The sequence below is a fragment of the Streptomyces sp. NPDC048637 genome, assembly GCF_040650675.1.
Lineage (GTDB): Bacteria > Actinomycetota > Actinomycetes > Streptomycetales > Streptomycetaceae > Streptomyces.
Window position 1 is genome coordinate 114,818 of the sequence record NZ_JBEZHQ010000007.1, and the last position, 56,886, is coordinate 171,703.

Genomic DNA, 56,886 nt, shown 5'->3' on the forward strand with positions numbered 1-56,886 from the left:
CGTTCTGGTTTTGCGGGTTGTGCTGCCGCCAGATGCCGGGCAGCGACCGTCCCGCGGCACGGGCGAGCACCGCCAGCCGGTGGGCCTTGCGGTCCCAGTCCTGGCCCGCCTCGTTGATCACGTCCCCCATCGAGGCCATCACGGCGGTGTCCAGCGAACCGCGGGACCAGCACGTCTCGACGCGTCGCCGGACCTGTCCCAGCGTGCGGTCGTCGAGCTCGGGGACCAGGCGGGGAAGGCTGCCTTTGCGGCGTCTGAAGACGGGCATGAATTCGGGGGGCCTTCCGGTGGTGGGGTCGTATGTGGAGATGAGAAGGGGCGCTGCCGGGGGCGGCGCCCCAGGCGAGAGTACGGGCAGGGGTATGCATAGGCATACCCCTGCCCGTATGGCAGACCGTTCGGTCAGCTGGAGGTGAGGCTCTCCTTCTCGGCGGTGCCGCGGCCGAGCCGGTCGCGGACGAGGGAGACGCCGACCACCAGAACGGCGAGCAGCACGGACAGCAGGACCTGGATCCGGCCGCCGCCCTCACTGTCGTCGGTGAGCATGTAGACCAGCACGAACGAGATCGACGCGATCGTCGCCCAGGTCAGATACGGGAACAGCCACATCCGGACGATCAGCTTGTCGGGGTTCTCGCGGAGGATGATCCCGCGCATCCGCAGCTGGGAGAAGCAGATGACCAGCCAGACGAAGAGCGCGACCGCGCCCGAGGAGTTCAGCAGGAACTGGAAGACCGTGTCCGGCCACAGGTAGTTGAAGCCGACCGCGATGAAGCCGAAGAGGACCGAGGCCAGGATCGCGGCCTGCGGGACGCCACGCGCGTTCGTCCGGGCGAAGGCCTTCGGGGCGTCGCCGCGCTGTCCGAGGGAGAAGGCCATCCGGGAGGCGGTGTAGAGGCCGGAGTTGAGGCAGGAGAGCACCGCGGTCAGCACGATGACGTTCATGATCTGGCCGGCGTGCGGGATGCCTATGGTGTCGAGGGCCGCGACGTACGAGCCCTTCTTGGCGATCGACGGGTCGTTCCAGGGCAGCAGGGAGACGACCACGAGGATCGAGCCCAGGTAGAAGATGCCGACCCGCCAGATGACGCTCTTGGTGGCCTTGGTGACCGCGCGCTGGGGGTTCTCGGACTCACCGGCGGCGAGGGTGACGATCTCGCTGCCCATGAAGGAGAAGACGACCATCAGCACACCGGTGAGGATCGCGCTGGGCCCGTTCGGCAGGAATCCGTCGTGGGAGGTGAGGTTGGCGAAGCCGGTTGCCGCGTGGTCGGAGCCGGGCAGCACACCGAAGATCGCCAGGCCGCCGATGGCGATGAAGGCCGCGATGGCGACGACCTTGATGCCCGCGAACCAGAACTCGAACTCACCGAACGAGGCGACCGAGGCGAGGTTGGTGGCGGTGAGGACGACCATCACGATCAGCGCCCAGGCCCACTGCGGGACGGCCGGGACCCAGCTGGTGAGGATCGCGGCACCGGCGGTCGCCTCCACGGCGAGCACCACGACCCAGAAGAACCAGTACAGCCAGCCGATCGAGAAACCGGCCCAGCGCCCGAGCGCCCGGTCCGCGTAGGCGGAGAACGAACCGGAGGTCGGGTTGGCGGCCGCCATCTCGCCGAGCATCCGCATCACGAACACGACCAGCGCGCCGACCAGGGCGTACGACAGCAGGATGCCGGGGCCGGCCGCGGTGATGCCGGAGGCGGATCCGACGAAGAGGCCGGCGCCGATGACCCCACCCACGGCGATCATGGACAGATGGCGGTTCTTGAGACCCGACTGCAGACCGGACTGCGGAGCTTGTCCGTTCCCCGGCGATGCAGGTGGAGCGGCCACGGGGCTGGGGGGAGATGTAGTCATCTTCGACATCCATTGAGGGTTGGAGGGGTCATGCACGTGGTGACTGCTGGGATCGCCTCGGTAGCTGGACGCACGAAAGGGCCGGGTGCTGGTGGTGGCGATCATGGCCCTGACGACGTTCGAAGACGCGGCGAGCGAGCCGTGGCCTTCGGATGCGTGCGCGGGTGGGGGAGCGCCGATTGCGCCTCCGCGCTACTGCCCGTCCTCCTCGTGAGAGGTGAGCCGCATCACGTCCGGATTGGGATTTGCGTAAGCGTATGTGGCGGTGCGCGGCGGCGTATTTGTGAGAGTGGACAAATTCGTCCCGGATGGCTGTCCGTTCGGCTAATGCGGATTGCCGGAACGGGGGGGCGCGCCCCGGGCACGCGAGGCGTACCGGGTGCGCCGGTGGCTCCCCGTGCCCACTCCCGGCGGGCGTCGGGACGGGGGCTGGTGCGGGCGGACAACGCCGTCGGCGAAGCCTTGGCCGACGGAACAGATGCCCCGGAGCGCCCGCGCTCTAGCGTGAGTTCGGCCCTGGGGCCTGGCGACAGGCCCTGCCGCCGGCCGACGAGCAAGGGGACTCCATGGCCACCCTTCCCTCCGCCCGACAGACCCGAACCGCTCCGGCGTCCGCTCCCTCACCCACACCACCAGGGGTGGGCGACAGCAGCGGGGCGGCGGACGGAATGCCAGGTGAATGGCGCGGTGAATCTCCGGAGGCGCACCCGGCGGAGCCGCTGGACGAAGCCGAAGAAAGCGGGGTGAATCCGGCGGGGCCGGTGGGCCGGGACGCCGGGATCGTGGTGATCGGCGCGACGACACTGGCCCGCCGGGTCTGTGCCTCCCTGGGGGAGGGCGGACACCCGGTCGACCATCTTGCCGCACCGGACGACCAGGACCTTCGCCGGGCGCTCGCCGCACCGCCGGCCGGCGTCGCCGTCCTGGTGGGCGACGATCTGTCCGCGCTGCGCTACGCCCTCGCCGTACGCCATGTCTGCGACACGGTCCGGATCGTCGTCACCGTCTTCGACCGCACCGTGGCCCAGCAGCTCCGGTTGCTGCTGCGCGACTGTGTGCCGGTCTCGCCCGCCGACCTCCTGGCGCCGACGCTGGCCGGGCTGTGTGTCGACCCCGATGCGCTGGCCGTGTGGGACGACGGGCACGGCGCGGTGGCGGTCCGCCCGCAGGAGGACCGGCTGGTGGAGACCCCGTGGCGGGCGAGCGCGACCGCCCGGCGGCGGGCGTTCCTCGGACGGCTGCGGGGGCAGTTGCAGCCCCATGACGCGGACGCCCGCCTGCTGCTCATCGGGCTGCTGGGCATCGTGGCCGTACTGGTCCTGGACTGGGTGTGGCTGGTCGGCGTGTTCCACAAGCCGGTCAGCACCGCCTTCCTGGAGGCCGCCCGGGTCGTGGCGGGGGTGGGGCCGGCCGCGCCGCACGCCGGCCATCCCGTGTACGAGGTGGTGTCCGGGGTGGCGATGCTGGTGACGGTGGGATTCACCGCGCTGCTGACCGCGGGCATCGTCGACCGGCTGTTCGGCCCGCGGCTGGTCGGCGTGCTGGGGCCGCGGGTGCTCCCCCGTGCCGGTCACGTCATCGTGGTGGGGCTCGGGCAGGTCGGCCTGCGGCTGTGCCAGACCCTGCGGCAGCTGGGGGTCCCGGTCGTCGGGGTCGAGCGTGAGCCCACCGCCCCGAACCTGCGCCTCGCGCGGTCGATGGGGATACCCGTGGTGCTGGCGCACGGCGAGGACCGTGAGGTGCTGGCGCGGCTCGGCCTGGGGCGGGCCCGCGCGCTCGCCGCCGTCGGCTCCCATGAGCTGGACAACATCGCCGTCGCGGTCGCGGCACACGGTGTGGCACCGGAGGTCCGGGTGGTGCTGCGGGCCGGTGAGGACGAGGCGATCGCCGAGACCCGCTCGCTGCTTCCCCTCGGACTGACCCGCGACATCAACAGGACGAGCGCGGCCTTCGTGACCGCCCATCTGACCGCCGAGCGGGCCGGCGCGGCACCGCGCCGGGTGGTCGCGGGTGCCGACCGTGACCATGTCGAGCTGCCCGGACGCGGTCTTGTCGGATGGCCGGTCCCGGCGGGGGACGACTGCGGCCATGTGCCCGGCGGCGGCGAGTACGACACCGCCCGGAGCGCGCTCGGGGCGGGGTGAGGGCGGCGCCCCCGGGACGTGCCGCCCTCGGTGGTGCCACCGGAGGCGCCCCGTATGGGAGGCGCTCCGGGATGCCCGCCAGACGACCGCCCGGAGGCGTCCCGCCCGCCCCTCCGGCGATCCCGGCTCAGTCCGCCTCGTCGTCGGCGCCCGCCTCCGACGGCAGGCTCTGCTCGGTCCAGATGATCTTGCCGGTCGGGGTGTAGCGGGTGCCCCATCGCCGGGTGAGCTGCGCGACGATGAACAGTCCGCGTCCGCCCTCGTCGGTGGTCCGGGCATGACGCAGGCGCGGCGAGGTGCTGCTGGCGTCGGAGACCTCGCAGATCAGGGCGTCCTGCCGGATCAGACGCAGGGTGATCGGCGCGGTAGCGTGACGGATGGCGTTGGTGACCAGTTCGCTGACGATCAGCTCCGTGGTGAACAGCAGATCGTCCATGTCCCACTCCGCCAGCTGCCGGCTGACGAGACCACGGGCGGTGCCGACGACGGCCGGGTCACAGGTCAGCTCCCAGGAGGCGACCTGGTGTGCGTCCAGGGCGTGGGTCCGGGCGAGGAGCAGCGCGGCGTCGTCGGACGGCGGGCCGGTCAGCAGGGCCTTGACCACATTCCCGCCGATGTCCTTCAGCGTCTCCCCGGGCACCGCGAGGGCATCGCTCAGCCGGGACAGCCCGACCTCGATGTCCCGGTCGCGGGTCTCGATCAGCCCGTTGGTGTAGAGCGCGATCAGGCTGCCCTCGGCCGGCTCCAGCTCGACGGCTTCGAAGGGCAGCGCCCCGAGGCCGAGCGGCGGTCCGGCGGGCAGGTCCGGAATGTCCACGGCGCCGTCGGGGCCGACGATTAGCGGCGGCAGATGGCCGGCCCGCGCGATGCTGCACCGCCTGCTGACCGGGTCGTAGACGGCGTACAGACAGGTGGCGCCCATGAATGTCGAGGCCACGCTCGGGTTCCCGGCGTCCGCCGCCGGGTCGCCGCGGTGTGTCTTGACCAGGCCGATGACCAGGTCGTCCAGGCGGGCCAGCAGTTCATCGGGCGGCAGATCCAGGTTCGCCAGGGTGCGGACGGCGGTACGCAGCCGCCCCATGGTGGCCGCGGCGTTGATGCCGTGTCCGACCACATCCCCGACGACCAGGGCGACCCGCGCCCCGGACAGCGGAATCACATCGAACCAGTCGCCGCCCACCCCGCTCGGCGCGTCCGCGGGGAAGTACCACGACGCCACCTCCAGCGCCGACCCGCCGGTCAGCTCATGCGGCAGCAGGTTCTGCTGCATCACCCGGGCCGCGGTGCGCTCGCGGGTGAAGCGGCGCGCGTTGTCGACACACACCGCGGCCCGCGCGACCAGCTCCTCGGCCAGCCGTACGTCGTCCGCCACGAAGGGCCCCAGACTCCGGGACCGGAAGAAGGTCGCCGCGCCCAGGGTGATCCCGCGGGCCTGCACCGGTGCCACCATCACCGAACGGAATCCGAATTCCCGGATGACGGCCGCCCGCACCGGGTCCTCGGTGACCCAGGCGCTGGTGGCGACGTCCAGGACCGGCTCCACCAGGGACTCGCCCTTGAGCAGACAGCGGGCGATCGGTGACGAGGGGGACCGCTGGACGGCTTCCCCCACGGCCAGGCCGGCCTCCGGACAGCCCTCGTGGACCGACTGCTGACCGCAGCGCCGCAGGGTGGGGGTGCTGTCGACCGGCCCGGGAACCGGCTCCTCGCCCCTGAGTACCGAATCCAGCAGATCGACGGCGACGAAGTCGGCGAGCGCCGGCACGGCGACGTCCGCCAGTTCCTGTGCGGTCCGGGTGACATCGAGCGTGCTCCCGATGCGGACGCTGGCGTCGTTCAGGAGGGCCAGACGTTCCTGGGCCCGCCAGCGTTCGGTGACATCGATGACCATGTACCAGAGGCCGATACGCCGGCCCTGGGGGTCCGCCAGCCCGAAGAAGGACGCCGAGTAGGCCCGCTCCTGGTGGGGGTCCGCATAGGTGGGGCTGCGGAATTCATAGTCCATCACCGGCGACCCGGTCCTCAGGACCCGCTGCATCCGTTCCTCGAACGCCTCGGCCTCCAGCCTGGGCAGTATCTCGTTCACCTGCTTCCCGAGCCGCCGTTCCAGGGGGATCAGGCGCTCCAGTACGTCGTTCACCCAGACGTACCGCAGATCGGTGTCGAGCACGGCCATGCCGACCGGCACATGCGCCAGAAACGGTTCGAGCATCAGCTGGTTCACCCCGCCGCCCGGCACCCGCCACTCCTCCATGGCGAGGACGGACCACCGCTCGTGGCCGGCGCCGTCGAGAACGGGCGTGACCTGCACCGCCAGCTGTACCTCCCGGCCGTCCCGATGGCGCGCCGCGACCGAGCCGCCCCAGCCGTTCACCGAACGGCACCACCGCGCCACGGAGGCCACCCGTACCTCGTCGCCGGGTATCGCCAGCAGCTGCGCCGCGGGGCGGTGCAGGATCTCCCTGGCCGGATAGCCGAGCAGCCGCTCCGCCGCCCGGGTCCAGGCAATGACCCGCCCCTGTCCGTCCAGTTCGGCCGTGGCCGCCTTCGCGATATCGCATGCGCGGTCCGAGCCACCCGGCAGGGCATTCTCCGCACTCATCATCGCCAGCCCGTCAGCTCAATGGAGCAATATCGCCCAGTTTAGGAGAATTGTGGACCATCGGCGGTCCGTGGGGGTCCGGGCGCAGGTACCCACAGCTCTGCGGAGAGATGGACGCCCGCCGCGGTGCCAATCTGCCGGGCCGCGGCACCACCGGCATCGCCGCGCCGTGGTTCAGCCGGCGGACGGCAGCCGCAGCTGGAGCATGGCCAGCAGCCGCTGATCCGGGCGGCTGAGGTCGAGACCGGTCAGGTCCTCGGCCCGGCGGATCCGGTAGCGCAGCGTGTTGGGGTGTACATGCAGCTCGGTGGCGGCGGCCCGTACGTCGCCGAAGGCGTTCAGATAGGCGAGCACGCTTTCGGCCAACTGCCCCTGGTTGCGGGTGTCATGGGTGACCAGGGCGGTCAGCCGGGGGTCGCGCATCTCGGGGTGCGCGGACAGCAGCGCCAGCACCTCGCTGACCAGCACCTCCGCCTGGATGTCCGGCAGCGCGGCGACCGTGGTGGCGACGCCGACGCTCAGCATGGCGTCGAGGATCCGGTCCGCCTCCCGGCGCGATTCGGGAATCTCCCCGAGCCCCGGCACGATGCAGCCGACGGAACCGCGCAACGACAGGCCCAGGTGGCGGCCGGCGGCGTCGGTGATCTCCTGCCCCCAGCCGCGCAGCGTGCCGGTGTCGATGCTGCGCGGCAGCTGCGGCAGCAGCACATAGATCCGCGCATCGACCTGGGTGACCACGGAGCTGCGGTGCCGGGCGGCGGTGTGCACCGAGATCAGATTGCTGACCTCGCCGCGGGCCAGCTCCGGTGGGGTGCTCTCGGCTGCCCCGTACGAGAAGCCCAGGACGGCGGCCGGCCGGGCCGCGTCCAGGGCCAGGTGGCTCGCCAGCGGCTGGGGTCCGGTGCTGCCTTCCAGCAGTCCGGCCGCGAGCGTACGGGTCAGCGTCAGATCGGCGGAGAGCTCCCGGCGGCGGCGTACCAGATGCAGTGCGGCGACCCGGGCCGCGCCCAGCAGCGCCTGGTCCGCGCGCTCGGTCAGTGGCGAGGAACCCTCCTGCACCCAGATGACGCCCAGCTGCCGGTCCCCGGACCGGATGGCCACCGCGAGCCGCCGGCGGATCCCCAGCTCGGGGTGGGCATCGATGTTGATCACGTCGTCGGAGGTGCGCAGCCACTGGAACACGCCCCACTCGCGCAGCCGCGACAGATACGCTTCCGGGCCGTGCCAGCCCAGGATGGACCGCCGCCGCAGGTCATCGACCTCGTCGTCGTCGGCGGAGCGGGAGTAGGCCAGCACGCGGTTGGCGGTGTCCTCGATGCTGACGATCCCGCCGGTGAGGATGGCCGTGGTCTGGGCGAGCGCGAACAGATCGCCCTCCTCGGCCGCCTCACCGGGGCGCCCCTGCGGCGCACTCTCCAGCGCCGCGCGGGCCAGCGCGTCCACCTGCTCCCAGCGCGCTTCACTCCGTACCGACAGCAGCGCGATCCCCGCCTCGACGGCGGTCGCACTGAGCGCCGCGGCCTGCCCGGGGGCGTCCAGCTTGACCGCGACGGCAGCTGCTCCGTCGCGTCCGCCGGCCCGCAGCGCGGGGAACGCCGCGCGACCCCGTGCGCCTATGGCGAGGATCAGCTCGCCCGGGTGGGCCATCGGCGGGTCCTCGGGGTCGAGCAGCGCGACGCTGCGGATCTCGACGTCCAGCCCGTCGGGCGCGGCCTGCAGCTCCACCAGGGGCTCGCCCAGCGACATCAGCAACTGGCGCAGGCTGATGCCCGTACGGGGTGGTGATGCCGCGGCGGCTGGATCCATGATCGGCGCCTCTGCAGGGTTCGGGTGGCCGGGGCTCACAGGGCTGCTGGCCATCTCGCAGGGACTTCCGATCACGTCATGTCAAGCACTCGACCGGCCCACGAGCGAGCCATCACCACAGGTATGAGCCACGCCAACAGTACTGATGCTATCCGCCGGGGCAATCGGGGCCATGGGGCACGCAGTGGCCGCACCTGCCGTCTAGGGCGGCGTGGGTGGTTGCTTTTGCTTCCCGGCAGAGTCCGCCTGTTTGCCGGGAGGGGGCGCCTGTTTCCCGGCAGGGTCCGCCTGCTGTTTCCCGGCAGGGTCCGCCGCCGCACCGGTCCGGGATTCCTCTCGGAACGCCCACCTCATCTTCGGCTCCATGGCGAAGCGGAAGATGCGCTGCACCGGTGGTGTGCACAGCAGCGTCACGACCGCTCCGCCGATGACGGTGACGGCGATGGCGCCCCACGGGGTGTGGACCCAGCCGGCGTCGTACCAGCCCCACCAGCGGGAGCCCTTGGCGAGGAAGCCGTGCAGCAGATAGCCGTAGAGCGTGCCGGCGCCCAGCGCGGTGCACCACATCCGGCGGCCCGGCACCCAGGCCAGGAAGCAGGCCGTCAGCACCAGCGAGCAGCCGAACATGGCCGGCTGCATCAGCACCCCGTACCACCACGGAACGCCCAGGTTCTGGGCGCTGTCGGTGTGGTAGAACCACGCGTCGTTCATCCGCGGCACCGCCCAGTACGCGAAGAGCAGCGCCGCCGCGAGGACGGGTACCGCGGCGAGGCGCACCTGCCGGGAGCGCACCAGGCGGAAGTGCTCGGGCTTCAGGTACAGCCCGAGGACGAAGAACGGCAGGAACTGCAGGACCCGCTGCAGGTCCAGGTCGCTGCCGATGTCCGACATGGATGCCGAGATGGCGATCAGGAGGGCCACCGGCACCGGCCACCGCACGATCCGCCACAGCGGGGCGGTGAGCCGCCAGATGAACAGGGCGGCCAGGAACCAGGTGAGGAACCACGGATTCACCATGTTGACCGACAGACTCGGAATGTCCCCGCCCACGTACCGGAACAGCGCGAAGGCCGCCTGGAAGAGGACGAACGGGACCCCGACCCCGGTGATCAGCCGCTGCAGCCGGTCGCGGCGCATATCGAAACTCCGGGAGAAGTAGCCGGAGATGACGGTGAACGCGGGCATGTGGAAGGCGTAGACGAACATATAGAGCGCGGCCGCGCTCCGGCTGGAGTGGTACAGCGGCTCCCAGGCGTGGCCCAGGGCGACCAGCACGATGGCCAGGTATTTGGCGTTGTCGAAGAACGCGTCACGGGCCGCGGGCGGCGCCGGGGCGCCGGCGGCTGTGGGCACGGGGCCGCCGGGCCGCCCGGCGGTGGCGGGCCGGGTCAGAGAACGGGGGGCGGCCGTCACGATATGGCCTCCCAGCGACCCGTCGGCCGCCGTGACCTTCTTGGTGTGGTGGCAGGGACGACGGCCGTGGTGAGCGCGGTGAGCGGCATGCGGGCTCCTCGGGTGAGCTGGTGCGGGACGGACGGGGTGCGCGGCGCGGCGGGCCGTGCGCCGGGTGGGGGTGTGGGGAGGGGGCGGTCCACCGGGCCGTGATGGCCCCCGGCTCCGGTGCGTCCGCAGCCCGGCGGCGTGGCTGTGCCTCAGCCATGGATCGGTTCCTCCCCTAGGTCGTCTACAGTGTTGTAGACCGCCGATGGCACGGTAGTAGAGGTCCGGATGCGCGAGACGCACCCCTGGACCAGTACGGGAGAGGCTGACGACATTGCTCAATGCCGAGCAGTCCGCGCCCTGTTCACCGTTGGCCACGAGCTGGGTTCATCCGTATCGAATTCCGGTGGCCGTCCGCCACCCGACGCCGCCTTCGTGGCTCATCTCCCCCCGGCCCGCCCGTCGGCGCGGCGCACCGCACGGGGGCGCCCGGCGTCCCTCCCCTCCCCAGAATTGGATCCCATGAGCGCGATCAGCATCGGCCAGTCCGTCGTCCTCGGAGCCATCGAGGGGGTGACGGAATTCCTTCCGGTCTCCTCCACCGGCCACCTCAAGATCGCCGAAGGTCTGATGGGTATCCCCGTCGACGACAAGACCGTCGTCGCCTTCTCCGCGGTCATCCAGGTCGGAGCGATCGCCGCGGCGCTCGTCTACTTCTTCAAGGACATCGTGCGCATCATGGGCGCGTGGTTCCGCGGACTGCGTGACCGCGAGGAGCGCTACCACCACGACTACAAGTTCGCCTGGTGGGTGATCTACGCCACCCTCCCGATCGTCGTCGTCGGACTCGCCGCCAAGCCGCTGATCGAAGGCCCGCTCGCCTCGCTCTGGGTGGTGGCCGGCTCACTGATCATCGGCAGTGGTGTGATGTGGGCGGCGGACCAGAGGGGCCGCCACAAGCGCGGTGAGGACGACACCTCGCTCAAGGACGCCATGTGGGTCGGCTGCTCACAGATCCTCGCCCTCCTCTTCCCCGGTTTCTCCCGCTCCGGCGCGACCATGTCCACCGCCCTCCTGCTCGACCTGGAGCGAGTCGCGGCCACCCGGCTGTCCTTCTTCCTCGGCATCCCGGCCCTCACCGGCGCCGGGATCTACGAGCTGAAGGACGCCCTCGGCACCGGCGCGGCCGTCGCACCGCTGGCCATCGGCACCGTCGTCTCCTTCGGTGTCGCCTACGCCTCGATCGCCTGGCTGCTGAAGTTCGTGGCCAAGCACTCCTTCAACTCCTTTGTCCTCTATCGGATCCTCGTCGGCGCGCTGCTCTTCGGCCTGCTGGGCACGGGCGTCCTCAGCTGACGGCCACCGAGGGGTTTCGGGGGGCGTGGCTCTCGGCCGCACGGAGGACCGGCGCGGTCGTCGCGGCGGGCCGTGCTGCCGGCTTGCTGATGGTATGGGTGCATGAGGAGCGCCCCGCGCGCGGCGGGCCGCAGTGCCCTGGAGGTGGCCTTGTCGAACCGGGATGGCGCGGAGGCGGACCGGGACGCCGATCACGCCCGTGTACTGGCCCGTCTGCACACGGTGGAAGAGGCCGCCGAGGGGATCGGCACGACCCTGGACGAGCAGACCACCTGCGCCGAGCTCGCCCGGTACCTGTGCCGCCACCTGTGTGACGCCGCGGCGGTGGACCTGCTCACCGAGCCGGGCACCGGGGCGCGGACCCCGCCCCCGGCGGCGCTCACCCGCGTCGCGACGGCAGGCCTGGTCAAAGTGCTGGAGGCGCAGTTCCCGGACGAGGGGCCGGAACGGCCCGAGGGCGCGTCACCCTCGATGCGGGCACTGGACGAGGAGCGCCCGGTCACCGTGGCGGCGGTCCTGCCGGGCGGCCGCTCCGCCGACGCCGTATCGGCGCCGCTCCTGGCGTACGGCCGTCGCTACGGAGTGCTGCTCGCCCTGCGCGCGGGTGGCAGATTCACCGAGCACGAGACCGCCACCGTGCATTACCTGGCACGCCTTACCGCCACCCGGCTCGCCCACGCCCGCCGGTATGCCGCGGTGGAGGGCACGGCGATGGACCTGCAGCGGACGCTCCTCGCGGAGCCGGGCCGGCCGCACCCCAACCTGGAGCTGGCCACCCGCTATCTGCCGTCCGGCACCAGCGCCCTGGTCGGCGGCGACTGGTTCGAGACGGTGCGGCTCCACTACGGGCGCACCCTGCTCGTCATGGGGGACGTCATGGGATACGGGCTCGACGCGGCGGTCGACATGAACGCCTACCGCTCCCACCTCCGCTATGTCGCCTCGACCGATCTGCCGCCCCATCGCGTACTGCGGCAACTCGACGCCGCCGTGGCCGAGGAGGAGTCCCGCCGGCCGGCGACCTGCCTGCTGGCCAGGGTCGATCCGGCGCGTGGTCTCGCCGCGTTCGCCAGTGCGGGCCATCTCCCCCCGGCGGTCATCGGCCCCGAGGGCACCGCCGGCCTGGTCGACGTCCCCGTCGGCCCGCCCCTGGGCACCGGGGTGGGCGGCTACGAACTCGTCACCCGCGCCGTCACTCCCGCGGAAACCCTGCTGATGTTCACCGACGGGCTCATCGAGCGGCGTGGCGAGGACATCGACGCCTCCCTGTCCCGGCTGGCGAGCATGCGGCTCTCCGCCGGGGCCGGCGTGGAGCAGACGCTCGACGAGATCCTGCACCGCCTCGACGGGCTGCACGCCGAGGACGATGTCGCCGTCCTCGCTGCACGGATGCGCCACCATCCGGGGGCGGAGCCAGAAGCCGGACCGGTGGAGCGATGACGCCGGCAGGGGGCCGTGAGCCCGGCGCCGCGACGCTTCCGGAAGTCGATTGAACGATCCTGACACGCGATGCGTATCTCAGGGTGAGCCGAGGGATTTTCCCCGATTCCCGGCTCGGCCCCGGTTTTGCCTGTGAACCCGGGCCGCGCGGTCGCTCCGCCCCCGCTACCCCCTGGCAGGGGTGGAGCGACCGCCCTCCCCGCAGATGCCGGGCCGCCCCGGTCCGATGACGGACGTCACCCGCTCCGTAGCTCCGCAGAGGGGCATGTGTCCAGGTCAACGGCACACTCGATACGCTTTTTCGGACGCTGCCGGCCGCGCGCTGCCCAGGCCGGCCCATGCCGACTCTCACGGGGGTTTCCACATGTTCGGAATCGTCAGGCCCTGCACCCATCGTCTGTCCCAAGGGCTCAAGGCCGAGTGGATGGCCCATCTGTGCGGCCTCTGTCTCGCGCTGCGCGGCGACCACGGGCAGTTCGCCCGGGTCGTCACGAACTACGACGGGCTGATCGTCTCAGTGCTGACGGATGCTCAGTCCGGCCCTCCGCAGGCCCGCCGCCGTACCGCCGGCCCTTGCCCGCTGCGAGGGATGCGGACCGCTTCGGTGGCGAAGGGGGAGGGCGCGCGGCTGGCGGCATCGGTGTCCCTCGTGCTCGCCTCGGCGAAGATACGTGACCATGTCGCCGACCGGAACGGAGTGCTGCGCCGCCGGCCGGTGGCCTCCGCCGCGCGCAAGGTCGCCGCGGGATGGGACCGGGCCGGGGCGCGCACCGGCGCCACCCTCGGCTTCGACACCGCGGTGCTGGTCGATGCGGTCGACCGGCAGGTGGGCATCGAGGAACTGGCCGGTCCCGGCACGCCGCTGACGGTCATCACCGAACCGACCGAGACGGCGACCGCCGCGGCCTTCGCCCACACCGCGGTGCTGGCGGGCCGGCCGGGCAACGCCGCGCCACTGGCCGAGGCCGGCCGGTTCTTCGGACGGCTGGCCCACCTCCTCGACGCCGTGGAGGACCGCACGGCCGACGCCGCCGAGGGCGCCTGGAACCCGCTCACCGCCACGGGCGCCACCGCCGCGCAGGCCCGCCGGCTGTGCGACGACGCCCTCCACGGCATCCGCCTCGCCCTGCGCGATGTGGAATTCACCGACTCCGCCCTGGTGCATGTGCTGTTGGTGCACGAACTGCGCCGGTCCGTGGACCGCGCCTTCGGCACCGCCACCTGCTCCCACCAGGGGCACGGAGCCCCGGGCCCGTACGACGGCCAGGGCGGCAGCCCGTACGGGAACGGACATGGTCAGCCGGCTGCGTACGGTCAGCCCCCGCAGTACGGCCAGGCGCCGCAGTACGGCCAGGCGCCGGCCGGCGGCCCGTACGCCCAGGGCGGGCAGCATCTGAACGGCCCGCAGAATCCCTACCACGGCGGCCAGATGCCCCCCGGCGGTCCGGGCGGCGGCGAGGGCGGCGGCTCGGGTGGTGGGGGCGGTGGGATGCCGCAGTTCCCGCAACAGCCGAAGAAGCCCCGCGGCTTCTTCGCCGGCTGTGCGGTCGCCATCGGGCTGTGCTGCACCTGCCGGCTCTGCTGTGCCGAGGAGTACGAGGGACCGTGGTCGCGCAAGAAGCGCGAGGGGTGCTGCCATGACTGCAACGGCTGCGGTTGCGAGTGCCTCGGCTGCTGTGAGTGCCTCACCTGCTGCAACTGCTGATCGGGGACGGCACCTCACGGGCCGCTGCCGGCGCCCGGGTTGGGTGATATCCGGTGCGCGGGGCACACCCGGCCCGGAACGGCGGTTGCCGACCCCATCACTCCGTGACGGGCAGGCGCTCGGCGAGCAGGTTGACGACGTCGCGCCAGGCTCGTTCCGCGTGCTGTGGGTGGTAGCCGACGCCGGGACGCACGGTGTGGTCGACCGGCGGGTGGTGGAAGGCGTGAAGGGCTCCCCCGTAAACCACGAGGCGCCAGTCGACGCCCGCGGCCTGCATCTCTGCGGTGAATGCGTCCCGTTGGGCGGGCGGCATGATCGGGTCTTCCGACCCGACCCCGGCCCACACCGGGCAGCGAATGTGTGCCGCCTCGCCCGGTCGGCCCGTGGTCAGTGCGTTGACGGTCCCGATCGCGTGCAAGTTGACGCCGTCGCGCCCGAGTTCCAGCACGATGGCGCCCCCGGTGCCGTAGCCGACGCCGGCGATCCGGTCGGGGTCGGTCCGCGGTTCGGCGCGCAACACGTCGAGTGCCGCGTGGCCGATACCCCGCATCCGGTCGGGGTCGGCGAGCAGCGGCATGCAACGGGCCAGCATCTCCTCGGGGTCGCCCAGATAGCGCCCGCCGTGGAGGTCAAAGGCCAGCGCCACGTATCCCAGCTCGGCGAGAGCATCGGCCCGGCGGCGCTCGACGTCGCTGAGCCCCGTCCCCTCTGGTCCGAGCAGCACCGCGGGCCGGCGGTCGACACCGGCCGGGAGCGCGAGGTGCCCGATCATCGTCAAACCGTCGGCCGGGTACTCGACCGTACGCGTCGTAATCTTCGTCATGAGACGGGACTGTAGTGATCGTCGAGCCTGGTCGGGCCGGTGTTCACCGCTGGCAGAACAGCGCGGGTGTGCCTCTGAAATGCGGCGATGGCTCACAAGATCCGTCACCAACCCCGGGCACGCGGCGGCTGTTTCGGATCACCTGCCCCGGGCCACGGTGCTGGAGGCGGACCTGCCGCGCATGACGCCCCTGGGGGGCCTCGCTCGTCGTCGCGTCCGCTACTGCGCGCCCAGGAGCTGGAGGATCCCGTTCACCGCTTCCACGATCGGCGCACCCAGGGTCCCGGCGGTCGCGGCGACGCCGGCGATGGCCATCAGGGCGCGGGTGCGGACCTGCGGCTGGACCACGGCGTCGGGGGCGAGGACCGGCAGGGATGCGTCGATCGTCTGCGCGCCCAGAGGCGACACCTCCGCGCGCAGGTGTCGCAGCTGCGTCGTCAACGCCGCGATCGCGGACCGCAGTTCAGGGTCTATGGCGGCCGGCGCCGCGTTTTTCACCATGCCGGTGATGTTCGTGCCGCCGTGCACTGTGACGCTGTCACCGAGGTAGTAGTTGTCGCCGCTCATGATTTCGCCATCCCCACGTTGCCCGATCCGCCGTACATGTTGACGTTGTCGCCGAAGTGGTAGTTCCTGGGATTGATCAGGAGCGTCTCGGCCTTCACCTGGAACTCGATCTCGGGGTTCTCGATCCAGTGCACGACCTGGCCGACGAGCTCCTGGAGATGCTGGGTGTTTTGGCTGGTCACCAGGGCCGTCGACGCGCCGGACGTCTCGACGGCCAGCACCCAGTGGGAGGAGGCGGTCAGGACCGCCCCCCAATCCCCGACACAGTAGACCAGCGACACAGCGGCGCCGATCCAGATGAGTTGGGTGATCGTTTGCGAGGTCTCCTCATCGCTGGCGAAGCCGGTGATTTCGCTGAGGATCATCAGGGCGAAAGCCACCGACAGGACGATCCCGACGCGCTTGAGGAAGAGCACGGTCGCCTCACCGCGCCGTGGGGTGAGCAGGAAGGTGTACACCCGCGTGATGTTCTGCAGCGGGTAGGCGGCGCCGCCGACCCACAAGAGCCGTTTGCTGGTCCGCAGGTCGACGCCGCCCGCCAGGTGCGGGGGTAACGACGGCGGGGGTGGCGGAACGACCCGGTTGTGCCAGGGCCTGTCGCTACTGGACGCGTTGGGTGGCAACGTCGGCGGGGGCTGCTGCCGCGCCATCTCCGGGTTCTCGGGTCTGTCCATGCCCTGCCGATACCCCCCTGAGGTGTGTGATGCCCCTCACTGGGGGGATGAATTTCAGCGGGGCGGAAGTGAACACCGCCGCTCCGTTCTGGGCAAAGGTGGCGCAACGCAGGACGGAGGCTGCCCACTTCATGGGCATCGCCGACGCGGTCCGCCTCCGCACGCCTGGCCTCTGCGGTCGCGGCCACGCTCCGCGCGGGCGGCCCACACCTTGATCGGGACCAGGAACACGTCCTGGAGGGAGACACCCCCAAGCGATAGCCCGGGGGCAGGAGGGAGGGAAGATCGTGCTTCTCTCGGCTCGCCTCAGCGCCAGGAACTACTGTCGCGAGCATGGTCGAACACGATGCCCTCAGTGCCACCCGCGAGGCTTACGACGCGGCTGCCCCCACCTATGCGCAGCTGTTCCGCGACACGCTGCGTGACAGTCCCCTGGACCGCGCGATCTTGGGTGCCTTCGCCGAGGCCGTAGGTGCGAGTGGGGACGGTGAGGTCGCGGACCTGGGGTGTGGGCCTGGCCATATCACCGCGCATCTGGACGAGTTGGGGCTGGCGGCGTTTGGCGTTGATGCCTCTCCTACGATGGTCGAGTTGGCTCGAGAGGCCTATCCGGGCCTGCGGTTCGACGTGGGTTCGATGGCCGGGTTGAACATCGCTGACGGCGTGCTGGGCGGCGTACTCTCACGGTGGTCCATCATTCACACTCCGCCGCAAGAACTCCCCGCGATCCTGGCGGAGTTCCACCGTGTGCTGGCACCTGGCGGCCACCTTCTGGTCGGCTTCTCGGCCAGTGATGATCCGTCTCACCCGACGCAGGTCTTCGATCACGCCGTCGCGCCGGCCTATCGGTGGTGGCCTGATCACCTCGCCGCGATGCTGCGCAAGTCCGGGCTGGCCGAGGTGGCCCGGATGGTTCGCGAGCCTCAGCCCACCGATCGACGGCAGTTCCAGGAGGTTCAACTGCTCGCCCGCAAAGCTTAGGCGGAGGGCTGCCTGACCGAACCGAACGCAGGACCGTGTCCAGTCTGCCGGGAAAACCTGGTGTGGGGCGGCCACGGCCCGGTGCCCTGGCCGCCCCGGTCGGTCAGGCGCCCGGTGGCACCTGTGACGGGCGGCCGGAGCCCCGGGTGAAGCGGTAGCCGGCGATTCCGGCGAGGGCCGCGAGCAGACCGCCCACCGCGGTCCAGATCCAGCGGTCGGACCACCAGCCCGAGGACCAGCCGTCGTCCGGCTCACCGAGGGCCGCGGAGGTCCCGGGAGCGCTGCTCTCCTCGGCCTGCGGTGGCGCGGTGGCGGCACCGGGCACCAGGGGCGCGGAGAGACTGCCGTCCACCGCGTGGGCACCGCCCGTGTCGGCCGTAGTGGCGTTGACCTCGGCGTGTACCGGCAGGCCGAGGTCGTCCTTCCGCAGATCGGTGACCGTCAGCCGGAGGTAGTAGCTGCCCGGCAGCGGGTCGTTGGCCCACGGTTCCGCCCAGGCGCGGACCGTGCGCAGGGTGCAGGACAGTTCGACGGACCCGGCGTCCCGCGCCGCCGTCCTGGTCTGCGCGCCGTACGTACACGCCTGGCGGCGGCGCAGCCCGTCGTAGACATCGAGCTGCCAGGTGGCGGAGCCGTGCCGGGCGGCGGCCTGCGGGAGCGTCACCTTGGCCTTCACGGTGGCGCGCTGTCCCGCGTCCACGGGCAGCACCCAGTAGAGGTAGTCACCGGTGGAGGCGCTGGCCGTGGCGCGCTGGTCCGGCTTGAGGGCGGTCGCGGTACGGAAGGAGGTACCGGCCTCGGTCGGAGCTGCTGCCTCCGCATCGGCGCCGGCGCTCGCGCTGGGGGAGGGGCTGTCGGCGACGGCGGCTCCCGCCGGGCCGAGGAGTCCGGCGCAGGCCAGCACGGCGGCTGTCAGAGTGCGTAGGGTGCGCATCAGTTGGTCCTCCAGACGGTGACACGCCAACGGGATATCCAGCCCCACAGCAGACCGGCCACCAGCCCCGTGAGCACCATCGCGCCCAGGAACCACCAGCCGTGGCCGAGGCCGAAGAAGGCCGCGTCGGACGCATCGCTGGGGCCGTCCACCAGGTCAACGGTCAGCTCGACCGGCAGGCCCGGGTCGGTCTTGACCGAGGCGGGTGCCGAGAAGGAGTTGCTGACCTGCAGGCAGACGGTCTCCGTCGCGGGCTTGTCCGTATCGTCCGAGGACGCGAGCGGCGCCTTGGGATAGCGCAGCCCGGAAGAGATCACATCCGTACGGCCGTCGCCGGCCTCCGCGCCGCGGACGATCTCCCGGCCGTGCACGGTCGAGGCGCGCAGCAGGACCCCGTAGTCCTTGTTGACCGCGCGGTCGGCGGCGATGCTCACCGAAGCCCGCAGTTCCTGGCCGGGCCGGACGTCCACCCGGTACCAGCGGTGCTCGGCGAACTTCTCGCGGTCGCTGTAGAGACCCGCCTTGAGCTTCGGGGCGTCCGCACACTGCTGGGCGCCCTCGGTCGCCTCCGGGGTGACCACGGGGTGGGCGGCGCGGTCCACCAACTGGTGTACGCGGTCCCGGAGTTCCTTGGTGTGCTGTACCGAGGTGTAGGTACCGCCGGTCGCCTCCGCGATGCAGCTCAGCTGGTTGCGGGTCTTGGCGTTCGGCAGCAGCCCGAGGGTGTCGACGGTGAGATGGATGCCCTTGGCGGCGATGTCCCGCGCCACCTGGCAGGGGTCGAGCGGGGCACAGGTGTCCTCGCCGTCCGTGATGAGGACGATCCTGCGGGTCGCGTCGCCGCCCTTGAGGTCGTCGGCCGCGCCCAGCAGGGCGGGTCCGATGGGCGTCCAGCCGGTGGGGGCGAGTGTGGCCACCGCGGTCTTCGCCTCGGTCCGGTCGAGCGGCCCGACCGGGTAGAGCTGCCGGGTGTCCTTGCAGCCGGTCTTCCGGTCCTCGCCCCGGTAGTTGGCGCCGAGGGTACGTATGCCGAGCTGGACGTCGTCCGGCACGGCGTCCAGTACCTCGTTGAACGCCTGCTTCGCCGCGGCCATCCGGCTCTGCCCGTCGATGTCACGGGCCCGCATCGAGCCGCTGACATCGAGCGTCAACTCGACCTTGGGGGGAGACTTCGCCTCCGGTTCATCGGCGGCGGCAGGTGTGGGGAGCAGCGCGACGGTCATCGCGGCGAGCAGGCCGCACACCCCGGCCGCCAGCCGTTTTCTTGTGATCATTGCCGGATCGTATGGAGAAACGCCCCGCACTCCAAAACGGCCTCAAGGGCGGTGCGGAGCGCGGCCGGTGACCGGCCCGGCCGCTGACGATGCCGAACGGTCCGGCCCCCGGTTCGCCCTCCGCCGCGCCGCTGTCCGGCCGCCGCGGTTTCCCCGCCTTCCCGAGTGGTCCGGTCATTGCGGCCGACGGGTGGTCTCCCGTACCGTCGGCACACTACGTCTCACTGGCTGGTTTCGCGTCCCAATCATTGGGACGGGCCTTGTTGTTGAGGAGTAAATCATGTCACGGACGACCCAGGGGTGGGGCCGAGATACGGATTCGGTGTATCCGTTTGCTCCGTGCCCGGCGCCGTAGGCGCGTACGGGGCGCTGCCTCTGCCCGGCGCTCCCTCTCACCGGCCCGGGTGCCGCCCGGTGAACGGGCCGCAGCAGGAGTACCGGACCGGGGCGGTTCCGGTCTCCGCCGACGGAGGCGGCGGCCGGAATTGACCTCACATGTCACCGGCCCGGAGCCGTCCGGGCCGCCTCTGCCGAGTGCCCCGCCGCACCCGCGGCGGGTGCCGTACCGCCCTGGAGAGCCCCATGTATCTGGCCACCGTTGTCCACCAGGGGCGCGATCGGCTCGCCGGCCGGCTCGCCCCTCAGGATCCCTGGCGGCTGGCACCGCCCTCCGTCTCCCTGGCAGAGGTCATCGCCGGCGGCTCCCTGCCCTGGTCCTGGGGCCAACTGCCCACCGGGGCCGCCCTTGTGCCGACCCTGCCGTACCGGCCCGGCGCCCTGTACGGAGTCGGAATGAACTACCGGGGCGCCATCGAGGAGAGAGGCGGGGAGCCCCCCCGCCGAGCCCTGCCTCTTCCCCAAGCTCTCCTCCAGCGTCATCGGCAGTGGCGAGGCGGTCGTCATCGACCCGGAACTCACTCAACGCGTCGACTGGGAGACGGAGCTGGCCGTCATCATCGGCAGGGAGGCCCGGCAGGTGTCCGAGGCGGACGCGCTGCGGTACGTCTTCGGCTACACCGTCGCCAACGACATCTCCGCCCGCGACCTTCAGGAGCGCGACGGACAGTGGCTGCGGGGCAAGGGCCTGGACACCTTCTGCCCCTTCGGGCCGGTGCTGGTCACGGCCGACGAGATCCCGGACCCGCAGCGGCTGCGGATCCGCACCCGGGTCAACGGCGAGACGGTGCAGGACGGTTCGACGGCCGACATGGTCTTCCGGGTCCCCGCGCTGATCGCCTATCTCAGCCGGTTCTTCACCCTGCGGCCCGGTGATGTGGTGCTGACCGGAACTCCGGCGGGCTGCGGCGACTTCATGCGGCCGCCGCGTGCCCTGCGGCCGGGCGATCTGCTGGAGTCGGAGGTGGAGGGGATCGGACGGCTGGCCAACCCGGTGCGGAGCAGCGTGCGCGAGGGTGGCGGTGAGCGCGTCGCCGTGCCTCAGGGGCCGGGCGGCAAGTAGCCCAGGGCCGAGGAGAGTTCACGGCACACCTGAGCCACCACCGGCCCGTAGGCCGGCACCAGCGGCTCCATACGTTCGGCCACGCCGGCCACGCTGATGCAGGCGACCGGCATCCCGGTGTGGTCGCGGACGGCGGCGCCGCAGCAGCAGCTCGACTCGTCGAAGTCCCGCAGGTCCTGGGACCAGCCACGCTCCCGGGTGCGCTCGATCTCGGCATGCACGTCCGAGACCGTGGCCGCGGACACCGGGGACACCGGGTCGCGGATCAGCCCGATCAGGGTGTCCTCCAGCTTCTGCTGCGGCAGCGCCGCCAGATAGGCGCGGCCCAGCGAGCTGGAGTGCAGCGGGCGGGAGGCGCCCAGCTCGGCGGTCACCACGGCCGGCCGGGTGCCGCGCTCGCGGTGGACGAACACCATGGTCAGGCCGTTGGGCACGCCGAGGCTGACGGTTTCCTGGGTGAGCTCGGCGAGTTTGCGCAGCGCGGGCGCCGCGGTATCGCGCAGATGGGTCGAGGCCACCGCCGCGGACGCGAGCCGGACCGCCGTCGGCCCCAACTGCCATTGGCCCGCGGCCGGGGCGTGGGTCAGCCAGCCCTGCTCCTCCAGGCGGTCGACGAGACGGTACGCCGTGCTCCGGGTCAGCCCCAGCGCCTGGGCGAGCTCCGGAGTCGAGACCCCGCGGTGGTCCGCCACATGGGTCAGGATCGCCAGCCCCCGGTCCAGCGCGCCCGCGGCCCGCTCGCCCGCACCTGCGCCCCCGGACGTCCGGCCGGCCCCCGGCGCCACTGACTCGCTCATCGTCGCCCTCGGCCCTTCCGGTCCATGCTTCGGATCCGATTGATCGAATGACACTACCGACCGGATTCCGGCGCTGTCACTGGGACTTGTGCGCGCCGTGCAGCCATCGCCGTCTCCCGTTTCCGCAATGAACGAGATCATGTCCTAATGAATGGGACGCCGCAAGGTGTGGCGACGGGGGAGGGGATTCCGTGTCCGCCGGGCCGTGGGCGCGCACCGGTCACCAGGCGCGGGGCGAGCGGACCGTGTGCTTCCCGGTGCGGTGGTCAGGCCACCGCTGCGGCCATCCGCCGGACCGCCTCGGTGAGCAGACCGGGCGAGGTCGCCAGGTTGAGGCGGACGTGGCCGGCGCCGCCGGTGCCGAAGCTCGTACCGGAGCTGAGGGCCACTCTGCCGCGGGCGAGAAAGGCCGCGGCGGGGTCGTCGCCGAGGCCCAGCGGGCGGCAGTCGAGCCAGGCGAGATAGGTCCCGGCGGCGGGGTGGTAGCGGACCTGGGGGAGCCGCTCGGCCAGCAGGCCGGCCAGCAGCCGGCGGTTGTCGTCGATACCGGCGCACAGCGCGTCGAGCCAGTCGCGGCCGTCCCGCAGGGCGGCGGTGTGGGCGATGATGCCGAGGTGGCTGGGGCCGTGGCTGACCTCCTCCGGGAGGCGGGCCAGATCGTCGGCCGCGGTGCGCCCGGCGACGGCGAGCGCGGCCTTGAGACCGGCCAGATTCCAGGCCTTGGACGCCGACATCAGCGCAAGCCCGTTCTCCGCCCCGGGCACGCTCAGATAGGGCACGAAGGTGGCGTCACATGCCACCACGGGCGCGTGGATCTCATCGGCGACGACCCGCACGCCGTACCTGTCCGCCAGCGCCGCCACGGCGGTCAGCTCCTTGGTGCTGTGCACGGCGCCGGTGGGATTGTGCGGGCTGCACAGCAGGTACGCGGCCCGGCAGCCCCTGGCCACGGCATGCCGGAACGCCTCCTCCAGCGCGGCGAAGTCGATCCGCAGGTCTCCGCCCAGGGGTGCCTCCACCACGCGCCGGTCCATATGCGTCACGAACTGGTAAAACGGCGGATAGACCGGGCAGTTGACGACCACCGGGTCTCCCGGGCCGGTGATCAGCTTGAGCATCTCGACGATGCCCAGCATCACATCGGGCACGATCGCGGTGCGCTCCACGGCGAGCCCGTCCCAGCCCCATCGTGTGCGGGCGAAGTCCGCCAGTGCCCCGGCGTACGCGGTCCCCGCCGGGTAGCCGGTGTCGCCGAGTGCGACCGCGTCCGTGATCGCCCGTGCGACCGGTGCGGCCAGCGGTACATCCATCTCCGCCACCCACAGCGGCAGCACATCCTCCGGGTAGGTGCGCCACTTCATGCTCGTGCGCCGTCGCAGTGCGTCGAGGGAGAGCCGGTGCAGCGGGTTCGGGTCGTCACAGGTGTCACGGGGCGCGCTGTCCATGAAGCCAAAATAGGCAGGTTGCCCGGCGAAGGGCAGAGGGGCGGGCTCATCGGACGAACCCGGGCGCACCGGGCCGCGCCCGTGCCCCTCGCGGCCGGTACCGGGTGTGGTGCAGCGGTCAGGTGGCGGTGAGGACCAGAGCGGCCTGGTCGTCGGGGGTGGACTGGCCCGCGAACGCGGTCACCGCGGCATTGACGGAATCGATGAGTCCGGCGGCGCCCGAGGATGTGATGCGCAGCGGGAGGAGGGCTTCGGCCAGGCGGTGCTCGTCGAAGAAGTCGCCGGCGGCGGAGCGGGCCTCGGTGATGCCGTCGGTGACCAGGACCAGGCTGTCGCCCGGGTAGAGGTCGAGGTGGCACGGGGAGCCGTCGAATGCGGGGGCGACGCCCAGAAGCAGGCCCGACTGGGCGAGTTGTTCGACCGTACCGTCGGCGCGGCGGACGAGCGGGGGGACATGGCCGGCGCGGATCAGGTCCAGCGTGAGGTGGGATGCGGTGTGCCGCAGTTCGCCGTAGACGAGCGAGACGAAGACGTCCTCGTCGACGGAGCCGTCGGTCAGGGCGTCGTTGATGGCGGCGACCACGTCCGCCGGGTCGTGCAGCAGCCGCGCGGCGGCGCGGGCGGTGTGGCGGACCATACCGGTGGTGGTGGCGGCCAGTGCGCCGCGCCCGCACACATCGCCGATCATGAGTGCCCAGCGGTTGTCGGGGAGCGGGAAGACGTCGTAGAAGTCGCCGCCGACGTCGAGCCCTTCGCCGGCCGGGTGGTAGGACGCCGCCAGATCGGCGCCGGGAATCCTGGGCAGCTCGGGAGGCAGCAGACCGGCCTGCAGGTCGCGGGCCAGCTGCACGCGGTCGGTGAACTGGTGGGCGTTGTCGGCGCTGGTCGCGGCCCGGCGCGCCAGCTCCTCGGCAAGGGCGATGGCATGGCCGTCCAGGGGCGGGCCGGTGGCCAGGAGAGTCAGCACCCCGAAGGTGCGGCCGCGGGCGCCCAGCGGCACGGACACATAACCGGTGACGCCGGGCAGCGCGGGGCGGCCGCCGCGTGCGACATCGGCGTGGTCCGTCTCCGTCGTGCCGGAGGCCAGGACCCGGACCACCGCCCGGTCGACCTCGTCCTGCATTCCGGGGGCGGAGAGGAGCTCCTCGTCGGCCCGGGTGGCGGCGGCCACGGCGATCCGACGGGTCCGGCCGTCCTCCAGCACATGGACCGCGCACAGCGGCGCCAGGGTCGGCACGGTCAGCCGGGCCAGGCACTGCAGACAGTCGACATAGTGCAGCTCACGGGTGATGGCCGTACTGGCCTCCAACACGAAGGCCAGGTCGTCCCGGACCGCCTTCTCCCGCTCCTGGGCGGCACGCTCCGCCTCCATGGCCTGGTGGCGTTCGATGGCCAGCGCGGTAATACGGGCGAAGGCGCCGCTGAGGGCCACGTCCTTGTCCGTGGGGGCCTTGGGGGTGCGGTGATACATCGCGAAGGTGCCCAGCAGCCGGTCGTCCGTCCCCATGATCGGGGTGGACCAGCACGCCGCGAGCCCGGCCTGTGCGGCCAGGTCTCGATAGTTCTTCCACCGGTCGTCGGTGGTGATATCGGTGACGATCACCGGCTCGCGCAGATAGGCGGCCGTACCGCAGGAGCCGACGTCCGGACCGATGGCGACCCCGTCGATGGCGTCGTTGTAGAAGGCGGGCAGGCTCGGGCCGGTGCCGTGCAGCAGATGCTTGCCGTCGGGATCGGTGAGCAGTACCGAGACGATCAGTTCCGGTGACAGCTCCTCGATCGCGCGTGCCATGCCGGTCAGGATGTCGCCCAGCGGGGCGTCGCTCGCGATCTGCTCCAGCAGGAGGCGCTGCTCGGCCGCGAGGAGCTGGGCGTGGTGGAACGCGGTGGTCTCCACCGCGATCACGACCACTCCGTCGATCTCGCCGAATGCGTCCCGGCGGGGCTCGTAGGTGAAGTCGAAGAAGCCCTCCCGCTCCGCCCCTGGCGCACCGAGCATCAGCCGCCCCGCGCGGGCCCGGTACGCGGTGCCGGTGCGGTACACCGCATCGAGCCGGTCGAGGACGCCCTGCGGAGCCAGCTCGGGAATCAGCTCTCCGATCGGCACATCGATCCGTTCGCGGTCGGCGCCGAAGGCCTCGAAGAACGCCGGATTCGCCGCCTCCAGCAGATGGGCCGGGCCGCTCAGCGCAGCAAAGATCACCGGAGCCTGATCGAAAAGGTCCTCGTACTCCTCGCTCCGGCGGGGCGGGGACCTGGGATGTGTGGTGACCGCGCGAAGGCGATCCGACTGAATGGACATGACAGGCAACTCTTCCTGCACGCACCGATGCGCGGTCCGTCCTTCTCCCACTCTGGCACACCGCACGGCGGAATCCAGACCTCGGCCGGAACGGTCGCGGAGCGGAGCCGCTCGGCGACGCAACGCACGGGAGACGGCCGTGCGGCGGCCGGGCGGACGGGGGATCGGCGGCACGGCGGCCGGGCCGGGTGGACGGGGAATCGGCGGCCCGGCGGACGGTGGAATCGGCGACACGGTGAGCGGGGGAGTAGGTGTGTGCCTGATTTTCGGCTTTCCTCCCGTATCGTCCTCGCGGTCGATATGCCTCAGGCGTCGAGCGGGCGGCCCCGGATCCGTACGGGCCGAGCCGTCCCGCGACCACCGCAAGGAACCGCAGTGATCGAACTCGCCCCGGACCAACTCCCCCCGCTCGCCCGCTGGTTCGCAGCCGGGGCGCCGGGGCCGGCAGCGCTGGCCGAACATGTGCCGGCCTCCGGAACCGGCAGCTGGTGGGCCGACCGCGCCCATGCGCCACGCGCCCTGGCCGTCGCCTGCGCCGGCCAGGTGCTGCTCCGCGGTGACCCGAGTGCCCTGGCGCCGGATGCCCTCGCCGTCTTCGACGCGCACTACGTACAGGCCCCCACCTGCTTCCTGCCGGCCCTGCGCAGCGCCTTCGACCGGATCGTGCCCTGGGAGCGGATGCTGTACGTGCACCAGCTGCCCGTGGCGGCGCCGTGCCCGCCCCGCGGTGTGACGGTGCGCCGGCTGGTGCCCGGGGACGCCCCGGCGCTGGCCGCCCTCGCCCCGGACGCGGCATGGCTCCACGCCAGCTGGGGCGGCCCGGCCGGTCTCGCCGCCTCCGGACTCGGCTGGGCGGCCTTCCAGGAGGACGAGGTCCTCGCCGTCGCCTGTACGTACTTCCGTGGCTCCGCGTACGAGGACATCGCCTGCCACACCGACCCCGCACACCGCCGCCGGCGCCTCGCCCTGGCGTGTGTGACCGCCCTGTGCCAGGACATCGCCGGCCGCGGCCACACCCCCAGCTGGACCTGCTCCCGCGACAACCGTCCCAGCCGGCTCCTCGCCTGGGTCGCCGGCTTCCGCCTGGTGCACGAGTACGTGCACTACCTCACCGGGCAGCCGGCGCGGTGCGGTGCGGTGCCGGGTTCACCGGCTGCTCACCCGGCTGCCGCTGTGCGCCCCGGGGACACGAAAGCGTCACCCGGCGGAACACCGCGGTGGCGGGGCCGGGACTCCGTACGCTGACCTGGCTGACTCGTCGATGACGGGATGCTTTCGCGGTACGACAGGAGCACACGATGGCCGCCTCCGTCCCTGCAGGTTCTTCGTCCGGGGCCGCCGTACGGCATCGATTGCGCGCCTGGATGCTGGAGGGCCTGTCCGATATGGCCAGGCATCAGAAAGGGCCGCACGCCGGGCCGGTGAGCGCCCACCGGGGGCAGCGCTGGTGGCGGGTGATGTGCCTGACCGGTGTGGACTACTTCTCCACCCTCGGCTACCAGCCGGGCATCGCCGCCCTGGCCGCGGGCCTGCTGTCGCCGATCGCCACCATCGTCCTGGTCATCGTGACGCTCGCCGGTGCGTTGCCCGTCTACCGGCGGGTGGCCAAGGAGAGCCCGCACGGCCAGGGCTCGATCGCGATGCTGGAGCGGCTGCTGTCCTTCTGGAAGGGCAAGCTGTTCGTCCTGACCCTGCTGGGCTTCGCCGCCACCGACTTCCTCATCACCATCACCCTGTCGGCGGCCGACGCCTCCACCCACCTGGTGGAGAACCCCCACGTCAGCAGCGTGCTGCAGCACCAGCAGATGGTCATCACGCTGATCCTGATCGCCCTGCTCGGCGCGGTGTTCCTCAAGGGCTTCCTGGAGGCGATCGGGGTGGCGGTCGTTCTCGTCGGCCTCTACCTCGCGCTGAACGTGGCCGTGGTCGTCGCCGGACTGTGGCATGTGGCGACCGCACCGCATGTCGTCGCCGACTGGTCCCAGGCGCTGACCACCGAGCACGGCAACGCGCCGGCGATGGTCGGTGTGGCGTTGCTGGTCTTCCCGAAACTGGCGCTGGGCCTGTCCGGCTTCGAGACCGGTGTCGCGGTGATGCCGCACATCGAGGGCGACCCCGGCGACACCGAGGAGCGCCCCAGGGGGCGGATCCGGGGGGCGAAGAAGCTGCTCACCACCTCCGCCGGGATCATGAGTGCTTTCCTCATCGTCACCAGCTTCCTCACCACCCTGCTCATCCCGGAGAACGCGTTCAAGCCGGGCGGAGCGGCCAACGGGCGTGCCCTGGCCTACCTGGCCCACGAGTACCTGGGCTCCGCCTTCGGCACCCTCTACGACGTCTCCACCATCGCCATCCTCTGGTTCGCCGGTGCCTCGGCCATGGCCGGCCTGCTGAATCTGATGCCGCAGTACCTGCCGCGCTACGGCATGGCGCCGCACTGGGCCCGGGCGGTCCGTCCGATGGTGCTGGTCTTCACCCTGGTCGCCTTCCTGGTGACCTGGATCTTCAACGCTGATGTGGACGCGCAGGGCGGCGCCTACGCCACCGGTGTCCTGGTCCTGATCAGCTCCGCCGCGATCGCCGTGACCATCGCCGCCCGGCGGGCCCGCGAGCGCGGCTGGACGATCGGGTTCGCCGTGATCTCCGTGGTGTTCCTCTACACCACGATCGCGAACGTCATCGAGCGGCCGGACGGGGTGAAGATCGGTGCCTGCTTCATCGCCGGCATCATCCTCGTCTCGTTCCTCTCCCGCCTCGCCCGCGCCTTCGAGCTGCGCGTGACCAGCGTGGTGCTCGACCCGATGGCCGAGCGGTTCATCCGCGACATTGCCCATCGCAAGATCCGCTTCATCGCGAATGAGCCCGACCAGCGCGATCTGGCCGAGTACCGCGACAAGGTCCAGCAGATCCGCACCGACAACGACCTCCCCGCCGAGGACGACCTCATCTTCGTCGAGGTCACCGTCAGCGATCCCTCCGAATTCGAGAGTGAGCTGCGGGTACGGGGCGAGGTCCTGCACGGGCGCTACCGCGTGCTCGTCCTGGAGAGCTCCACCATTTCCAACGCGCTCGCCGCCCTGCTGCTGCACGTACGCGACGCCACCGGAGCCCTGCCGCACATCTACTTCGAGTGGACCGAGGGCAACCCCTTCGCCCAGTTCCTCCGCTTCTTCCTCTTCGGTCAGGGCGAAGTCGCCCCCGTCACCCGCGAGGTCCTGCGCGGGGCCGAACCCGATCGCGCCCGCCGCCCCCGCGTCCACGTCGGCTGAAGCGGACTGCCCCGCCGGCGCCGCATATCCCCCGGCGGCGGCGCACGGCTGCCCGGCGCGGACGCCGACCGCTCAGCGCCGGCCCCGTTCGCCAGCGCCCCGTCCGCGCATCAGCACACAATCGCCGCACACGGCGCCCGCGGCATCCGGTGCGGCCCGGTAGATCAGACAGCAACTCCGTCGTGTGAAGCGCCCGTTGCGGGTGTCCAGGGTGTGGGTGTCCCGTAGGGGCGGCTGCTGAAGGAAGGCCAGGGCCGCTGCGCGGGCGGGCTGTGCCAGGCTCGGGGCCGCTGCCGTGATGCCCGTGGCCGCGCCGTTCACGGCCGAGGCCACGTTGCCCCACAGAATGCGCCGGGACACCGAGAAGGGGGCGAAGGCGTCCACCAGATCGCGGACCGGTCCGGCCAGCATGTCTGCGGCGATGGCGCCTGCCGGGCGGGTGCCACCGCCGGAGACCGGGGTCACCTTCTCCCGGGGCAGCGACAGCCGGAACGCGCCGCCGAGGGCGGAACCCCACCACAGGTCGTCCCGTGTGAGCGGCCGCGACGGCAGGCCGTGCAGAGCGGCCAGGCCGAGGACCGGTGAGATGACCCGCGCCACCAGGCCCAGATGGGCCACGGACGCGGCCACCCGCGGCTCGACGGCTCCGGGCGGTCGGCCGCTGTTGGCGGCGAGGGAGGCCCGCACCGACGCGACACGCTCGCGCAGGACGCCGCTGCCTTCCTGGGCCACTTCGCTCAACTTCCGCCAGGGGGCGACCGGTTCGGCCCCCGTGGCATGTGTCTCGAAGGCGCAGAAGGGCCCGAGTGCCGCCAGGTGTGTCTTCGGAGCGGCGGAGGGTTCCGTCATGGTGTGCTGTCCGATTCCTCGATGGGGGCGGTGCCAAGCACCCGGGACGGGGGTGAGTGTGCGGCCTTCATGTCCGCTGCCGGTAGAGGTCGGTGAGCAGCGCGACGGCGGCATGCGTGGCCGGATGCGGGTCATGGCGTCGCCAGATGAGGTGGACCGCGACGGGCGCGGCGTCCCGGAGACGCCGGAAGACGATGCCGTCGCGCCGGTACTGGTTGACGGTGCTCTCCGGTGTGATGCCGACGCTGCGGCCGGTGGCGATCACCGTGAGCCAGTCGTCGATGTCCTGGGTGTACTCGACGACCGGACGCGCATCGGGGGGCCACAGGTCGGCTGTGGTGGTGCCGGTGCGCCGGTCGATGAGGAGAGTGCGGGCGTGGATGTCGGCCAGGGGGATGGCACGGCGCTTGGCCCAGGGGTCGTCGGCGGCCATCGCGCAGTAGCGGCGTTCCTGGCCGACGACGGCGCTGGCGAAGCGCGCGTCGTCGAAGGCCGTACGGACCACGGCGAGGTCGCACAGCCCCTCCGCCAGGCCACCGGTGGCGGAGTTGGTGCGGACCAGATGCAGCTCGATGTCGGGATAGCGGGCCGCCCAGCGGCGCTGGTACTCGGCGGTGTGCCGGCCCATGGCCGACCAGGCGTGGCCGATGCGCAGCCGGGTGTGGCCGGTGGTGGCTTCGCGGATGAGGTTGTCGGCCTCGGCCAGCACCTTCCGGGCGCGCGCCAGCACCTGCACCCCCGCGGTGGTGGGAATGACGCTCCGGCTGGTGCGGTGCAACAGCCGTACGCCGAGGGAGTCTTCGAGCGCACTGAGCGTCCGGGACACCGCCGCCTGGGAGATTCCCAGATCGATGGCGGCATCGGTGAAGCCGCCGGCATCGATGATCGCCACCAGGCAGCGCAGATGTCGCAGTTCCATCCCACATCCATAACCACAGCGCATTGATGAGTACGAGCATGCATTTTATGTATGGACGCCCGCGGACGGATGCTGCCGTGCATGAGACGAAGCACGCAAGGCCTGCCGCAGCCGGCGGCCGCCCATGGAGGACCGGCGGGGCGCTCGGACCGGCTGGCGGGCGTGGCGATGATGTGCGGCAGCGGACTCGCCAACCAGACCGGCGCCGCGACGGGAGCGCTGGCCTTTCCGGCGATCGGACCGGCCGGGGTGGTGGCCGTGCGGCAGTGGGTGGCCGGGCTCGTCCTCCTGGCGGTGGGCCGGCCCCGGCTGCGCTCGTTCACCTGGCGGCAGTGGTGGCCGGTGCTGTGCCTGGCGATGGTGTTCGCCACGATGAACCTGTCCCTCTACACCGCCATCGACCGCATCGGCCTGGGCCTGGCGGTGACCCTGGAGTTCCTCGGCCCGCTGGCCGTGGCCCTGGCCGCCTCCCGCCGTCTGGTGGACCTGCTGTGTGCCCTCGTCGCCGGGGCGGCGGTCGTCGTGCTGACCCGCCCGCAGCCGAGCACCGACTACGCGGGCATCGCACTCGGGCTGGTCGCCGCCGTGTGCTGGGCGTCCTACATCCTGCTCAACCGCCTCGTCGGTGCCCGGCTGCCCGGCGCCGAAGGGTCGGCCGCAGCCGCGGGTGTCTCCGCCCTGCTCTACCTGCCCATCGGGATCACCGTGCTCGCCCACCACCCGCCGAGCTCGAGCGCCCTGGGATATGCGGCCACCGCGGGCATCCTCTCCTCGGCCGTACCGTTCCTCGCCGACCTGCTCGCCCTGCGCCGGGTCCCCGCGCGGTTCTTCGGGATCTTCATGAGTGTCAACCCGGTCCTTGCGGCACTGGTCGGCCTGGTCGTCCTGGACCAGAACCTGCAAGGGATCGAGTGGCTGGCCGTCTCCGCGATCGTGGTGGCCAACTCCGTCAGCATCCTGGCCGCCGGTCCCCGCCCGGCATCCCCGCCCGCAGGGCGCGGCAGCACGGCGCTCCCCGGGCCTGCGACGCTCCCCGCCCCCACGGTGGACTCCTCCACACCCGCACGGTCCGCCGACCAGCGCGTCGGCGCGGTGTGAAGCCTGCTGAGCCGCGTCCCCGTCCTTCGGCATCGGCGCAGCTCGGACGGGAAAGGGACGGGGTGGCGGCCGGGGGAGTGGGCTCTCCCCCGGCTCAGGGCCGCCGCGGAGCGCGGCGGCCCGCCCGCCGCGAAACCTCGGCCGGCCGGCCCTAACCTGGGGGAATGGGCAGTGACTTGCTCACCCTGTTCCTCTGCGGTGACGTCATGCTCGGCCGCGGAGTCGACCAGATCCTGCCGCACCCCGGAGACCCGGCGCTGCGGGAGGGGTACGTCCGGGACGCCCGCGCCTATGTCGAGCTGGCGGCGGCGCGGAACGGCCCCGTTCCCTGCCCGGCCGGCTTCTCCTGGCCATGGGGGGACGCGCTGGCGGTGCTCGACGACGCGGCGCCCGCCGCCCGGGTGCTCAATCTGGAAACCAGCATCACGCAGTACGCCGGATTTGCACCCGAGAAGGAAATCCACTACCGGATGAACCCGGCGAACCTGCCCTGTCTGGCCGCCGCCCGCCCCGACGTCTGCGTACTGGCCAACAACCACGTCCTGGACTTCGGCCGTCAGGGACTGGCGGACACCCTCGGCACGCTGGCGGGCGCGGGGCTGCGGACGGCGGGGGCGGGAGCGGACCCCGACGCGGCGCGCCGCCCGGCGATGGTCCCCGTCGCGGGCGGCCGCCGGATCCTGGTCTTCTCCTTCGGGATGCCGTCCAGCGGTATCCCGCGGGACTGGGCGGCAGCCGGGGGCCGGTCCGGGGTCGACTTCGTGGCCCGGCCCGCACCGGCCGCCGCGGGCGAGATCATCGGGCGGGTACGGCACGTGAAGCGGCCGGGAGACATCGCGGTCGCCTCCGTCCACTGGGGCGCCAACTGGGGCTACCACGTGACCCGTAGCGAGGCCGCCTTCGCCCGCGCCCTCCTGGACGGCGGTGTGGATATCGTCCACGGGCACTCCTCGCACCACCCCCGCGCCCTGGAGGCGTACCGGGGGAAACTCGTGATCCACGGGTGCGGCGACTTCATCGACGACTACGAGGGCATCACCGGCTACGAGGAGTACCGGGACGACCTGCGGCTGCTCTTCCTCGTCACGGTGGACCCGGACACCGGCAGGCTGCACGACGTGCGGATCACCCCCCTGCAGGCCCGGCGCCTGCGGCTGCGGCATGCCTCGCACCAGGACACCCGGTGGGTGCAAGGGCTCCTCGACCGGATCAGCTCCGGCTTCCGGCCCTGCGCCGCCGGGCCGGAGGGCACGCTCACCCTCCGTCCTTCCTAGGGGGACAGACGGCGACCCAGGCCGATCGTCTCCCGTCCCCGGCAAATTCGCAGCAAACATGCATTTCTCATGGGTCCTTCGTGACAGACATGACTGTTTTCGCCTCCTCGCGCCATGACAGCGTCATCCCCGTCACCAGCCGAGGGAGTGCGATGAACAAGGGTTACGCCGTCTTTTGCGACGCCGACCGGCAGTTCTACGACGCTCCCCACCGGCTGCCCGCCGCCAGCAACGGCCGTGGCGCTCCCTACGCGACGCTCAACCGGGAGCTGCCGGAGGGCTGGCAGCGCCACCGCTCCGGCGACTGGCTGGCGTTCCGCCCACTGGACCGCGAACTCCCCAGCCAGGGCTGGAAGATCCATGTCTCCGCCTGCCTGGACAACGCCGAACGAGTGCTGGCCAAGGTCTGGGACTACTGCGTCCCGCGCTCGGTCGCCTTCAAATGCATGCCGAGCCGCTATCTGCTGCACATCCGCAACGCCAAGTACGCCGACCGCGGCGCCAGCGGAAAGTTCCTCACCCTCTACCCGGCCGACGAGGAACAGTGCCGCCGCATCGCCGAGGAGCTGAACGACCTGCTCGCCGGCGAACCGGGACCGTACATCCTCAGCGATCTGCGCTGGGGCGCCGGTCCGGTGTATGTGCGCTACGGCAGCTTCACCGAGCGGCACTGCTACGACGACAAGGGCGAACTCCGCCCCGCGATCGAGAACGACCAGGGGCAGTTGGTCCCCGACCGCAGAGAGCCCGCGTTCCGCGTCCCGGAGTGGGTCACCCTCCCGGAGTTCCTCCAGCCGCATCTGGCCGCCCGCTCCGCCACCACCGTCACCGACCTGCCCTACAAGATCGAGCGGGCGCTGCACTTCTCCAACGGCGGCGGGGTCTACGTCGGCCGGGATCTGCGCACGGACCAGCGGGTGGTGCTGAAGGAGGCACGGCCGTACGCCGGGCTGGCCGCCGATGAAGCCGACGCCGTGACCCGGCTGGAGCGCGAGCGGGACGCGCTGGAGCGACTGTCCGGTCTCGGCTGCGCCCCCGAGGTGCACGACTGGTTCACCCTCGGCGACCACACCTTCCTGGTGCTGGAGTTCATCGAAGGCCGGCCGCTGAACAGCTTCTTCGCGCACCGCCACCCGCTGATCGAGGCCGATCCGAGCCCCCAGCGGCTCGCGGAGTACACCCAGTGGGCCATGCGCGTCCACGGTCTGGTGGCCGACGCGGTCAAGGCGGTCCACTCCCGTGGCGTCGTCTTCAACGATCTGCACCTCTTCAACATCATGATGTCCGAGGACGAATCCTCCGTGGTGCTCCTGGACTTCGAGGCCGCCGCCATCGATGACGCGTCCAGCCGCCAGGTGATCGCCAACCCGGGCTTTGTCGCCCCCGCGGACCGCCGGGGCTTCGATGTCGACCTCTACGCCCTGGCCTGTCTGCGCCTGGCGCTGTTCCTCCCGCTCACCAGCCTCTTCGCGGTGGACCGTGGCAAGGCCGCGCATCTGGCGGAGATCGCCGCCGCACAGTTCCCGGTGCCCCGCGACTACCTCGACGAAGCGGTGGCGGAAATCCTCCGGGGCCACCGGCCGGCGAGCGCCACCGGCCACCCGAGCCGGCCCGGGGGAGCGGACTACCTCCCCGTAGCCCTCGGCGACTGGCCGCACAGCCGCGACTCCATGGTCCGGGCCGTGCTCGCCTCGGCCACACCCGACCGGGAGGACCGCTTCTTCCCCGGCGACATCGCCCAGTTCGCCACCGCGGGCGGGGGCACCTGCTTCGCCTACGGGGCGGCCGGGGTGCTGTACGCCCTGGCGGAGACCGGCGCGGAACGTTGTCCGGAGGCGGAGGAGTGGCTGCTGGGGAGGATGAAGACCCCCGCGTCCGGCAGCCCGCTCGGCTTCTACGACGGCCTCTCCGGCGTCGCCTGGGTCCTGGACCGGCTCGGACACCGGGAACGGGCCCTGGACCTCATCGACACCCTCGGCACCCAGCGCTGGCAGGACATCGCTCCGGATCTGCACAGCGGACTGGCCGGCCTCGGCCTGGCGCTCGACTCCCTGGCCGGCTCCACCGGCGAAAGCGTGCTCGGAGAGCGTGCACTGCACTGCGCCCAGCTCGTGGCCGACAAGCTCCGGACCGCCCCGCCGGCCGAGGGCGGCGCGACGCCCCGCGCCGGACTGCTGCACGGAGACAGCGGAGCGGCACTGCTCTTCCTGCGCCTGTACGAGCGCACCGACGACCCCGCGCTGCTCGATCTGGCCGCCGACGCCCTGCGCCGGGACCTGGCCCGCTGTGTCCGCGGCGCCGGGGGCGCCCTCCAGGTCAACGAGGGCTGGCGGACCATGCCCTACCTCGGTGCCGGCAGCGTCGGCATCGGCATGGTGCTCGACGACTTTCTCGCCCACCGTCCGGACGATGAGTTCGCACGGGCGCGGAGCGAGATCGTGCAGGCGGCCCAGGCCAAGTTCTATGCCCAGCCCGGTCTGTTCCGCGGCGCGGCGGGCATGGTGCTCCACCTCGCCCGCACCACGGACGGCGGCCCCGGCACCCGAGCCGCCGACCTCCGCCGCCAGATCGACTCCCTGGCCTGGGGCGCCGTCCCCTACCAAGGGCATCTGGCCTTCGCCGGGGAGCAGATGATGCGGCTCTCCATGGACCTGAGCACCGGCACCGCCGGGTGCCTGCTCGCACTGGGCAGCGCGCTGCACGACACACCCGTGCACCTGCCCTTCCTCCCGCCGCCACGGCGGCCCTGAAGCCGGCCCCGTCCCGGGGCCGATCGAGAAACACCCCGTCCCCATCAGAGAGGAACCACCATGTCCCTTCTTGACCTGCAGACGATGGAAACCCCCAAGGCCGAGGCCACGGAGGAGCTCCACACCGGCAGCCGCGCGAGCCTGCTGCTCTGCGGCGACAGCAGCCTGAGCGTCACCACCTGTAACTGACTTTCCGCCGCTACGGGACCTCGGTCCCGTAGCGCGTAAGTCACGGCGAGCCCCGGGTGGCCACACCGCCCGGGGCCTGCCGCTGCCGCCCGAATCCGTCCCTTGGAGGCGAGGTCCCCACCCGTATGCCCCGCACCCCCGGGCCCTCCTCGCCCCCGTCCCCGCCGGCCGCCCGGCGCGACACCGGAGTCCGCTCCGTGCTGACCGGGGCCTTCCGGCACAGCCCCGTACGCGCCGTCGCCGGCTGCCTCTTCAGCGTGGCGTCCGCGGGTGCCGCCGTCGCGCTGCCCGCCGTACTCGGCCACACCCTCGACCTCGTGCTCGGCGCACGCCCGGGCCTCCACGGCGCCCTCGTCCTCTGCGCCGTGCTCCTGACCGCGGAGGTGCTCCTCGACGCGCTGGTGGCGCTGACCGGCGGCGTCACCACCGCCCGCAGCACCGCCTGGCTCCGCCGGCGCGGTATCGACCATCTGCTGTCCCTCGCCCCGCACCGGGTCGCCGACCGCTTCACCCCCGGGGACCTGGTGACCCGCCTCACCGGGAACGCCGCGGACGCCGGGACCGCACCCACGGCCGCAGCCAACGGCCTCGCCGCCCTCATCACCCCGGTCGGCGCCCTGATCGCGCTGGCGCTCACGGACATCTGGCTGGCCGCCGTGTTCCTCGTCGGACTGCCGCTGCTGACCCGGCTGCTGCGCACCTTCGCCCGCGGCTCCTCCGACAGCGTCCGGCGCTATCAACGCGTCCAGGCGGACATCGCGACCCGGCTCGTCGAGGCGCTCGGCGGCGCCCGGACCATCGCCGCGGCGGGAACGGCCGGCCGTGAGCGGGCCCGGGTCCTCGCACCGCTTCCCGAACTGGGCGCGCAGGGACGGCACATGTGGCAGCTCTACGGACGCGCCGTGGTCAGCAGCAGCATCCTGGTGCCGCTGCTGACCACCGTCGTCCTCGCCGTCGGGGGAATCCGGCTGGCGTACGGCAGCCTGTCCGTCGGCGAGCTGCTGGCGGCTTCCCGGTACGCCGCCCTCACCGCAGGTCTGGGCGGGGTGGTGGGACAGCTCAACGCCCTGGTGCGCAGCCGCGCCGCGGCCCACCGCACCGGCGAACTCCTCGCCCTGCCCACGCCCGCCCATGGCTCCACGCCACTGCCCGCCGACGGCCGCGGCCGGCTCGAACTGCGTGCGGTCACCCTCGTCCGCGGGGGTGCCCCCGCGCTGTGCGCCGTCGACCTGGTGGTGCCCGGCGGCACGACCATGGCGGTCGTCGGGCACTCGGGGGCGGGCAAATCGCTGCTCGCCGCCGTCGCGGGCCGGCTCACCGACCCCGACAGCGGGCAGGTGCTGCTGGACGGCGTCCCCCTCCACGAGGCCGATCCCGCGCAGCTGCGCCGCGAGATCGGCTACGCCTTCGAACGGCCCGCCCTGTTCGGCGCCACAGTAGGGGCCGCCATCGGCTTCGGCCCCTATGAACCCCCCGCCCACGCGATCGAGGCCGCTTCCCGCGCAGCCGGTGCGGACTCGTTCGTCCGACTCCTGCCGGACGGCTACGCCGCGCCGCTCGCCCGCGCCCCGCTGTCCGGCGGGGAGGTCCAACGCCTCGGCCTGGCACGGGCGTTCGCTCATGCCGGCCGGCTGCTCGTCCTCGACGACGCCACCTCCAGCCTGGACAGCGTCACCGAACTCCATGTCCGCCGGGCCCTGGTCCATGACGTACGGACCGGCAGCAGACTGCTGATCGCCCACCGTGTCTCCTCCGCCGCCCGCGCCGATCTGGTCGCGTGGCTGGAGCACGGCCGGCTCCGCGCCGTCGCCCCGCACGACCAGCTCTGGGCGGACCCCGACTACCGAGCGGTGTTCGCCCACACCGACGACGAGGACACCCGGACCGCCTCATGACGACAGCGACGGCACGACTGCTGCCCCGGGCGAGGCGCTTTCTCCGCCGCCGGACCCGCGTACTGCTGCTGCTGGCCGGCTGGTCACTGCTGGAGTCTGCCCACACCTTCCTCGGCGGCTACGGCCTGGCAAAGGCCCTGGACCAGGGCTTTCTGGCCGGCCACACCGGCGTCGGGCTGGCCTGGCTGGGCGTCACCGCGCTCGCTGTGGTCGTCGGCGGCATGGCCGGCCGAGGGGTCTTCCGCGGACTGGCCGACCTCGTCGAGCCGCTGCGCGACAGCCTGGTACGTCAGGTGGTGGCGCGGTCGCTGACACAGGCGGTGGCGCATCCGGCGCGGGCGGCGGACAGCGCCGTGGTCTCCCGGCTGACCAACCAGACGGAGATCGCCCGGGACAGTTTCGCCGGACTGGTCCTGGTCGCCCGCTCCTTCGTGTTCACCGCGGCCGGAGCGGTGCTCGGACTCCTTTCCCTGGCCCCCCAGTTGCTGCTGATCGTCGTGCCCCCGCTCGCGGCCGGGCTGCTGCTCTTCCTGGCCACCCTCCGGCCGATGGCGGCCCGCCAGCGCGCTTTTCTGCAGGCGGACGAGGACCTGTCCACACAGTTCGGCGCCGTCGCCGAGGGGCTGCGGGACGTGGTGGCCTGCGGCGCGCAGCAGCAGACCGCGGCGCGGGCGTACGGCCTGATCGAGGACGAGGCCCGCGCGGCACGGCAGCTGGCGGGCTGGGCCGCCGTCCGCTGTCTCGCGCTCGGCCTGGCAGGCCAACTGCCGATCCTGTTGCTGCTGGTCACCGCGCCCTGGCTGCTGCGGCAAGGACTCACCCCCGGCGTCGTGCTGGGTGCGCTGACGTATCTGACCCAGTCCCTGCTGCCCGCACTGCACACGCTGATGAACGCGCTGGGCTCGGCCGGCACCCGGCTGCTCGTGGTCCTGGACCGGCTCACCAGCAGCCCCGGAACCGGCCCCGACCCGGATCCGGAGAACGCCGGCGCGACCACCGCGCCGGCCCCCACCACCCCTCCGGATCCCGTGCCCCGCGCCCCCGTCCCGCCCGGCGGCCCCGGCGTCGAACTGCGGGCGGTCACCTTCGCCTACGGGCCCGCCGCGCAGCCCGTGCTGCACGACCTCGACCTGACCGTCGAACCGGGCGAGCACCTCGTCGTGGTGGGGCCGAGCGGCATCGGGAAGTCGACCCTGACCGCTCTCGTCGCCGGTCTGCTCGAACCCGGCCACGGCGAGATACGCGTGGCCGGCCGGCCGGTCCGCGCACCGTCCGGAACCGATCCGTCCCTGCTCCGGGTGCTCATCCCGCAACAGGCCTACGTCTTCTCCGGAACCCTGCGCGAGAACCTGCTCTATCTGTGCCCTGACGGCGCCCCCGCGCCCGCCCTGGAGGCATCGGCGGACGCCGTGGGCCTGGACCCGCTGGTGCGCCGGCTGGGCGGATTCGACGCACCGCTCGACCCGGGCGCCCTGTCCCAGGGGGAGCGCCAGCTGATCGCACTGGGCCGGGCGCATCTGTCACCCGCGCCGCTCGTCCTGCTCGACGAGGCGACCTGCCACCTCGATCCGGCGGCGGAAATGCGGGCCGAGCGCGCCTTCGCGGAGCGCCCCGGAACGCTGATCGTCGTGGCACACCGGATCACCTCGGCCCGCCGGGCCGACCGCATCCTGGTACTCGACGGGGTCCGGGCCACCTGCGGCACCCATGACGAACTGCTCGACCGCTCGGCCCTCTATCGGGATCTGGCAGGAAGCTGGCAGCCGGGAGCACCGGAGCGCGCTGCGTACATCTCCGCAAAGTCCCGCCGTCTCGGCTGACCACGGGACCTTGCGACGCCCAAGGGACTACGGGACAGCCCTCAGACCCAGCCGGCCCCCTGCGATATCCGTATGGCGTCCACCCGGTTTCGGGCACCGGTTTTGCGATTGATCGCCGCCATGTAATTGCGCACCGTCCCACTGCTCAGGTGCAGTTCACGGGCGATCTCGGAGACGGAAGCGCCGCCCGCGGCGAGCGACAGCACGCTTAACTCCCGGGGAGTCAGCGGCATGTCGGCGGCCTCGAGGAAATCCGGGGTGAGCGAATGGTCGACATAGCGCTTCCCCGCGGCCACCAGGTTTATCGCGTGCAACAGCCGGGCCGGTGGCGCGTCCTTGTCCACAAAGCCCCGCGCCCGGGCGGCGATGGCCCGGCGCAGGGTGCCGGGCCGGCAGGCGCTTGCCAGGACCAGCAGGGCGCATCCCGGGCCGCCGGGAGGGTCCGCCGAGGCCACCGACCCCGCGCAGTCGACGTCCACGACGCACACCTGCGGCCGGAAGGAACGGGCTCGCCCGGGGGCACTTCTCCAGCAGGCGGCGACCGCGTCGATACCCTCCTCGTCGCGCAACAGCGCGGTGAGCGCCGAGCGCAACAGCCGCGTTTCGTGCACCACCAAGACCCGGATCACGTTCGTCCCTTCGTTTCTGCTTCTGGTGTCTGCCCCCGTTGCCGAACAGCCGCCCGGGAAACAACCCGCGATGCGGCCACAGTTACCCCCATGGGCCCCTGCCGCAGCACATAGTTTCAGCCCCGAACGGTGCCCTGCTGAATTGTCACGGCTGACATTCCCGCCAGATGGAGTTTCACTGGATATGACCGGAAACCGCGTCAGCGTGCCCGGATGCTGCCTCGTTCATTCCTGGTGAGGATGACCGGACTCCACAATTCGCCCGCCGGCCGGTGAGCGCGGTACACCCGTCGGCCGGTGTGCGGGCAGAGCGGACACCGCCGATCGGCGTTCGTCCGGCGGGCGGCGGTGTCGTAGGAACTTCACACACCAAGGGATCGGTTTCCGGAAAGCGCATCTGGGGGCTGACGGAGAGTTCCCGCCATCTTTGTGATGGCCTCGGAGCGGGTTGTTTCCGGCGCTTGATACGGGTGTGACGCACGTGCCGGGTGATATCCGCAGGGGGCGCGCAGAATTACCGCGCGCCCCCGTAGGAAGAGGTCGCTCAGGGCAGCAGGGTGTCGAGGAAGGTATTCGAGAACACCCGCGCCGGGTCATAGGAGTTCAGAGTGTCCCGGGCGGTCCGCCAGCCGTCGAACGCCGCCGGCACGGAGCCGCCCAGCGTGGCAGGATCCCGCCACGGCCCGCTGTCCGTGTAGGCCCAGCCCTTGGACCATTCGGGACGCACGGTCGCGTACGACCCGTTGTAGGTCTGCCAGATCCACTGCTCCAGCTCACGGAAGAACGGGGCCGCGCCGGGCGTGCCGGGGTACGTGGCGAAGTCCAGCCACACCACGGTGTCCCACTCGGGACGGTCCGGACGGGCCCGGGCCGGGGACAGCAGGGGACCGTCGAGCGGGTCCGTACCGGTGATGCGCAGCTCGATCGGCCCATTGACCGGGTAGGAGCCGCGGCCCTGATGAGCCGTCAGCACGCTCTGGTAACGGGAGTAGAAGTCATTCACCACACGCTGCACATTCGCCCGCGAGGTCAGCACCGCCCATCCCGCTTCGACGATCCGGAGGGTGGTGGGTTCGACGTACAGCAGGCTGTTCTTCGACCAGCCCCAGACGTCCCAGGTGCCGGTGACGATCAGACCGGAGCCGACGATGGACATGGCCAGCTTGGTGAAGGCGGGCGTCTTGTCGCCCCCGCCCGCGGCGATCTCCCCGAGCAGCCGCGACATCTCCTCGGTGACCCGGTTGGCGAAGGTGTAGGCGTACGGGGTGTCGATCTGCTTGGCGAACAGCGGCTTGGTGGGCGCCACGCTCCACACCTTCAGCCATGGCACATCGGTGAACGGGAACCAGATCGCTTCGATGCGCCCGGTGCGGTCCAGGTAGGAGCTGATCGTGCGGCCGCCCGTGCCCGGCGGGCCGAAGACGGTGCCCACGTTCACGTCGTACCAATTCTGGCACCGCAGCCGGGTGTTGGCCGCGGCGGTCAGCGTCACCTCGGTGACGAACGCGCGACCCAGGTGGACGAGGAAGGCCCGGATGTCCGGGTCGGAGCGGGCAAAGGTCTTGAGCACATAGCGGCCTTCCGCCGCGCTCCAGACCACGGCGGTGAGCGAGGTGACCAGGGAGCTCAGGGTGCCGAAGCCGGAGCCCGCGGCCGGCTGTTCGGTGGCGGTGGGCACACCGGTGCCGTGGCCGCCGATCGCGAGCACCCCGCCGATGGTGAGATCCCCGGGCGCCGTGGTGGTGGCGAGGCCGAGCCCCGACTCCTCCAGGCGGGCGAGGATCCGGTCGAGGGTCGCCCCCGCCTGCGCGGTGACGCTCCCCGGATTGCCGCCGCGCACACTGACCGCGGTCAGGTGGGAGGCGGTGTCGACGATGACCGTACGGTTGGTGTCGGCCCCGGCGGGCACCACCAGCGGCGACCAGGTGTGGCCCTTGCCCCGGGCCCGTAGCCGATAGCCGTGCTGATGGGCCCAGTTGGCAAGGGCGACCACGTCGTCGGGCGTACGGGCCGAAGCCGTCCAGACCCCCTCGACGACGATCTCCAGCGACCAGTTCCGGAAGGCCTGTTGGGAGAGCGGAATGCCCGCAGGAAAGCCGGGCGGAGGAGTGAGAGTGGCCGCGGCGCTGCCCGCGGGGATGCGATGAGCGGGCTGCAGCCCGGCTGCCGCCGCGAGCCCCGCGACGGCGGCACCGGTCAGTAACGTACGGCGGGTGAGGGAGGTTCTGCGAGCGCTGTCGTCGGACATGGCTGTCCTTCCGGCACGCGGCGCGCCGCCCCGTTGCACCGCGCACGGATCGTAGGGGTGAGACCGTACGAGCGCCCCGGTGCGGTGGGGGTGTGCCGGAAGAGTAGGGTGACGGCCCATCAGTTGCAATGGCCGTGCGGCGGGCGGCGGATGACGGATGACGGACGGCGGATGACGGACGGCGGATGACGGAAGCGGCCGGTCGAGGACTCCGGGTCAGCCGGCGTCCTGGCGCGGCAGCAGAGATCCGAGCGGGCCGAGATCGAGATGGAGATCCTCCATCGTGAGCCCGTAACGCTCACAGAGTTCCGCCATCCGGTCCTGGAGAATCATCAGCGTCAGCCCGACCCGCTCTTCCTGCTCCTCGCTCAGGTCTCCGTGGTCGACGCGGTGCAGCGCGGTCCGCTCCATGAGCTGCCGCAAAAGCTCCACGATCGTCAGCACCAACTTGATGAGATCGCGTTCCACCGTCTCCGGATCGGTCCTCAGCCGCTGGGCGAGAGCGCTGCCCTGCCCCTGCGGCGGCTCATCGGCCCGGGTCGGCAGCAGGTCGAAGGCCCGGGCCGCGGCCTGTGCCACCTCCGCGAAGGCAGGCTCCACGGGTGCGGCCGCATCATTCGTCATGGGGGTATCCCTCGTCATGGGCGATTCTTGTCGGGGGAGCGGAAGCAACTGACAGCCGGCGGAAGCAGCCGACAACCATCGGAAGTAGCCGGCAACCATCGGATGCAACTGACAACTACCGTTCCGGGCAACGGCGTTCCTGTGTGCTGCCGCCACGGCGGTGCCTCACCACGGCAGTGCCTCACCACGGCGCCGGACCGTCGGGTGTGATCGAGCGAATGACGGCCCGCAGATTGATATGCACCAGATCCACATCGGCGATGGACAGCACCACATCTCCGGTGAGCACCGCGCCACCGTTCAGGAGACGGTCCAAGAGATCGATGAGGGCGATCTGCCGCCCCGCGAGAGGCTCTTCCGCGGAGTGGTCCCCCAGGTACGAGACCTCGGAGCATGCGGCCTCATGGGCGTCGGCGTCACTGTGCATCAGGCACTCCGGCTTCCCGCGGGCGGGGCCGCGAAGGAGTACGGGGCCCATGGCCCGGTGACCTCGACGCGTACGCCCGGGACACCGTCGGCCAGACCTGCCAGTGCCCGGTGGAATTCCTGGATACGGTCCGTGGGCACCAGATAGGCCTCATTGGCGATGTTCTCCTCCGCGCCGGACGCCAGTTCACCCTGCTGCGGGCGATGGGCGACCCGGTCCCGGGCAAGGGTGGCCGCCCGGCCCCGTACGTCATCGGCGAGGGCGCCCGCTGCACGGTAGGCGTCGCGCTGCGTCCGGCGTTGGGCCCGGCGCTGCTGCAAGTAGGCCCGGCCGGGGCTGACCGGGGACGCAGCGGGGGCCGGGCCTTCGGGGGCGGGCGGCGGGTCCGTGGCCGCGGCGCGCGGGTCCGCGTACACCTTCACCCCCAGTTCGGCATGGCCGTCGAGCCGGGAGACCAGCGCGTCGAATTCCGCGCCGCGCTCCTCTAGCATGGACCGCACCCGGGCGTCGTCCAGATACACGGTGGCGAGCCGCATCGGCAGCACCGTCGTGCCGGTGTGGGCGGCCTCGACGACCGTGTGGTGGGTACGTGCGATCGCCTCCAGCTCCGTCAGGTTCTCCAGCTGCGCCTTCATGCCCTCCGTGCTGAAGGCATCGGCCGGGACGGAGGAGACGAGCGCCGTGAGGCGGCCGGCGGTGACCGTGCGCAGGCGCCCGTCCCGCAGCCCGGTGAGCCGGGGAGCCGTCGTGTCGAGACCGGTGCCCGCCCGGCCGATGGCGTAGACGTACGAGCGCCACAGGGGACCGGACTCCGGTTGCTCGGTAGGCCGACGGAGCGGCTGCCGCGGGGCTGCGGCAGTCTCCTCTACTCCCTGAAAGTCTTCTCCCTGAAAGTGGCTGTTCACTGCTCCTCCTGCTCCTCCACGTGGTCCGACCGGCGCCCCTCGGAGCGCTGGGGCGGGCCGATCGCCGCCCGCAGCTCGGCGAGCTCGGCGCGCAGCTGCCGGTTCTCCTCGGCCAGCGGATCGCGGCCGGTCTCCGGCGGATGCCCGGCGGGCACCTGCTGTGGTGGACGGGCACGCGACGAGAGCGAGGGGTCGTGCTCCCACCAGTCGATGCCCATCTCCTTGGCCTTGTCGACGGAGGCGACGAGCAGCCGGAGCTTGATGGTCAGCAGCTCGATGTCGAGCAGATTGATCTGGATGTCGCCCGCGATCACGACGCCCTTGTCGAGGACGCGTTCCAAGATGTCGGCCAGGTTGGCGGAGGACTCCTGCCGGCCGTACGGGGACGGACCGGAGGACGGCCCCATACGGCCGGCCAGTGAATCGGACATGATCAGCCTCGTCTGTGCGGTTGGGAGGGTCGGGAGAGGTCAGCGGGCGACGGCGGTCCGGCGGCGCCGGGAGGGCGGCGCCGGCTCGTCCTCGTCGTACGCGTCCTCGTCGTCCGCGTCCCGCTCGTCCGCAGGGACGTCGTCCGCGTCGACGGGCTCCACGAGGTCGTCGTCCTCATCGGCCGGCTCACCGAGTTCGTCGTCCTCATCGTCCTCGTCGACGGGCTCTCCCAGCTCCTCGTCGCTGTCCTCCGCTGCGGCCCCGTCCTCGTCGGCCACGTCATCGTCGTCCCGCTCCGCCTCGACGGCCTCGGCGTGCTCGACCACGACCTCGCCGTCCTGGATCTCGCCCCGCCAGCCGTCGGTGGCCTCGCCGCGCATCATGATGAATTTGCGGTAGAGCTTGAGGTCCAGCCGGGCCCGGCGGCCCTGGGCGCGCCAGATGTTGCCGGTCTTTTCGAACAGCCCCTTGGGGAAGTACTCCAGCACCAGCAGCACCCGCGTCAGGTTGTCGGTGAGGCGATGAAAGGTCACCACACCCTTGACCGTGCCCTTCGCGCCCTCGGTGGTCCAGGTGATGCGCTCGTCGGGCACCTGCTCGGTGACGTTGGCCCGCCAACTGCGAGTGGACTTGGCGACCTTCACCTTCCAGTTGCTGGTGGTGTCATCGGCTGTCTCGACACTGATGACCCCCTTGGCGAACGTGCTGAACTCCTGGAACTGCGTCCACTGGTCGTACGCCTCGCGCACGGGAACGCCCACATCGATGTCCTCGACAATGGTCACGCTCCTGGACTTTCCGCCGCCGCCCTTGCGGCCCTTGCCGAACAGTCCCCTGACCTTGTCCTTCACGGTGTCCTTGAGGTGGGAGGCGCCGACGGCCAGCGCCGCCCGCTGCGGCGACTTGCCCGCACCGAGAGCCGCACCGCCCTTCGCCAGGCTGCCCACCAGACCCCCGGCGCCGCTGCCGGGCTCGGCGAGCTTGCCGACGCTTTCGCCCAGCTTGTGGCCGAGGCTGGTGACGGCGTGCTGTGCCCGTGCCTGGAGGTAGCGCTGCAGCTCCTCCTTGAGCTGGTTGGCCGCCGGGCTCCTGGTCACCTCGTGCTTCACCTTGCGGAACGTGGACTCAGCCATTGCGGCCTCCACGGTCGGCGGCCGTGCGCGCCGCACCGGACGCCTTCTTACGGGCCCCCGAGGCGGCCTTCCGCCCCGAGGAGGCGGCCGGGCGCCCGCGGGACGAGGTGTCGGCCGCCTTTCCCGATGTCCCCGATGTCCCCGAGGTCCCCGACGACCTCGATGCGCTCGCTGCCGGGCGTCGCGGGGCGGCGGACCGGCCGGCGGTGCTCGATTTCTTCGCCGGTTTCGCGGACGGCTTTGTCGCTGCCTTCGTCGCTGCCTTCGGGGGCGCCTTTGCGGACGAGGCGGCGGAGGCCCTACGGCGCGGCGCGGGCTCCTCCTCCTCGGCATCCACAGCGCCCTCGCCCCCGGCGCCCCCGGCGCTCTCGGCGTCGCCCCGTGCCTCGTCCTCGGACGCCCGATCCTCGTCGTCCGCCGCCGTCCGCGGAGCCTCGTCGTCCGCAGCCTGCCCGCCATCGCCGGACAGGTCCCGGCCCTCGGTGAGGGCCGCGGTCCGCTCGTGCAGGGAGTCGGCGAGGCCGGACATCCGCTGGGTGAGCGCGGTGCCGGCCGCCGCCTTCGTGGCGTCCACGAGTTCCCTGCGCACCTGGTCGTTCAGGGGGCCCAGAACCGGCGAGTTGGCCACCAGCGTGCCCAGCTGCTTCGGGTCCAGATTCAGCTTCTTGCCGGCCAGAAACATGCCCAGGCCGATGGCCATCTTCGCTTTCTTTGTGCGCCCCAGCAGGTAGCCCCCGACAAGGGCCACCCCAATCTTGGCGTTGCACATCATCTGTCGTACACCTCCATCTCCCCTGGTCAGGAGTCGGTACGTAGTCGTTGCTGGTGGGCCTCCAGCCACTCCAGCCGGTCCAGGAGCTCGTCCTCGCGGGAGTCGAACTCGTCGGGCCCGATGCTGCCGTCCAGCAACTGCTGTTCCAGCGCGGCCAGTTCCTCGCGGACCGGCGCCGGGTCGTAGTACTCGCGCTCGGCGGTGAGCAGCACTTGGTCCAGGACCCAGACCGTGCCCCGCACCGGGGCCATCGGCAGGGTCAGGAGCTGGGTGACGAGGCCCATGGCCGGTCTCTCCTCATGAGTCAGACGAAGCTGTACGGCGGCAGCGGGCCGTGCAGACTGAAGGTGTAGGTGTCACCGCGCTGCCCGGCCTCCTCATGGACCGCCTCCGAGAAGGCCGCGGCCTTCTCCCGCTCGACGAGGAAGGACGCGTTGAGGAAGTGGCGCTTCGTCGGTTCGACATCCGCAGTGCGTACCGCAGCCCCGGCGAGCCGGGCCACGATGTCCGACCGGGCGCGCTCCTGACGGACCTGCATCTCCTGCGAGATCAGCTCGCCGAGCGCCACCTTGTCGTCGTACGCGCCGGGGTTCTCCCGGGTACGGTCGTTGAGCCGTCGTACCTCGGCGGACTCCCGCATGATCTCCCGCAGCAGGTCGTCTTCGTCGCGCGCCACTTTGAGGTGGTACTCATGGCAGCCGTCGACCTCTTCGAGCCGCTGGAGGTAGCTGTCGCGATCCTGCTCCAGGACGGCGGCCACCTGTTCGTCGTCGGTGCCGACCAGTCCGAAGCGCATCGGCAGGGCGGCACCGTCGGCCAGCAGACGTTCCTGCACGCCCTGGTGGGCCGCCACATCGCGGCGCTTGGCCCGGAGCTGCGGCGGTGCGTCGCTGACCACCGCACACAGGTCCTTCGTGCGGACGGTGCGCAGCTGGGCCGCGGGCTCGCCGACCCCGCCGAGGCCGGACAGCCGCAAGGGGTGGCCGGCCGCGGTGATGGCGTAGAGGTACGTTCCCATGGCTCAGTCCTCCCGGCGGCGTGCGGTGCGGCGATTGGTGGACGCGGACGATTTACGGGCCGGTCGCTCTTCCTCTTCCGCGGAGTCCTCGTGGCCCTTCTGAAGCGATTCGCTGAATGCCTCAACGGCGCCGGTCAGCGCGCCCTTCGACTTTCCTTTGGCGCCGCTCTCGGTCGCCTCACCGACCAGATCGGTGAGCTGGCTCGGTGCCTTGCGGCCGGATTCCAGATCGAGTCGGTTGCATGCCTCGGCGAAGCGCAGATAGGTGTCCACGCTGGCGACGACGACGCGCACATCAATCTTGAGAATTTCGATGCCGACGAGGGAGACCCGCACAAAGGCGTCGATCACAAGCCCCCGGTCGAGGATCAGCTCAAGAACATCGTAAAGGTTTCCCGAACCACTTCCGCTGGTCGCTGCGTTGGATTGCTGAACGGCAGTCACGGTCGATCGTCCCTTCCAGTTGGCTGGAGCGGGTCATGGGGCCGTGTCATGTCGTGGCGGGTGCCGAGCGCCGGCCGACTTATCTGTCGATCTGGCCCCGCCCGTACCGGCGGGTCCGCTCGTATCCCACTAGTTGGCCTTGTTCATCGAGGTAGACGCGATAGGAAGCCATCACACTCGCGGTGTCCGGCACCCTTTCGATCTCCACCACTTCCACGTCCGCCAACCAACCGTCATCGGTGGGCTTGAGTGCCGACACCGAGCCGGGCTCGCATTGGAGCAGTTGTGCAAGTTGCCCGTTGGCATGGCGCATTGCCGTGGGGGCGGTGATCCGCTCCGGTCCGTCGCCGTGTGCCTTTTCGCGTTCCGTGTTTTCCTCGGTCGCCATGATCCCGCCTGTCGTGCGTCGTAGGGCTTTCTGTCGAAGTACGGAGGCCGTTTGCTGGCGGTAGAGGATCGGGTGCCCCTGGGACTCGAACATATGCGTAGTCGCGTGCAGGGGGCGGGAATTGCTTCGCACGGCAGACCGTCTTCGCCCCACAACTCGGGGGTCAATGCATGGGGCGACGCACCGACAACGCGAAGGTCAACGCACCGACAAGGCAAAGGTCAACGCACCGGCAACGCTCAGGTCAACCGCACGGATCGACGGGCAGACCGGCGCAGGCACGAACTCACCGTCGCCCGCCGGGAACACTGCAGGGGGCAGACGAAACCCGACCGGACCCGACCCGACCGGACCCGACCCGATCGGACCGGACCCGACCCGATCGGACCGGACCGACAGGCCAATTCCGAGGTATGGAAGGGGAATTCAGGACCGGTCGTTACGGCCGGCGGGCGGTTCGCCCGCGACGGCCACCTGCGCGGGGCGCAACAGACGGTCGCCGACCCGGTAGCCCAGGCGGAGCACCTCGGTGCACGTGGCCTGCTCCAGCCGGTCGGTGGGGGTGTAGGTGACGGCCTCGTGGATCAGCGGGTCGAACGGGTCGCCCGCCGCGCCGAAGGCCTGCAGGCCCAGAGTCCCGAGCTCGGTGCGCAGTGCCTCGGCGACGCGCTCGAAACCACCGGTCACCTCGCCCTGCTCGGTGGCCTCGGCGAGGGAGTCGAGCACCGGCAGCATCCGGCTCAGCACATTGGCCACCGCGATCTCACCGACCGCCAGCCGGTCGCGGTGCACCCGCTTACGGTAATTGTCGTACTCGGCCTTCAGCCGCTGCAGATCGGCCGTCCGCTCCCGGAGTTCGGCGTGCAGCACCGCCTCCGGTGGCGCCGGCCGCCCGGCGGACTCGTCATCGCCGGACGGCCTGCCGGTGCCCTGCTCCGTCCGTTCGGCCGGGGGACCGGTGACGTCGGGCGGGCCCGGTTCGGGGCGCTCCGCCGACCCGTGTCCGACGAGGGCCAGCGGCGGGTGGGGAAGGCCGTGGACGCGGGGCGGGCGGTTCATCGTGCGCCGCCCTCCTGCTTGTCGTCGTCGACGATCTCCGCGTCGACGACATCGTCCTGCTCGTCGGCGGCGGCACCCGATCCGCCCTCACCGGCAGCGGCGCCCTCGGGTCCCGAGGAGGCCTGCGCGCCCTGGGTTTCGGCGTACATGGCCTGGCCCATCTTCTGGGAGACGGCCGCGAGCTTCTCGGTGGCGGTGCGGATCTCCGCGGTGTTGTCACCGTCGGAGGACTGGTTCTTGAGCTTTTCCTTCAGCTCGGCGGCGGCTTCCCCGACCTCGGTCCTGACCTCGCCGGGGACCTTGTCCTCGTTGTCCTTGAGGAACTTCTCGGTCTGGTAGACGAGCTGCTCGGCCTGGTTGCGGGTCTCGGCGGCCTCGCGCCTGCGGCGGTCCTCCTCGGCGTGGTGCTCGGCGTCGCGGACCATCCGGTCGATGTCGTCCTTCGGCAGCGAGGAGCCGCCGGTGACGGTCATCTTCTGCTCCTTGCCGGTGCCCAGGTCCTTGGCCGTGACGTGCATGATGCCGTTGGCGTCGATGTCGAAGGAGACCTCGATCTGCGGGACCCCGCGCGGGGCCGGCGGCAGACCGGTCAGCTGGAACATCCCGAGCTTCTTGTTGTACGCCGCGATCTCGCGCTCGCCCTGGTAGACCTGGATCTGCACGGACGGCTGGTTGTCCTCGGCCGTCGTGAAGATCTCGGAGCGCTTGGTCGGGATCGTGGTGTTGCGTTCCAGGAGCTTGGTCATGATCCCGCCCTTGGTCTCGATACCGAGGGACAGCGGGGTGACGTCCAGCAGGAGGACGTCCTTGACCTCACCCTTGAGCACACCGGCCTGGAGGGCGGCACCGATGGCGACGACCTCGTCCGGGTTGACGCCCTTGTGCGGGTCCTTGCCGGTCAGCTCCTTGACCAGCTCGGTCACCGCGGGCATCCGGGTCGAGCCGCCGACCAGGATCACATGATCGATGTCGGCGACCTTGATCCCGGCGTCCTTCACCGCATTGTGGAACGGGGTCTTGCAGCGCTCCAGCAGGTCGGCGGTCAGCTGCTCGAACTGGGAGCGGGTGAGCTTCTCGTCCAGGTGCAGTGGCCCGTCGGCCGACGCGCTCAGATACGGCAGATTGATCGTGGTCTCGGTCGCCGCCGACAGTTCGATCTTCGCCTTCTCGGCGGCCTCCCGCAGCCGCTGGGTGGCCATCTTGTCCTTGGACAGATCGATGCCGTACGCGTTCTTGAACTGCTTGGTCAGGTGATCGACGATCCGCTGGTCCCAGTCGTCGCCGCCCAGGTGGGTGTCGCCGTTGGTGGCCTTGACCTCGACGACGCCGTCGCCGATGTCCAGCAGGGAGACGTCGAAGGTGCCGCCGCCGAGGTCGAAGACCAGGATGGTCTGGTCGTTCTCCTTGTCGAGGCCGTAGGCCAGGGCGGCGGCGGTCGGCTCATTGACGATCCGCAGTACCTTCAGGCCCGCGATCTCACCGGCCTCCTTGGTCGCGGTGCGCTGGGCGTCATTGAAGTACGCCGGAACGGTGACCACGGCATCGGTGACGTCCTCGCCCAGGTATTCCTCGGCATCGCGCTTGAGCTTCTGCAGCACCCGCGCGGAGATCTCCTGAGCGGTGTACTGCTTACCGTCGATGTCGCCGCTCTCCGGGAAACGCCACTGCGCCTCGCCCATGTGGCGCTTGACCGACCGCGCGGTGCGGTCGACGTTGGTCACGGCCTGCCGCTTGGCGACCTCGCCCACCAGCACATCACCGCCCTTGGTGAAGCCGACCACCGACGGGGTGGTCCGGGCGCCCTCGGCGTTGGTGATCACCGTGGGCTCGCCGCCCTCCAGCACACTGACCACCGAGTTCGTCGTACCAAGGTCAATACCCACTGCACGTGCCATGGTCTTCTCCTCACCTTGCGGCCCGTTCGCGGAACGGCCCGCGTAGGCCTCCTCACCTGCTGATATGGGGAGCAAGCCGCCTACTCATCTGCATAGAACGCACTGACACGCATGTCAAGATATTCCTATTCAAGGCAAAAGTTTGGTTTGCGCCAACCGCTGCCACGCCCCCGCCGGCGACTGCCGCCGGGTGATCCCACTCCCGGCACCCCTGGCCGCGCCGCGGCACCTCCCGGGGCGGCACGGTCCGGTCGCTTCCCGGGCCGCCGCACTGATGCGGGCCCGATCGCTCCCCCAGGGGAGTGAGGCATCGCGGTGCCGCGCTGCACGGGCACCCGCGCGGTGCGCCCGGCGGATCACCGTCCGGGCGCACCGCGCGGGGGCTCACGCCGTGCCGGCAGGAGTCGAGGACCAGGTGCCGAGGGCCATCTCGGCGGTGATGCCGGGACCGAAACCCGCCAGCAGACCGCGCTGGCCGTCGACGGCCGATGCCTCGTCGAACATCCTCGCCAGGGCATCGAGCACCACGCCGCTGGCGATGTTGCCGTACTCGGTCAGCGTCGCGCGGCTGAAGCGGAACGCCTCGGGCGGCACCTCCAGGAAGTGGCACAGGTCGTCGAGAATGCGCGGCCCGCCCGCGTGGACGATGTAGAAGTCCAGTTCGCCCGCGTCCCACTGGTGCTGCTCCGCGATGGCGCGCAAGGCCGGGGCGAGCGGCTCCATGGTGCCGGGCACGCGCTTGTCCAACTGGAAGTGGAATCCCGTGGCCCGCACCGCGTAGGAGATCCAGTCCTCGGTGTTCGGGATCAGGTACGAGCTGTTGCGCTCCAGGCGGACGCCGGTGCCGCCGTTGCCCCGGACCACGGCGGCGGCGACCGCGTCGCCGAACAGCCCGTTCGACAGCAGCGATCCCACACCGAGATCCGTGGGCTGGTAGCACAGCGAGCAGAACTCACACGCGACGATGAGGACGTTGGCGTCGGGGTATGCGGTGCAGAAGTCGTGCGCCCGGTTGATCGCGGCGCCTCCTGCGGCACAGCCGAGTTGGGCTATCGGCATCTGCCGGGTCTCGGACCGGAAGCCGAGGGTGTTGATGAGCCATGCCGTCAAGGACGGCATCATGAAGCCGGTACAGGAGACATAGATGATCAAGTCGATCTGCTGTGGCTCCAGTTCGGCCTGGTCGAGCGCCTGGCGCACCACGGCGGGGACGCGGGCCTTGGACTCCTCCTCGTAGACCGCGCTGCGGGAGTCGAGCCCGGGGTGCTTGAGCACCTTGTCGATCGGCTGGATCAAATGCCGTTTGCGTACACCGGTGTGCTCGATCAGGCGGAGCACGAGCCTCAGCTGCGAATGATCCTTGTGCAGCCGTCGCGCGAGTTCGAGGGTGTCCTCCTGGGTGATGACGTATTCGGGGACCGCGATTGCAGGTTTGCACAGAACCGCCATGGGATGGGCTCCTTGCAGACTTGTGGACCGCTCAGGGAATTCGCTGATTTCCACTTTCGGATCGCTGCCGGCCGGTGGTGTCCGCCGCGACAACCTGCCCGAAGTGCGGGCAAGTTGGCCAGGGCGGGAATCGGCGGACTGAAGTGCACGACCCTCGGAGAGAACTGTGAGCGGGCCATCCGTCGAAGAATGAACTCTCCCCGTGCAGGTGGATCTTCTTTCCGACTAGTAACCGTACGCCAGAGAGGTGACTTCTGCATTCCGCGGCGTTGGCCACTCTTACCAGGCGACCGGCAGCTCCAGCGGATATCGCCAGATCGAGGTCGTATTCCAGCGCACTTCCTCGGCCGGCTTTGCCAGCCTGAGCTCGGGGAAGCGCTCCAGAAGGGCGCCGAGGGCGACTTCCAGCTCCGTGAAGGCGAGCGGGGCGCCCAGGCAGTGATGGCCACCCCAGCCGAAGGTCATGTGGGACGGCCGGTCCTCGCGTTCCAGATCCAGCTCGTCGGGCCGGTCGAACTTCCGGCCGTCCCGGTTTGCCGTCAGGTACGAGACGTGCACGATGTCCCCGGCCCGGATCGTCACCCCGCTCAGCTCGACGTCCTCAGTGGCGACGCGGGGGATACCGACGCCCTTACGGAAGGGGATGAACCGCAGCAGTTCCTCCATCGCCTGCGGGAGCATCTCGGGCCGGGCCCGCACCATGGCGAGTTCCCTGGGCCGGGTGAGCAGGGTGTAGGCGAGGTTGCCGATCTCGTAGGTGGTGGTGTCCTGGCCGGTGATGAGCAGCACCATGGCGAGGACCGTGAGTTCCTGGTCGTTGAGGAGCTCGTCGCCGTCACGAGCGGTCGCCAGCGCGCTGATCAGGTCGTCTCCCGGGTGCTGGCGCCGCTTCGCCGTCAGCGTCTTGAAGTACGCGCGCATATCGGCCTTGGCGCGGACGGCGCTGTCCCGGTTCTCGACGGTGACGTTCATCATGGTCCGTGCATGCCCGCGCAGTTGTGCGCGGTCGGCCTCGGGGATGTCGAGGACCTCGCAGATCGTCGTCAGCGGCAGCGGAGACGCCAGGCTCTCCATCAGGTCGGCCGGAGAGCCCTGCGCGGTCATCCGGTCCAGCAGGTCGTCCACGACGTGCTGCGTACGGGCCCGCATGCGTTCGACGTCACGCGGGGAGAACGCCTTGGAGACCAGGCTCCGCAAGCGGCTGCTGGCCGGCGGGTCCATCACGTTGATGGCTTCGTCCTGCACGATCGGCTCGGGTGTCATCCGCGGGAAGTCCCGGCCGATGATGGCACTGCGGCTGAAGCGCCGGTCGGTCGTCACCATGCGCACATCCTCGTACCGGGTCACGAGCCAGGCCTCGCCCTCCCCGTAGGGCAGCTTGATGCGGGCGACCGGTTCTTCGGTCAGCAGACGCTGGAGCGTCGGATCGAATTCCAGTGCCTCGGCGTAGTCGAACGGGCAGTTCCACACGGTAGCGCCGGGTTCCATAATGAGCTCCCGAAGTCAGAGATGACGAGTGGATTCACCGCCTGTGAAGGCAGAAATGAGGCGCACGTACGCGTACGTACCAGGCCGTCAGCCAGAAACGCGCCAATTCATCCCGGATATCGTAAACACGGCGATGCGGGGGCGGCTTTACTGCCCGATCACGCTGAGGAACGGCCGGTGCTGTGGTCCGCCATTCCCCGGCGAATTGCGACTGCCGGTGGGTGCCCGATGCGTTGCGCCATCAGGGTGATACCCCCGCCCCGCCTGCGCCGTGCGGCGGTCACCGTGTCCAGCACTGCCCCGGGCGCCGCCGAAAGGTCACAGGCCGTGGCGGCGCCCGCCGAGGACGCGTGCGCACACCTCGGTTTCCTGTCGTCGCGCCCGCACCCGGGTGCCGTCGGCCGGCGCGATGTCGAAGCCCCAGCTGCTCGACCCGGCTGTGCCGAATTGACATACATCGTTGCCGAGACAGCAAGCATTCCCGAGACAGCAAAGAAGAGGGCGGGCGGCCCTCGCTCAGTGCCCGTGCTCACCCGGAGCCCACACTGTGTCGTCCGGCCCCCAGTCTCCGAGGGTCTGCCGACCGGTGGCGTGGAGGGTACCGAGCAGGGAGAGCGCCTCGGCACTGGGACTGCCGGGCTCGGCGTGGTAGATCACGAGTTGCAGGCCGGGCGCGCTACGGACATCGAAGGCCTGGTAGGTGAGGGACAGGGCGCCGACCTCCGGGTGGGTGAACTCCTTTGCCTCGTGGGTCTTTCCGCGCACGGTGTGGGAGTGCCAGAGCTCGGCGAACGCCGCGCTCGCCGCGGTCAGGCTCCGCACCAGGTCGGCCGTCCGCGGGGCATCGGGGTCACGGCCGACCGACTGCCGCAGATTCGCCACCGTTGCCTGGGCGGCCCGGTTCCAGTGCGTGTGGAAATGCCGCGCCGCCGGGTCGAGGAACACCATGCGGGCGAGGTTGTCCGCGCGCTCGAAGGGGGAGAACAGCGCCTCGGCCAGGGAGTTGGCGGCCAGGATGTCCAGCGCCGGGTTGAGGACGAAGGCCGGGGTGTGCGGATAGCCGTCGATCAGCTGGCGCAACGCGGGGGCGACGGTCTCCGGCCCGTAGGACGCCGGGCGGTCGTCCGGGACCGCACCGGCCAGCCGGTACAGATGCGTTCGCCCGTCGTCGTCCAGCCGCAGCGCACGGCTGAGGGCATCGAGCACCTGCGGCGAGGGATGGCGTTCCCGGCCCTGCTCCAGCCGCGCGTAATAGTCGGCGTTCATGCCCGCAAGGACAGCGACCTCCTCGCGGCGCAGCCCGGCGACTCTGCGACGCCCGTGGGAGGGCATACCGACGTCCTCCGGAAGGACCCGTGACCGGTGCGCCCGCAGGAACGCCCCGAGTTCGTTGCTCGTCATCCGTCCAACGTAGGGCGTGTCGTGGGGAGGTGCCTGGGTGTGCGGCACCCAGGCATGAGCTGTCCTGGTCGCGGTGCGCTCCGCCGTGGAGGCTCGCCGTGACGACAACTGGCAAAGGAGCAGCCATGACGGAGCACGAGAAGGTCATCCTGATCACCGGCGCGAGCAGCGGTATCGGCGAGGCGACCGCCCGCCGCCTGGCCGCCGACGGACACCGTGTCTTCCTCGGTGCCCGCCGCACCGACCGACTGGAAACGCTGGCCCACGACATCGGCAACGGCGGCGGCACCGCGGCCTTCCGGCGGCTGGACGTCACCTCCGCCGAGGACATGCGGTCCTTCGTCGCCGCCGCGTGCGGGGAATTCGGACGGGTCGATGTCCTGGTCAACAACGCGGGGGTGATGCCGCTGTCGCCACTGGAGGCGCTGCGGGTGGACGAATGGGACCGGATGCTCGACGTGAATGTGCGCGGGGTGCTCCACGGGATCGCCGCCGCGCTGCCCGTGATGCGGGCCCAGGGCGCCGGACACATCGTCAATGTCGCGTCGATCGGGGCGTATGAGGTGGTGCCCACCGCCGCGGTCTACTGCGCCACCAAATTCGCCGTACGCGCGATCTCCGACGGACTGCGCCAGGAGTCCGCGGGCGATATCCGCGTCAGCGTGGTCTCGCCGGGCGTCACGGAATCCGAACTCGCGGACAGCATCACCGACCCGACGGCCAGGGAAGCCATGACGGCCTACCGCGCCGTCGCCCTGCCGGCCGCCGCGGTCGCGGACACCATCGCCTTCGCCGTCAGCCGGCCCCCGGAGGTCGATGTGAACGAACTGGTCGTGCGCCCGGTGGCCCGCACCCGATAAACAGGGCGTCTCCACAAAGCGCTCCTGAAGCCCCGGGAG

47 protein-coding genes (1 of these 47 running past the window's edge) are annotated in these 56,886 nt (G+C 71.2%); 15 read left to right on the forward strand and 32 right to left on the reverse strand.

From position 1 onward, the window contains the following. Both AB0C46_RS12580 and AB0C46_RS12585 read right to left on the reverse strand, forming a co-directional pair. Positions 1 to 268, reverse strand: partial view of a hypothetical protein gene (locus AB0C46_RS12580; RefSeq protein ID WP_362827790.1) — the 5' portion only. It extends 722 nt beyond the left edge of the window; 268 of the gene's 990 nt are visible here — the first part of the coding sequence; the start codon lies at positions 266 to 268; its stop codon lies beyond the left edge, outside the window. A gap of 134 nt (positions 269 to 402) precedes the next feature. Next, a complete protein-coding gene (locus AB0C46_RS12585; protein WP_362827791.1) occupies positions 403 to 1,863 on the reverse strand; it encodes an amino acid permease in 1,461 nt (486 codons plus the stop codon). Between the two features lie 638 nt (positions 1,864 to 2,501). On the opposite strand from AB0C46_RS12585, the gene AB0C46_RS12590 reads away from it, so the two are divergent. Then, complete coding sequence (locus AB0C46_RS12590; protein WP_362827792.1) at positions 2,502 to 4,007, forward strand: NAD-binding protein; 1,506 nt, start codon at positions 2,502 to 2,504, stop codon at positions 4,005 to 4,007. Positions 4,008 to 4,134: 127 nt separating this feature from the next. Here the strand turns inward: AB0C46_RS12590 and AB0C46_RS12595 are convergent, their stop codons facing one another. The 3 genes from AB0C46_RS12595 to AB0C46_RS12605 all read right to left on the reverse strand — a co-directional run bounded on the left by AB0C46_RS12595 (position 4,135) and on the right by AB0C46_RS12605 (position 9,768). Then, complete coding sequence (locus AB0C46_RS12595) at positions 4,135 to 6,612, reverse strand: SpoIIE family protein phosphatase (protein WP_362827793.1); 2,478 nt, start codon at positions 6,610 to 6,612, stop codon at positions 4,135 to 4,137. Between the two features lie 171 nt (positions 6,613 to 6,783). After that, positions 6,784 to 8,415 carry a helix-turn-helix domain-containing protein gene (locus tag AB0C46_RS12600; protein ID WP_362827794.1) on the reverse strand — a complete coding sequence of 544 codons (1,632 nt, stop codon included), beginning with the start codon at positions 8,413 to 8,415 and terminating at the stop codon, positions 6,784 to 6,786. A 201-nt stretch (positions 8,416 to 8,616) separates the two neighbouring features. After that, the gene (locus AB0C46_RS12605; protein WP_362827917.1) at positions 8,617 to 9,768 is read right to left on the reverse strand and encodes an acyltransferase family protein; all 1,152 of its coding nucleotides are present in this window, start codon (positions 9,766 to 9,768) and stop codon (positions 8,617 to 8,619) included. Positions 9,769 to 10,377: 609 nt separating this feature from the next. Here AB0C46_RS12605 and AB0C46_RS12610 point away from each other — a divergent pair. The 3 genes from AB0C46_RS12610 to AB0C46_RS12620 all read left to right on the forward strand — a co-directional run bounded on the left by AB0C46_RS12610 (position 10,378) and on the right by AB0C46_RS12620 (position 14,356). Further along, positions 10,378 to 11,211: an undecaprenyl-diphosphate phosphatase gene (locus AB0C46_RS12610; protein WP_362827795.1), complete on the forward strand. Its 834-nt coding sequence runs from the start codon at positions 10,378 to 10,380 to the stop codon at positions 11,209 to 11,211. Positions 11,212 to 11,313: 102 nt separating this feature from the next. Further along, a complete protein-coding gene (locus AB0C46_RS12615) occupies positions 11,314 to 12,651 on the forward strand; it encodes a PP2C family protein-serine/threonine phosphatase (protein WP_362827796.1) in 1,338 nt (445 codons plus the stop codon). 364 nt (positions 12,652 to 13,015) lie between these two features. Then, complete coding sequence (locus AB0C46_RS12620) at positions 13,016 to 14,356, forward strand: DUF5685 family protein (protein WP_362827797.1); 1,341 nt, start codon at positions 13,016 to 13,018, stop codon at positions 14,354 to 14,356. Positions 14,357 to 14,453: 97 nt separating this feature from the next. Here the strand turns inward: AB0C46_RS12620 and AB0C46_RS12625 are convergent, their stop codons facing one another. The 3 genes from AB0C46_RS12625 to AB0C46_RS12635 form a co-directional block, all read right to left on the reverse strand. Further along, the gene (locus AB0C46_RS12625; RefSeq protein ID WP_362827798.1) at positions 14,454 to 15,179 is read right to left on the reverse strand and encodes a dienelactone hydrolase family protein; all 726 of its coding nucleotides are present in this window, start codon (positions 15,177 to 15,179) and stop codon (positions 14,454 to 14,456) included. Between the two features lie 219 nt (positions 15,180 to 15,398). Further along, positions 15,399 to 15,746: a hypothetical protein gene (locus tag AB0C46_RS12630; protein WP_362827799.1), complete on the reverse strand. Its 348-nt coding sequence runs from the start codon at positions 15,744 to 15,746 to the stop codon at positions 15,399 to 15,401. Beyond that, a complete protein-coding gene (locus AB0C46_RS12635; protein WP_362827800.1) occupies positions 15,743 to 16,420 on the reverse strand; it encodes a DUF6232 family protein in 678 nt (225 codons plus the stop codon). Before AB0C46_RS12635 ends, AB0C46_RS12630 begins: the two co-directional genes overlap by 4 nt. Before the next feature lie 333 nt (positions 16,421 to 16,753). On the opposite strand from AB0C46_RS12635, the gene AB0C46_RS12640 reads away from it, so the two are divergent. Beyond that, complete coding sequence (locus AB0C46_RS12640; RefSeq protein WP_362827801.1) at positions 16,754 to 17,401, forward strand: methyltransferase domain-containing protein; 648 nt, start codon at positions 16,754 to 16,756, stop codon at positions 17,399 to 17,401. Between the two features lie 103 nt (positions 17,402 to 17,504). Here the strand turns inward: AB0C46_RS12640 and AB0C46_RS12645 are convergent, their stop codons facing one another. Together AB0C46_RS12645 and AB0C46_RS12650 are read right to left on the reverse strand one after the other, a co-directional pair. Continuing rightward, positions 17,505 to 18,335, reverse strand: coding sequence for a hypothetical protein (locus tag AB0C46_RS12645; RefSeq protein WP_362827802.1), 831 nt, complete (start codon positions 18,333 to 18,335; stop codon positions 17,505 to 17,507). Continuing rightward, positions 18,335 to 19,609 (reverse strand): VWA domain-containing protein, encoded by a 1,275-nt coding sequence (locus AB0C46_RS12650; RefSeq protein WP_362827803.1) that lies wholly within the window; start codon positions 19,607 to 19,609, stop codon positions 18,335 to 18,337. Before AB0C46_RS12650 ends, AB0C46_RS12645 begins: the two co-directional genes overlap by 1 nt. A gap of 877 nt (positions 19,610 to 20,486) precedes the next feature. Between AB0C46_RS12650 and AB0C46_RS12655 the strand changes: the two genes are divergently transcribed. Continuing rightward, positions 20,487 to 21,068: a fumarylacetoacetate hydrolase family protein gene (locus AB0C46_RS12655; RefSeq protein WP_362827918.1), complete on the forward strand. Its 582-nt coding sequence runs from the start codon at positions 20,487 to 20,489 to the stop codon at positions 21,066 to 21,068. Here AB0C46_RS12655 and AB0C46_RS12660 read toward each other — a convergent pair. The 3 genes from AB0C46_RS12660 to AB0C46_RS12670 form a co-directional block, all read right to left on the reverse strand. Continuing rightward, positions 21,047 to 21,865 (reverse strand): IclR family transcriptional regulator, encoded by an 819-nt coding sequence (locus AB0C46_RS12660; RefSeq protein ID WP_362827804.1) that lies wholly within the window; start codon positions 21,863 to 21,865, stop codon positions 21,047 to 21,049. The two genes, AB0C46_RS12655 and AB0C46_RS12660, sit on opposite strands and share 22 nt — an antisense overlap. A gap of 266 nt (positions 21,866 to 22,131) precedes the next feature. Beyond that, on the reverse strand, positions 22,132 to 23,310 hold the full coding sequence (locus tag AB0C46_RS12665; RefSeq protein WP_362827805.1) for an aminotransferase class I/II-fold pyridoxal phosphate-dependent enzyme: 1,179 nt from the start codon (positions 23,308 to 23,310) through the stop codon (positions 22,132 to 22,134). A gap of 118 nt (positions 23,311 to 23,428) precedes the next feature. Further along, positions 23,429 to 25,612: a SpoIIE family protein phosphatase gene (locus AB0C46_RS12670; protein WP_362827806.1), complete on the reverse strand. Its 2,184-nt coding sequence runs from the start codon at positions 25,610 to 25,612 to the stop codon at positions 23,429 to 23,431. 375 nt (positions 25,613 to 25,987) lie between these two features. On the opposite strand from AB0C46_RS12670, the gene AB0C46_RS12675 reads away from it, so the two are divergent. Then, positions 25,988 to 26,857, forward strand: a complete 870-nt coding sequence (locus tag AB0C46_RS12675; RefSeq protein ID WP_362827807.1) for a GNAT family N-acetyltransferase — start codon at positions 25,988 to 25,990, stop codon at positions 26,855 to 26,857. A gap of 53 nt (positions 26,858 to 26,910) precedes the next feature. Continuing rightward, the gene (locus AB0C46_RS12680) at positions 26,911 to 28,881 is read left to right on the forward strand and encodes an amino acid transporter (RefSeq protein ID WP_362827808.1); all 1,971 of its coding nucleotides are present in this window, start codon (positions 26,911 to 26,913) and stop codon (positions 28,879 to 28,881) included. 72 nt (positions 28,882 to 28,953) lie between these two features. Here the strand turns inward: AB0C46_RS12680 and AB0C46_RS12685 are convergent, their stop codons facing one another. Together AB0C46_RS12685 and AB0C46_RS12690 are read right to left on the reverse strand one after the other, a co-directional pair. After that, the gene (locus AB0C46_RS12685) at positions 28,954 to 29,730 is read right to left on the reverse strand and encodes a (2Fe-2S)-binding protein (RefSeq protein ID WP_362827809.1); all 777 of its coding nucleotides are present in this window, start codon (positions 29,728 to 29,730) and stop codon (positions 28,954 to 28,956) included. Positions 29,731 to 29,797: 67 nt separating this feature from the next. Next, complete coding sequence (locus tag AB0C46_RS12690; protein ID WP_362827810.1) at positions 29,798 to 30,649, reverse strand: LysR family transcriptional regulator; 852 nt, start codon at positions 30,647 to 30,649, stop codon at positions 29,798 to 29,800. Between the two features lie 81 nt (positions 30,650 to 30,730). On the opposite strand from AB0C46_RS12690, the gene AB0C46_RS12695 reads away from it, so the two are divergent. From AB0C46_RS12695 to AB0C46_RS12720, 6 genes are all read left to right on the forward strand, one after another. After that, positions 30,731 to 31,747, forward strand: a complete 1,017-nt coding sequence (locus tag AB0C46_RS12695) for an EamA family transporter (protein ID WP_362827811.1) — start codon at positions 30,731 to 30,733, stop codon at positions 31,745 to 31,747. Between the two features lie 164 nt (positions 31,748 to 31,911). Then, positions 31,912 to 33,021, forward strand: a complete 1,110-nt coding sequence (locus AB0C46_RS12700; protein WP_362827812.1) for a CapA family protein — start codon at positions 31,912 to 31,914, stop codon at positions 33,019 to 33,021. A gap of 152 nt (positions 33,022 to 33,173) precedes the next feature. Continuing rightward, positions 33,174 to 35,771 (forward strand): class III lanthionine synthetase LanKC, encoded by a 2,598-nt coding sequence (lanKC, locus tag AB0C46_RS12705; RefSeq protein ID WP_362827919.1) that lies wholly within the window; start codon positions 33,174 to 33,176, stop codon positions 35,769 to 35,771. A 60-nt stretch (positions 35,772 to 35,831) separates the two neighbouring features. Beyond that, a complete protein-coding gene (locus tag AB0C46_RS12710; protein WP_093638117.1) occupies positions 35,832 to 35,960 on the forward strand; it encodes a SapB/AmfS family lanthipeptide in 129 nt (42 codons plus the stop codon). Positions 35,961 to 36,085: 125 nt separating this feature from the next. Further along, positions 36,086 to 37,855, forward strand: coding sequence for an ABC transporter ATP-binding protein (locus AB0C46_RS12715; protein ID WP_362827813.1), 1,770 nt, complete (start codon positions 36,086 to 36,088; stop codon positions 37,853 to 37,855). After that, on the forward strand, positions 37,852 to 39,675 hold the full coding sequence (locus tag AB0C46_RS12720) for an ABC transporter ATP-binding protein (RefSeq protein WP_362827814.1): 1,824 nt from the start codon (positions 37,852 to 37,854) through the stop codon (positions 39,673 to 39,675). The genes AB0C46_RS12715 and AB0C46_RS12720 overlap by 4 nt, the downstream gene beginning before the upstream one ends. A gap of 41 nt (positions 39,676 to 39,716) precedes the next feature. Here AB0C46_RS12720 and AB0C46_RS12725 read toward each other — a convergent pair whose 3' ends face one another. From AB0C46_RS12725 to AB0C46_RS12805, 17 genes are all read right to left on the reverse strand, one after another. Beyond that, positions 39,717 to 40,304 (reverse strand): response regulator transcription factor, encoded by a 588-nt coding sequence (locus AB0C46_RS12725; RefSeq protein WP_362827815.1) that lies wholly within the window; start codon positions 40,302 to 40,304, stop codon positions 39,717 to 39,719. Positions 40,305 to 40,848: 544 nt separating this feature from the next. Then, positions 40,849 to 42,552 (reverse strand): cholesterol oxidase substrate-binding domain-containing protein, encoded by a 1,704-nt coding sequence (locus tag AB0C46_RS12730; RefSeq protein ID WP_362827816.1) that lies wholly within the window; start codon positions 42,550 to 42,552, stop codon positions 40,849 to 40,851. A gap of 216 nt (positions 42,553 to 42,768) precedes the next feature. Beyond that, positions 42,769 to 43,176, reverse strand: a complete 408-nt coding sequence (locus AB0C46_RS12735; RefSeq protein ID WP_362827817.1) for a gas vesicle protein K — start codon at positions 43,174 to 43,176, stop codon at positions 42,769 to 42,771. Positions 43,177 to 43,357: 181 nt separating this feature from the next. Further along, positions 43,358 to 43,552 carry a gas vesicle protein gene (locus AB0C46_RS12740; RefSeq protein ID WP_362827920.1) on the reverse strand — a complete coding sequence of 65 codons (195 nt, stop codon included), beginning with the start codon at positions 43,550 to 43,552 and terminating at the stop codon, positions 43,358 to 43,360. A 50-nt stretch (positions 43,553 to 43,602) separates the two neighbouring features. Continuing rightward, a complete protein-coding gene (locus tag AB0C46_RS12745; RefSeq protein WP_362827818.1) occupies positions 43,603 to 44,508 on the reverse strand; it encodes a GvpL/GvpF family gas vesicle protein in 906 nt (301 codons plus the stop codon). Then, complete coding sequence (locus tag AB0C46_RS12750; RefSeq protein WP_362827819.1) at positions 44,505 to 44,939, reverse strand: gas vesicle protein; 435 nt, start codon at positions 44,937 to 44,939, stop codon at positions 44,505 to 44,507. The genes AB0C46_RS12745 and AB0C46_RS12750 overlap by 4 nt, the downstream gene beginning before the upstream one ends. 39 nt (positions 44,940 to 44,978) lie before the next feature. Then, positions 44,979 to 46,073 carry an SRPBCC family protein gene (locus AB0C46_RS12755; protein ID WP_362827820.1) on the reverse strand — a complete coding sequence of 365 codons (1,095 nt, stop codon included), beginning with the start codon at positions 46,071 to 46,073 and terminating at the stop codon, positions 44,979 to 44,981. Further along, entirely contained in the window at positions 46,066 to 46,773 is a 708-nt protein-coding gene (locus AB0C46_RS12760; RefSeq protein ID WP_362827821.1) for a hypothetical protein, read from the reverse strand. The genes AB0C46_RS12755 and AB0C46_RS12760 overlap by 8 nt, the downstream gene beginning before the upstream one ends. A gap of 98 nt (positions 46,774 to 46,871) precedes the next feature. Further along, positions 46,872 to 47,129, reverse strand: coding sequence for a gas vesicle protein GvpG (locus AB0C46_RS12765; RefSeq protein ID WP_362827822.1), 258 nt, complete (start codon positions 47,127 to 47,129; stop codon positions 46,872 to 46,874). 20 nt (positions 47,130 to 47,149) lie between these two features. Continuing rightward, positions 47,150 to 47,863: a GvpL/GvpF family gas vesicle protein gene (locus AB0C46_RS12770; protein ID WP_362827823.1), complete on the reverse strand. Its 714-nt coding sequence runs from the start codon at positions 47,861 to 47,863 to the stop codon at positions 47,150 to 47,152. Positions 47,864 to 47,866: 3 nt separating this feature from the next. Then, the gene (locus tag AB0C46_RS12775; RefSeq protein ID WP_362827824.1) at positions 47,867 to 48,307 is read right to left on the reverse strand and encodes a gas vesicle structural protein GvpA; all 441 of its coding nucleotides are present in this window, start codon (positions 48,305 to 48,307) and stop codon (positions 47,867 to 47,869) included. 79 nt (positions 48,308 to 48,386) lie between these two features. Next, positions 48,387 to 48,695 carry a gas vesicle protein gene (locus AB0C46_RS12780; RefSeq protein ID WP_362827825.1) on the reverse strand — a complete coding sequence of 103 codons (309 nt, stop codon included), beginning with the start codon at positions 48,693 to 48,695 and terminating at the stop codon, positions 48,387 to 48,389. A 426-nt stretch (positions 48,696 to 49,121) separates the two neighbouring features. Next, complete coding sequence (gene grpE, locus AB0C46_RS12785) at positions 49,122 to 49,754, reverse strand: nucleotide exchange factor GrpE (RefSeq protein ID WP_362827826.1); 633 nt, start codon at positions 49,752 to 49,754, stop codon at positions 49,122 to 49,124. Further along, positions 49,751 to 51,649, reverse strand: a complete 1,899-nt coding sequence (gene dnaK / locus AB0C46_RS12790; protein WP_362827827.1) for a molecular chaperone DnaK — start codon at positions 51,647 to 51,649, stop codon at positions 49,751 to 49,753. Before dnaK ends, grpE begins: the two co-directional genes overlap by 4 nt. Before the next feature lie 384 nt (positions 51,650 to 52,033). Beyond that, positions 52,034 to 53,116 (reverse strand): type III polyketide synthase, encoded by a 1,083-nt coding sequence (locus AB0C46_RS12795; RefSeq protein WP_362827921.1) that lies wholly within the window; start codon positions 53,114 to 53,116, stop codon positions 52,034 to 52,036. Positions 53,117 to 53,377: 261 nt separating this feature from the next. Further along, entirely contained in the window at positions 53,378 to 54,586 is a 1,209-nt protein-coding gene (locus tag AB0C46_RS12800) for a cytochrome P450 (RefSeq protein WP_362827828.1), read from the reverse strand. 516 nt (positions 54,587 to 55,102) lie between these two features. Further along, positions 55,103 to 55,987: a helix-turn-helix transcriptional regulator gene (locus AB0C46_RS12805; protein ID WP_362827829.1), complete on the reverse strand. Its 885-nt coding sequence runs from the start codon at positions 55,985 to 55,987 to the stop codon at positions 55,103 to 55,105. 125 nt (positions 55,988 to 56,112) lie between these two features. On the opposite strand from AB0C46_RS12805, the gene AB0C46_RS12810 reads away from it, so the two are divergent. Beyond that, positions 56,113 to 56,847, forward strand: coding sequence for an SDR family oxidoreductase (locus AB0C46_RS12810; RefSeq protein ID WP_362827830.1), 735 nt, complete (start codon positions 56,113 to 56,115; stop codon positions 56,845 to 56,847). Positions 56,848 to 56,886: the final 39 nt, after the last annotated feature.

What these genes read in the sequence shown, in the direction of transcription:
- AB0C46_RS12585 (WP_362827791.1), bottom strand. Translation starts at nt 1,863, where the DNA reads ATGACTACATCTCCCCCCAGCCCCGTGGCCGCTCCACCTGCATCGCCG.
- AB0C46_RS12595 (WP_362827793.1), bottom strand. Translation starts at nt 6,612, where the DNA reads ATGATGAGTGCGGAGAATGCCCTGCCGGGTGGCTCGGACCGCGCATGC.
- AB0C46_RS12600 (WP_362827794.1), bottom strand. Translation starts at nt 8,415, where the DNA reads ATGGATCCAGCCGCCGCGGCATCACCACCCCGTACGGGCATCAGCCTG.
- AB0C46_RS12610 (WP_362827795.1), top strand. Translation starts at nt 10,378, where the DNA reads ATGAGCGCGATCAGCATCGGCCAGTCCGTCGTCCTCGGAGCCATCGAG.
- AB0C46_RS12615 (WP_362827796.1), top strand. Translation starts at nt 11,314, where the DNA reads ATGAGGAGCGCCCCGCGCGCGGCGGGCCGCAGTGCCCTGGAGGTGGCC.
- AB0C46_RS12620 (WP_362827797.1), top strand. Translation starts at nt 13,016, where the DNA reads ATGTTCGGAATCGTCAGGCCCTGCACCCATCGTCTGTCCCAAGGGCTC.
- AB0C46_RS12625 (WP_362827798.1), bottom strand. Translation starts at nt 15,179, where the DNA reads ATGACGAAGATTACGACGCGTACGGTCGAGTACCCGGCCGACGGTTTG.
- AB0C46_RS12630 (WP_362827799.1), bottom strand. Translation starts at nt 15,746, where the DNA reads ATGAGCGGCGACAACTACTACCTCGGTGACAGCGTCACAGTGCACGGC.
- AB0C46_RS12635 (WP_362827800.1), bottom strand. Translation starts at nt 16,420, where the DNA reads ATGGACAGACCCGAGAACCCGGAGATGGCGCGGCAGCAGCCCCCGCCG.
- AB0C46_RS12640 (WP_362827801.1), top strand. Translation starts at nt 16,754, where the DNA reads ATGGTCGAACACGATGCCCTCAGTGCCACCCGCGAGGCTTACGACGCG.
- AB0C46_RS12645 (WP_362827802.1), bottom strand. Translation starts at nt 18,335, where the DNA reads ATGCGCACCCTACGCACTCTGACAGCCGCCGTGCTGGCCTGCGCCGGA.
- AB0C46_RS12650 (WP_362827803.1), bottom strand. Translation starts at nt 19,609, where the DNA reads ATGATCACAAGAAAACGGCTGGCGGCCGGGGTGTGCGGCCTGCTCGCC.
- AB0C46_RS12660 (WP_362827804.1), bottom strand. Translation starts at nt 21,865, where the DNA reads ATGAGCGAGTCAGTGGCGCCGGGGGCCGGCCGGACGTCCGGGGGCGCA.
- AB0C46_RS12665 (WP_362827805.1), bottom strand. Translation starts at nt 23,310, where the DNA reads ATGGACAGCGCGCCCCGTGACACCTGTGACGACCCGAACCCGCTGCAC.
- AB0C46_RS12670 (WP_362827806.1), bottom strand. Translation starts at nt 25,612, where the DNA reads ATGTCCATTCAGTCGGATCGCCTTCGCGCGGTCACCACACATCCCAGG.
- AB0C46_RS12680 (WP_362827808.1), top strand. Translation starts at nt 26,911, where the DNA reads ATGGCCGCCTCCGTCCCTGCAGGTTCTTCGTCCGGGGCCGCCGTACGG.
- AB0C46_RS12685 (WP_362827809.1), bottom strand. Translation starts at nt 29,730, where the DNA reads ATGACGGAACCCTCCGCCGCTCCGAAGACACACCTGGCGGCACTCGGG.
- AB0C46_RS12690 (WP_362827810.1), bottom strand. Translation starts at nt 30,649, where the DNA reads ATGGAACTGCGACATCTGCGCTGCCTGGTGGCGATCATCGATGCCGGC.
- AB0C46_RS12695 (WP_362827811.1), top strand. Translation starts at nt 30,731, where the DNA reads ATGAGACGAAGCACGCAAGGCCTGCCGCAGCCGGCGGCCGCCCATGGA.
- AB0C46_RS12700 (WP_362827812.1), top strand. Translation starts at nt 31,912, where the DNA reads ATGGGCAGTGACTTGCTCACCCTGTTCCTCTGCGGTGACGTCATGCTC.
- lanKC (WP_362827919.1), top strand. Translation starts at nt 33,174, where the DNA reads ATGAACAAGGGTTACGCCGTCTTTTGCGACGCCGACCGGCAGTTCTAC.
- AB0C46_RS12710 (WP_093638117.1), top strand. Translation starts at nt 35,832, where the DNA reads ATGTCCCTTCTTGACCTGCAGACGATGGAAACCCCCAAGGCCGAGGCC.
- AB0C46_RS12715 (WP_362827813.1), top strand. Translation starts at nt 36,086, where the DNA reads ATGCCCCGCACCCCCGGGCCCTCCTCGCCCCCGTCCCCGCCGGCCGCC.
- AB0C46_RS12720 (WP_362827814.1), top strand. Translation starts at nt 37,852, where the DNA reads ATGACGACAGCGACGGCACGACTGCTGCCCCGGGCGAGGCGCTTTCTC.
- AB0C46_RS12730 (WP_362827816.1), bottom strand. Translation starts at nt 42,552, where the DNA reads ATGTCCGACGACAGCGCTCGCAGAACCTCCCTCACCCGCCGTACGTTA.
- AB0C46_RS12735 (WP_362827817.1), bottom strand. Translation starts at nt 43,176, where the DNA reads ATGACGAATGATGCGGCCGCACCCGTGGAGCCTGCCTTCGCGGAGGTG.
- AB0C46_RS12750 (WP_362827819.1), bottom strand. Translation starts at nt 44,939, where the DNA reads ATGTCCGATTCACTGGCCGGCCGTATGGGGCCGTCCTCCGGTCCGTCC.
- AB0C46_RS12755 (WP_362827820.1), bottom strand. Translation starts at nt 46,073, where the DNA reads ATGGCTGAGTCCACGTTCCGCAAGGTGAAGCACGAGGTGACCAGGAGC.
- AB0C46_RS12760 (WP_362827821.1), bottom strand. Translation starts at nt 46,773, where the DNA reads ATGGCCATCGGCCTGGGCATGTTTCTGGCCGGCAAGAAGCTGAATCTG.
- AB0C46_RS12765 (WP_362827822.1), bottom strand. Translation starts at nt 47,129, where the DNA reads ATGGGCCTCGTCACCCAGCTCCTGACCCTGCCGATGGCCCCGGTGCGG.
- AB0C46_RS12770 (WP_362827823.1), bottom strand. Translation starts at nt 47,863, where the DNA reads ATGGGAACGTACCTCTACGCCATCACCGCGGCCGGCCACCCCTTGCGG.
- AB0C46_RS12780 (WP_362827825.1), bottom strand. Translation starts at nt 48,695, where the DNA reads ATGGCGACCGAGGAAAACACGGAACGCGAAAAGGCACACGGCGACGGA.
- grpE (WP_362827826.1), bottom strand. Translation starts at nt 49,754, where the DNA reads ATGAACCGCCCGCCCCGCGTCCACGGCCTTCCCCACCCGCCGCTGGCC.
- dnaK (WP_362827827.1), bottom strand. Translation starts at nt 51,649, where the DNA reads ATGGCACGTGCAGTGGGTATTGACCTTGGTACGACGAACTCGGTGGTC.
- AB0C46_RS12800 (WP_362827828.1), bottom strand. Translation starts at nt 54,586, where the DNA reads ATGGAACCCGGCGCTACCGTGTGGAACTGCCCGTTCGACTACGCCGAG.
- AB0C46_RS12805 (WP_362827829.1), bottom strand. Translation starts at nt 55,987, where the DNA reads ATGACGAGCAACGAACTCGGGGCGTTCCTGCGGGCGCACCGGTCACGG.
- AB0C46_RS12810 (WP_362827830.1), top strand. Translation starts at nt 56,113, where the DNA reads ATGACGGAGCACGAGAAGGTCATCCTGATCACCGGCGCGAGCAGCGGT.